Genomic DNA, 55640 nt, shown 5'->3' on the forward strand with positions numbered 1-55640 from the left:
GGTCGGCTCATCGGGCGTCGGGCGGCAGCAGCCGCGCCAGCGTCCGTACGGCGCGGTACTGGAGGGTCTTGATGGCGCCCTCGTTCTTGCCCATGATCCGGGCGGTCTCCGCGACCGAGAGCCCCTGCAGGAAGCGCAGGGTGACGCACTCCTGCTGCTGCGGGTTGAGCCGGCGCACCGCGTCCAGCAGGGCGGCGTTGGAGAGCGACTCCAGCACCGACTCCTCCGGGCTGCGCTCGCACTCGTTGGAGTCGAGCATCTCGCCGGTGGTGACCTCCAGCCGGAAGCGGCTGGACTTGAAGTGGTCGGCGACCAGGTTGCGGGCGATGGTGACCAGCCAGGCGCCGAAGTCCCGGCCCTGCCAGGTGAAGGTGCCGATCCGGCGCAGCGCGCGCAGGAACGTCTCGCTGGTGAGGTCCTCGGCCGTGGCCCGGCTGCCGACCCGGTAGTAGATGTACCGGTAGACGGTGTCCGCGTAGTGGTCGTAGAGCCGGCCGAAGGCCTCGCTCTCACCGGCCTGGGCCCGCTCGACCAGCTCCATGATCGGGTTGTGCTCGGTCTCGTAGCCGGGGCCGGTCGCGGTCCGGGAGCGGCCGCGCCCGAGGCCGGCGCCGCCGGTGCGACCGCGCGAGCCGGTGCCGGCCGAGCCGGCGGCGGTGGTGCGCAGGGCCAGGCCGGGGCCGTGCGGGTGGACGAACGACCCTCCGGCGGGCACGAGTTGGGGCGAGGCGGCGAGCTGGCTGCGGAGCAGGCTGCGCAGCAGGTCCAGGCCGGTGGAGATCTGCCGCTCGGCGGTGGGCCGGTCGTGGTGGCCGGTGCGGGGGCGCAGGGGCGCGGACGACGGGCGGGAGGGTGCAGGCGCGTCGTTCCGGACGGGTGGGTACACGGGACTCCCAGAGGCAGAACTGTGGACGGATCACCTCCGCCTGCGCGGAGAGCACTCCCCGAAGCGTCCGTTCGAGCGGGACGTGTGGGGACGTGCATCCAGGAGAGAATAACGCTTTGTGCAATGACAGCTACACCGTGTGGTCGAAGTGGTCGTTTGGGATCCATTTGTTGCGCATATTCGGCTGACACTGACCGGAGCTGTCGGCGTTCATCCGGCTCAACGTGATCGAACAGGCGCTCAGGGTGACCAATTCGGCGGTTCGGGGGGCCGTTTCCCAGCCTTGGGGCTCGGCAACCCCTGACTTTCCCGGTCTGGCGAACGATCAGAACCGGTCACCGGCTGACAGGTTCGCGCATCGACCCTTGACCGTGTTGCACCGGAAGGGAGTTCGCCCGTACGAGCGGCCAGGTCAGGGCCCTGGTTGACGTCCGGTCACCCGCGCGGGCGAGCGCGTCGGGTGACGCCGCGGGAGCCCGTGTGACGGCTCCGGCGGCGGAGTGCGGCGGAGTGCGGCGGTGGTCTCAGGCGCGCCGGTGTCGCCGGTGCAGGGCCACGGCGGCCGCCGTCGCGCCCGCCAGCACCCCGACCGCGGCCGCCGCCGGCAGCCCCACCTTGGCCGCCTTCCGCCCGGTGCGGAAGTCCCGCACCCGCCACCCCTGGGCCCGGGCGTGGCGGCGCAGCGCGCCGTCCGGGTTCACCACGTACGGGTGGCCGACCAGCGAGAGCATCGGGATGTCGTTGGCCGAGTCGCTGTACGCGGCGCAGCGGTCGAGGTCGAGGCGCTCGCGGCGGGCCAGCGCCCGGACGGCGGCGGCCTTGGCCGGGCCGTGCAGCATGTCGCCGACGAGTCCGCCGGTGTAGAGGCCGTCCCGGGCCTCGGCGACGGTGCCGAGCGCGCCGGTCATGCCGAGCCGCCGGGCGATGATCCGGGCCACCTCCAGCGGGGCGGCGGTGACCAGCCAGACCCGCTGGCCGGCGTCCAGGTGCATCTGGACCAGCGCGCGGGTGCCCGGCCAGATCTTGTCCGCGACGACCGGTTCGAAGATCTCCTCGCAGATCTCCTCCAGGTCGGCGGTGCGCTTGCCGGCGACGATGCCGAGGGCGGTGGTCCGGGCGTCCGAGATGTGGTCCGGGTCCTCGGCGCCGTGCAGCCGGAACCAGGCCTGCTGCCAGGCGAAGCGGGCGATGTCGCGGCGGGTGAGGAAGCCGCGGCGAAAGAGGCCGACGCCGAGGTAGAAGATCGCGGCGCCGCGCAGGATGGTGTTGTCGCAGTCGAAGAAGGCGGCGGCGCGGGGGTCGTCCTGGTCCGGGGTGTGGTTCCCGGCCGGGGCCTTGGGCGCCTTCCCGGGCTTGGCCGGGGCCTGGCCGTCCGCGGTGGCCGGGGTGTCCCCGGCGGCCTGCGCGTCCGCCGCGGGGGCGTCCGCCGCTCCGGGCTCGGCCCGCAGCGCGGCCTCCGCCGCCTCGGCCGCGGCCTCGCCCGCCAGGGCGCTCCGCTCGCTGGTGGAACGTCTTGCCTGGGTGAGCCTTCGGAGCACGGCCATGGCACCGAGCATAGCCAGCCGGGCGCGGAGCGGCCGTGACGGTGCCGTGCCCGTGAGGTGAACAGCTCCACCGCGCGCGGGGGCGGGCGCCCCGTGGGCGCAGAATGGGGCGGTGAGCCCACTGCTGCGACGCAAGAGCCCCGATCCCGCGGACCGTACCGTGACCCTGGTCGGCAAGCCCGGCTGCCACCTGTGCGACGAGGCCCGCGAGGTCATCGTCCGGGTGGCGGGCGAGCTGGGGGCGTCCTTCGAGGAGAAGGACATCACCCAGGACGAGGAGCTGTACCGCCGCTACTGGGAGCAGATCCCGGTCACCCTGGTCGACGGGCGCCAGCACGACTTCTGGCGGGTCGACGAGCGCCGGCTGCGCGCGGCCCTGGGCGGCTGACGGCCCGGCGCGCGGGCGCTCGCGCCCCCGCCACTCGGCGGGGGCGCTTCGCCGAATCGTTGCCAAAGACACTCCGTTTCGGCCCCGGCCGGGGCGCCTTGGTCGGCTTACGATCGAACGCGTTTGCGCCCGTGGGGGGCTGAGCACACGAGGAGTGCCGCCATGCTTCCCGGTCCGACCCCCGGCACGCCCGAAGCCCCGTCCGGGGCCGGGGGTTTCGCCGTGGTGGACGTGGAGGCGACCGGCCGCAGCCCGTGGCGGCACCGCGTGGTCGAGGTCGCGGTCGTGCTGCTCGACGAGCGGCTGTGCCCGGAGGGCGAGTTCGCCACCCTGCTGGACCCGCTGGGCCCGGTCGGCCCGACCCATGTGCACCGGATACGCCAGTGCGACGTCGAGGGCGCCCCGCGCTTCCGCGAGATCGCCCCGCAGCTGCTGGAGCTGCTGGCCGGTCGGGTGCTGGTCGGCCATCACGTCAGCTGTGACCACGCCTTCCTCGATCGCGAGTTCGCCCGGATCGGGGTGCCGCTGCCGCCCGTCCCGCTGCTGTGCACGATGCGGCTGGCCCGCGCCCACCTGCCGGAGGCCCGCAGCCACGGCCTGGCGGCCTGCGTGGAGGCGGCGGGCCTGGGCTGGTACCCGGCGCACACCGCCCTCGGCGACGCCCGGGTGACGGCCGAGCTGCTGCGGCACTGCCTGGGGGCCCCCTCCTGCCCGCCGGGCGACTGGGCGGGCCCGCTGCGCGAGGCGGCCCGGGTGCCCTGGCCGCGGCTGGGCGGGGCCCGCTCCGGCCCGTCCGGCGCGGCCGTCCCGCTGCTGCGCCGGGAGGCGCCGTACGGCCCCTGGCTGCCCGGCGCGCAGGCCCCGGAGGTCGTGCTGACACACGCCGGTGCTATGGGCTCGATGGCGTGATGCGCATCACTGTGCGGGGACAAATCGGACACCATCTTTGTGCACACGTTCACAAACGCATAGCCTGGCTGCCAAAGCCCAGCTTCACCCACAGGAGCACCGTGGCAATCGGCCGATCACCACAGAGCAGTTCGCAGACGCCCGACCAGGGCGCCGCGCGCCGACCCTCGCGTGCCCGGGGCATCCCGGAGGCGACCGTCGCCCGCCTGCCCCTCTACCTGCGGGCCCTCACCGCGCTCTCCGAGCGCTCGGTGCCGACCGTCTCCTCCGAGGAGCTGGCCGCCGCGGCCGGCGTGAACTCGGCCAAGCTCCGCAAGGACTTCTCCTACCTCGGTTCCTACGGCACCCGCGGCGTCGGCTACGACGTCGAGTACCTCGTCTACCAGATCTCCCGCGAGCTCGGCCTGACCCAGGACTGGCCGGTCGTCATCGTGGGCATCGGGAACCTCGGCCACGCCCTCGCCAACTACGGCGGCTTCGCCTCCCGCGGCTTCCGGGTGGCCGCCCTGCTCGACGCCGACCCCAACGTGGTCGGCACCAGTGCGGCCGGGCTGCCGGTGCGCCACATGGACGAGCTGGAGTCGATCGTCGAGAGCCAGCACGTCTCCATCGGTGTGATCACCACCCCGCCCGGTGCCGCCCAGCAGGTCTGCGACCGGCTGGTCGAGGCGGGCGTCACCAGCATCCTGAACTTCGCCCCGACCGTGCTGACCGTTCCGGACGGCGTGGACGTGCGCAAGGTGGACCTCTCCATCGAGCTGCAGATCCTGGCCTTCCACGAGCAGCGCAAGGCCGGCGAGGAGCCGGACGACCGCGCCGAGTCGGTGCTCGACCGCGCTCCCGGCCCGGTCCGCGCCGCCGCCGCCAAGCTGCGGCGTGCGGCCGGCGGCAGCGGCAAGGGCCGCGGCACCGCCGAGTCGACGGCGAAGGACCAGGCCGAGCAGGCCAAGGGAAAGGCCGCCAAGGGCGGCGACGGGGATCTCTCCGCGGTGATGCCCGCATGAACACCGAGAGCTGTGGGGGGCGGGCATGAGCCTTCTCGTCGTAGGGCTGAGCCATCGCACGGCCCCGGTCGGGGTGCTGGAGCGCGCCGCGCTGACCGGCGACGTGCCGACCCGGCTGCTGCACGACGCGGCCGCCACCGCGACCGTCGCCGAGGCCGCGCTGCTGAACACCTGCAACCGGATCGAGCTGTACGCGGACGTGGACAAGTTCCACGCCGGCGTCGCCGAACTGTCGCTGCTGCTCGCCCACCACAGCGGGGTGGACCTGGAGGAGCTGACCTCCCACCTGTACGTCCACTACGAGGACCGCGCCGTCCACCACCTCTTCTCGGTGGCCTGCGGCCTGGACTCGATGGTGGTCGGCGAGGGCCAGATCCTCGGCCAGCTGCGCGACGCCCTGGCCAAGGCCCAGGAGGAGCACACCGCCGGGCGCGACCTGAACGAGCTGTTCCAGCAGGCGCTGCGGGTCGGCAAGCGGGCGCACAGCGAGACCGGCATCGACAAGGCCGGCCAGTCGCTGGTCACCTTCGGCCTGGAGCAGGTCGCGGCGGGCGCGGGCGAGATCGCCGGCAAGCGCGCGCTGGTCGTCGGCGCGGGCTCGATGAGCTCGCTGGCCGCCGCCACCCTGGTCCGCTCCGGCGTGACCGACCTGCTGATCGCCAACCGGACCGCCGCCCGCGCCGAGCGGCTGGTAGACATCCTCGGCCCGGACGTCGCCCGCGCCCTGGACCTCGCCAAGGTGCCGGAGGCGCTGGCCGACGTCGACCTGGTGATCTCCTGCACCGGCGCGGCCGGCGTGGTGGTCAAGGCCGAGGACGTGGCCGCCGCCGTCGCCCTGCGCCCGGCCGGCCGGGGCCCGCTCGCCCTGCTCGACCTGGCCATGCCGCGCGACGTCGACCACGCCGTCCACGAGCTGGACGGCGCCCTGCTGGTCGACCTGGAGAGCCTCTCCCACGCGCACGCCGCCACCCCCGGCGCCGGCGACGTCGACCAGGTCACCCGGATCGTCGCCGACGAGGTGACGGCCTTCGGCGCCGCCCAGCGGGCCGCCCGGATCGCGCCGACCGTGGTCGCGCTGCGCTCGATGGCCTCCGACGTGGTCGCCGCCGAGCTCGGCCGGCTGGAGGCCCGGCTGCCCGACCTGGACGACCGCTCCCGCGCCGAGATCGGCCAGACCGTCCGCCGCGTCGTCGACAAGCTGCTGCACGCCCCGACCGTCCGGGTGAAGCAGCTGGCCGCCGAGCCCGGCGGCGCCTCCTACGCGGAGGCCCTGCGCGAGCTGTTCGACCTCGACCCGGCCGCCGTGCACGCGGTGTCCGGGACACCCGTCGGCGGCGCGCCCCAGCCCTCCGCCGGGGGCACCAGATGAACCGTCAGCCATCCCACGAGTACCACCGGGACGATCACCCCATGAATGGTCAACCGATCACGGAGCAGCCCTCGGCCGCCGCACCCCTGCGGCTCGGCACCCGGCGCAGCGCCCTCGCCATGGCCCAGTCGGGCATGGTGGCCCGCGAGGTGACCAGGGTCACCGGGCGCCCCGTCGAGCTGGTCGAGATCACCACCTACGGCGACACCTCACGGGAGGCGCTGGCGCAGATCGGCGGCACCGGCGTGTTCGTCTCCGCGTTGCGGGACGCACTGCTGGAGGGCCGGATCGACTTCGCCGTGCACTCGCTCAAGGACCTGCCCACCGCCGCCCCCGAGGGCCTGGTGCTGGCCGCCGTCCCCGAGCGCGAGGACGTCCGGGACGCCCTGGTCGCGGCCGAGGGCCTGACCCTGGACGAGCTGGTGGAGAAGCTGGCCGGCTCCGGCCGCCCGGCCCGGATCGGCACCGGCTCGCCGCGCCGGATGGCGCAGCTGAACGCCTGGGCCGCCGCCCGCGGCGCCCAGCTGGAGACCGTCGCGATCCGCGGCAACGTGGACACCCGGATCGGCTACGTGACCGGCGGCGAGCTGGACGCGGTGGTGCTGGCGACGGCCGGCCTGAACCGGCTCGGCCGCAGCGCCGAGATCTCCCAGCACCTCGACCCGGAGCTGATGATCCCGGCCCCCGGCCAGGGCGCGCTCGCGATCGAGTGCACCACCGCCGACACCGAACTGACCGCCGCGCTCGCGGCCCTGGACCACGCCCCCACCCGGGTCGCCGTGGCCGCCGAGCGCGCCCTGCTGGCCACCCTGGAGGCCGGCTGCTCGGCGCCGGTGGCCGCGCTGGCCACCTGGGGCCGGCAGAACGAACTGCGGCTGGACGGCGTGGTCGGCAACCCCGACGACTCCGCCCTGCTGAAGATGTCCGCCAACGGTCCGATCGTCCTCGACGAGTCCGCCGAGCAGCAGGCGGCGGCCCTCGGCCGCGCGCTGGCTGACCGGCTGCTCGACGGGGGCGCGGCCGCCCTGATGGGGGAGCGAGCCCGATGAGCCCCACCGCCGCCACCGATGCCCTGTTTCCCGCCGGGCAGCCCGCCACCGGACGGTGCACCTTCCTGGGCGCGGGCCCCGGGGACCCGGGCCTGCTGACCCTGCGCGCGGTCGAGGTGCTGTCCACGGCCGACGTCCTGGTCGCCGACCCGCTGACCGCCGCCGCCGTGCGCAGCCACTGCCCGGCCGCCGTGCAGGTGCACGACCCGGCCGCCGAGAACGCCGAGTTCGACCTGGCCAAGGTGCTCGCTGAGGCGGTCCGCTCGGGCAAGCACGTGGTCCGCACCGTCGACGGCGACCCGGGCCTGGACGGCTGCGCCGCCGAGGAGATGCTCAGCTGTGCGGGCGACGGGATCCCCTTCGAGGTGATCCCGGGCGTCGCCCAGTCGGTCGGCGTCCCGGCCTACGCCGGCGTCCCGCTGCGGGCCGGGGCCGGCACCGACGTGCGCTTCGTGGACGGTGCCCAGCTGCTGTCCGGCGGCCCGGTGGACCTGGGCGCGGCGGAGACCACCCTGGTGGTCCGCACCACCCTGGGCCAGCTGCCGGCCACGGCCGCCGCGCTGGTCTCCAACGGCCGCAAGCCGGAGTCCGCGCTCAGCGCGACGCTCTCCGGCACCACCACCCGCCAGCGGACCTTCACCTCCACGCTGTCCGCCATCGCGGCCGACCTGAAGGCCGCCCGGGTGCTGCCCTCGCCGGTCTCCGCGCCGGTCGACCCGGCCACCTCGGTGATAGCCGTGGTGGGCGAGCAGGTTGCCCACCGGGCCTCGCACTCGTGGTTCGAGACCAAGCCGCTGTTCGGCTGGAACGTCCTCGTGCCGCGCACCAAGGAGCAGGCCACCGGCCTGTCCGAGCAGCTGCGCTCGTACGGCGCGGTGCCGCAGGAGGTGCCGACCATCGCGGTCGAGCCGCCGCGCACCCCGCAGCAGATGGAGCGGGCCATCAAGGGCCTGGTCACCGGCCGCTACGAGTGGATCGCCTTCACCTCGGTGAACGCGGTGCGCGCCGTCCGGGAGAAGTTCGAGGAGTACGGCCTGGACGCCCGCGCGTTCGCCGGGATCAAGGTCGCGGCGGTCGGCGAGACCACCGCGCAGGCCCTGGTGGACTTCGGCGTGAAGCCCGACCTGGTGCCGTCCGGCGAGCAGTCCGCCGCCGGTCTGCTGGAGGACTGGCCGCCGTACGACCCGGTCTTCGACCCGATCGACCGGGTGCTGCTGCCGCGCGCCGACATCGCCACCGAGACCCTGGTGGCCGGCCTGGTCGAGCTCGGCTGGGAGGTCGACGACGTGACGGCGTACCGGACGGTGCGCGCCTCGCCGCCGCCGGCCGAGACCCGTGAGGCGATCAAGGGCGGCGGCTTCGACGCGGTGCTGTTCACCTCGTCCTCGACCGTCCGGAACCTGGTCGGCATCGCGGGCAAGCCGCACAACGTCACGGTCATCGCCTGCATCGGCCCGGCCACCGCCAAGACCGCCGAGGAGCACGGCCTGCGGGTCGACGTGATGGCCCCCGCGCCGTCGGCGGCCGCGCTGGCCCAGGCACTGGCAGACTTCGGGGCGAAGCGCCGTGACACCGCGACGGCCGCGGGCGAGCCGGTCTACCGGCCCAGCGAGCGCCGTCCGGGTTCGCGCCGCAAGGCCCGCTGAGGGCCTGCCCCGACCCCCGGCCGGGGGTGGCGAGCCGTCGCCCCCGGCACTGCACAACCGTTCGGAGAGAGAAGCCGTGTCCGCTGAATTCCCGTACGTACGCCCCCGTCGGCTGCGCCAGAGCCCGGCGATGCGCCGCCTGGTGGCCGAGACCAGGCTGCACCCGGCGGAGCTGATCCTGCCGCTGTTCGTCCGCGAGGGCGTCAGCGAGCCCGTCCCGGTCAGCTCGATGCCGGGCGTGGTCCAGCACACCCGGGACACCCTGCGAAAGGCCGTCGTGGAGGCGGCCGAGGCGGGCGTGGGCGGCGTCATGCTGTTCGGCGTCCCCGAGGTGCAGGACGCGATCGGCAGCGAGGGCACCAACCCGGACGGCATCCTGCAGCAGGCGATCCGGGACGTGGTCTCCGAGGTCGGCGACTCGCTGGTGGTCATGTCGGACCTCTGCCTGGACGAGTACACCGACCACGGCCACTGCGGCGTGCTGGCCGCCGACGGCAGCGTGGACAACGACGCCACCCTGGAGCGCTACGCCGAGATGGCCCGGGTGCAGGCCGACGCCGGCGTCCACCTGGTCGGGCCCTCCGGCATGATGGACGGCCAGATCGGCGTCGTCCGGCGGGCGCTGGACGAGGCGGGCCACCAGGACGTGGGCATCCTCGCCTACACCGCCAAGTACGCCTCGGCCTTCTTCGGCCCGTTCCGCGAGGCCGTGGGCTCCTCGCTCAAGGGCGACCGCAAGGCCTACCAGCAGGACCCGGCGAACGCCCGCGAGGCGCTGCGCGAGCTGGAGCAGGACCTCGCCGAGGGCGCCGACCTGGTGATGGTCAAGCCGGCCATGGCCTACCTGGACATCCTGCGCCAGGTCGCCGACGCCTCCCCGGTGCCGGTCTCCGCCTACCAGGTGTCCGGCGAGTACGCGATGGTCGAGGCGGCCGCCGCGAACGGCTGGATCGACCGGGAGCGGATGATCATGGAGACGCTCACCTCGATCCGCCGGGCCGGCGCCGAGCAGATCCTCACCTACTGGGCCGTCGAGGCCGCCGCGATGCTCAAGTAGCCGGCGCGGCGGCAGGGCGTACGGAAGGCCGGGCGGCTCCCACGGGAGCGGCCCGGCCTTCCGCGTCCGGCTAGTTCCAGCCGGCGATGTGCGCGAAGCCCTCGCCGCCGCCCACCAGGTCGGTGGAGGTGGCCGCGCCGCCGCCGAAGCCGCCGGCGGCGATGTCGGAGGTGTGGGCGACGCCCCAGCCCCCGCCGGCCACGAACGGCTGGTCGGCCGAGGCGGCGATGCCCTCGCCGCCCGCGAGGCCGACGTGGGCGAACGCCGGGGTGGCGGCACCCGCGAGCGCCAGCGCGGCGGTGGCGGTCAGGGCGGCCTTGGCCAGCTTGCTCTTCATGGATCTGCCTCTCTCTGGGAGCGCCCCCGCGGGCGCTCTGCGTCTGACTCGTGATCACAGCCCGTCCGTCCGGCCCGGCGCCCCACGCGCCCGGCCGGACGGACGGTCACCCGGTCGGGCCGGGCGCCCGTCCGGACTTCTCGGCCCGCAAGCCCGGAGGGCCCGGGGAGACCTTCCTCCCCGGGCCCTCCGTCCGTGCCATGCCCCTTGATCAGCCGATCAGGTGCGAGACACCCGCGTCGCCCGAGGACTGGGTGTTCTGGCCGACGTTGCAGATCTGCTTCGGGGTGCTGTTCAGGACCGGGACCTCGACCGGAACCGCGACACCGATGACCGCGACGGCGATGTTGTGGACCTCCGGCAGGCAGATGTTCGGGTTGTCCAGGGTGTGGAAGTTCGGGCTGCCGTTGCCGTGGGTGCCGGTCTGGTTGGTGCCGCCGTTGCCCTGGACGGAGGTGGCGGCGCCGTCCGAGTCGACGATGGCGGAGGCCGAGCCGGCGGACATCGCGATGGCGGCGGCGGCCAGGCCGGCGGCGGCGAGGGACTTCTTGATCATTTCCGGTTTTCCTCTCGGGGGTGAATCGGGGAGCGATTCGTAGGGTGGATCGGAGGGGTGGTGCAGGGAGCTGAACGGAGCGTCAGCCGATCAGGTGGGACACGCCCGCGTCACCGTGGCTCTGGGTGCCCTGGCCCTGGGTGCAGTACTGCTTGCCGCCGCTGTTGGCGATCGGGACCTCGACCGGGACGGCCACGCCGAGCACGCCGACGGCGATGTTGTGGATCTCGGGGAGGCAGACGTTCGCGTTGTCCAGGAAGTGGAAGTTCGGGCTGTTGTTCCCGACCGTCCCGGTGAAGTTGGAGCCGCCGTTGCCCTCGATGGAGGCGGCGGCGCCGTCCGCGTCACCGATGGCCGAGGCGGGCGCGGCGGCGGCGGCCAGCGCGGCGACGGCCAGGCCGGCAGCGGCGAAGGACTTCTGGATCATGGGGAGATCCCTCTCTGAAATGCTCTTGGATTCCTTGCGTACAACGCGTAGAACGCTCAGACCCGGTCTGCAGTCACTGACGTCCAGATCAAAGAATGACGGCACGGAAGGTTACGGGGATTTTTGAAAAGAGTCCGGGAGGCGCGACGAAGGATGGTTTCCGGTCGGATTATTAGGCCGAACCGGCTAACCGGCGCAATCCGCGCTCCCGGTCACTCGTTGAGCAGATTGCTTTCCGGCTGCGCCCGCGCAGCCTTCCTCAGTGATCCCCAGTACGGACAGCAGAACGGTGAAAAGCATGAAGTTCTCCAAGCGGGCCGGCGCGATGCTGCTGGCGGTCGGTGCGGGCATGCTCGCCTCCCAGGGGCCGGCCTCCGCCGCCCCGGTCGGCCCCGACCAGGTCGGAGCCCTGGAGGACGCGCTGGCCACCCAGCAGGTCCCGGCGGAGGTGCCGCTCACCCCCCTGGGCAGCCGGCTGTCGGCCGGCATCCCGACCTCGCTGCTCATGCCGCCGGTGCCCGGCCGGACCACCAGCACCAGCACCGAACTGATCCCGGAGCGGATCGTCCCCCAGCTGAGCACCGGCAAGGTCGGCCCGAGCGCCAAGGCCGAGCTGCCGCTCCCACTGCTCGACCAGGGCGCCGACCTCGGCCAGGTGCTGCTGGACGCCCCGGCCGCCCCGCTGCACGCCGACACCCCCGGCGTCACCCTCGGCAAGCCGCTCTCGCTCGCCCAGGACGGCGCCGGCCAGCTCGCCGGCGGTCGGCTGAAGGTCGACGAGGTCGACCCGCGCCTGCTCACCGGTGCCGTGCAGGCCGTCCCGGGGGCCAACGCCAGCCTCGGCGGCGACGACCACCGGCTCTCCGTCACCGACGAGGTGAACGACCTGACCACGACCACCGCCGCGACCGCCACCGAGGTGGTGGGCCAGAGCGGACTGGCCGACCCGGCGGCCACCACCGCCACCGCCACCGGCGTGCTCCGGCAGGCCGGGCTGACCGACCTGACCCGGCTCTGACCGGCGCCGGGCACGCCAGGGGCCCGGCACGACGGGAGCCCGGCACCCCGCTCACCGCGCGGGGTGCCGGGCTCCGGCGCGTGCGCCGCCCGGTCGGACGCGGCGCCCGTCAGCCGGGCAGGACGCCGGTCAGGCCGCCGACCAGCGGGAGGTCCTTGACCCCGCCGCCCGCGCTCAGCGGGCCGGTCAGCGTCCCGGTGCCGACTGGGGCCAGGCCCTGGTCCGGCTGGACGGTCGCGCCGTTGTTGAGCACGTCGGCGGAGGAGTTGGCCCACGGGTCCAGGCGCAGGCTCTTGATCGGCGCGACGCCGTAGCCGAGACCGGATGTCGTCCCGTTCAGCGCCTGGCCGACGTCGGTCCTGGCCAGCGTGGCCGGGCCGGCGGGCGCCTGGCCCGCCGGGGCGGTGGCGGCCTGCGCCGAGCCCGCGCCGAGCAGCACCGCGGCACCGACGGCGGCGGCCAGGCCGGCCCCGCTCTTCTTCGAAACCATGCGGATCATCACCCTTCGGTGGATCGGGGGTCCCGGACGGCCGTCCGGGGATGCCGAACTGCCCCCCGGCCGACTGGTCGGGGGGCAGGACGGCCGGAACACGTGCCGATCGGGGATCAGCAGTTGTCCGCGGGCGGCGGGGGCAGCTCGACGTTGGCGCAGCTGTTGCCGAACGCGGGGTTCAGCAGGCCGATCACGTCGATGGAGTTGCCGCACAGGTTGACCGGGATGTGCACCGGAACCTGGATCTGGTTGCCGGAGGCGACACCGGGGGAGCCGGCGGCGACGCCCTCGGCGCCCGAGCTCGCGGCGGCGGAGCCCGCGGCGCCCAGCACCAGGCCGGCAGCGGCGGCGGAGAGGACGGCGGCCTTCTTCACGTTCTGCATGGGGGTTGATCTCCTCGATCACACACGGGGGGAGCGTGCCGCGCCCCGGCAGTGCGGGGCGCGGCAAGGGCTCGGTGAATCAGCTGTCGCCGGTGCGGCGACCGCGGGTTCAGCCGATGTTGGCGCAGGAGTTGCCGAACGCCGGGTTCAGGATGCTGATGACCCCGATGCTGTTGCCGCAGACGTTGAGCGGGATGTGCACCGGGATCTGGATCTGGTTGCCGGAGAGCACGCCGGGGGAGCCGGCGGCCACGCCCTGGGCACCGGAGCTGGCGAACGCGCCGCCGGCGGCACCGAGCACGAGGCCGGTGGTGGCCAGGGACAGCACGGCGGCCTTCTTGAAGTTACGCATCGTTCTTCCTCCGATTTCTGCCCGACGGAAGGGAATTGTCGGGATCCGGGCGAGCACGAATACTCGCCCGCTGGTTTCAGGGATTGCCGTGATTGTCACTCGGACGGCGCACACCGGCGTGTTCCGCCCATGGCTCGGGCGTGGACGCAGCCGCCGTGTTGCAGCGCCTCTCGAAACCTCTCCCGCACGGCCGGGAATGGCTCGGACAAAGGCGCGACCGGGCGGAATTCCCGGTCAGACGTTCCGGCGGGGATTGCCGGACGCCGCGTTCGTGGGGCCCGCCACGTCGATCGAGCCGCCGGTGGCCGCGGTGCCGACGGGGCCGTGGGCGAGGTAGTGCATGGACGTGCTCGATTCGTGTGTAGGGGGCCGGATGGACCGGGTTCCGTCAGGGAGAACGAGGCACGGCGCGCGGGGAAACGGCCCGTCCGAAGCCGATCACCCGAATGCCGACCGGGGGCGCCGTTGCTCCGGACGGGTGACAGTGGGCGCACCGTCGCAACCGGTCCGGGCGGGTGTCGTTCTTGATGTCGCACTCCCCGTGCATCTCTGTTGAACAGTCAGGAGGCTCGCATGAGCATCAAGAAGACCGCCGCCGTCGGCGCGGCCGTGGTGGGCATCGTGGCCGCCGGCGCCGGCACCGCGATGGCCAGCTCCGGCGCCGAGGGCGTCGCCGCCGGTTCCCCCGGTGTCATCTCGGGCAACCAGATCCAGGTTCCGGTGCACGTGCCGGTCAACCTGTGCGGCAACACCATCGACATCGTGGGCCTGCTGAACCCGGCGTTCGGCAACCACTGCGCCAACGTGGGCTGATCCCGCACCCGGTTCGGCCGGTGCGAGCCGCCGTTCCGCGCTTCCCTCCTGGGGCGCGGGGCGGCGGCTCTTCGTCGTGCCCGGAATCGTCGTGCCGGATCGTGGCGACCGGAATCGGGGTGCCGGATCGTGGCGCCGGGAATCCGTCGGCCCGTCAGGTCCCGGCTTCGTCCTAAGCCTTGTTGTGTTACTTGTCAGTTCCTAGAATCCGAGTCCTGCTCACCTTTTCAGCTCCTCTCTTGCTCCGCGCCGCTCGGCGCCCCCGCCCGGGCGGTCCCCCCACCCCCCCGCAAGGAGTCGCGTGTGATCAGGTCCCGCCTGTCGGCGGCGCTCGCCACCGGCGCCCTCGTCGTCACCCTCGGCCTGGCCGGCGCCCCCGCCGCCCTCGCCGATCCCGCACCCGCCCCGGCCCCGGCACCCGGCGCCGCCAGACCGGCCGCGGTCGTCGCCCTCGGCGACAGCGCCATCTCCGGGGAGGGCGCCGGCACCGACACCAACGACGGCTACTTCCCGGAGACCGACAGCCCCACCAACTACTGCCACCGGCACCCCAAGTCGGAGATCTTCGTCACCGACATCCCCGGTGTCACCCCGATCGACCTCGCCTGCTCCGGCGCCCAGACCGGCGACCTGGTCAGCGACCCCGAGCTGGCCAAGGTCACCGGCCCGGGCAGCGGCGACTTCGGCGAGCCCAAGCAGGACGTCAAGCTCGCCGACGTGGCGTCCAAGTACGACGTCAAGCTGGTCGTGGTGACGATCGGCGCCAACGACGACTTCGACTTCAGCGGCGTCATGATGCACTGCCTGGCGCAGTACTTCCCGATCCCCAAGGACCAGGGCTGCCGCGACACCATCGGCAGCGACGAGATCCGCCGGCGGGCCAAGGGCGTCCAGCCCAAGGTCGTCGCGGCGCTGCAGAACATCCGTCAGACCATGCGCAAGGCGGGCTACGCCGACTCCGCGTACCAGCTGGTCTACCAGTCGTACTTCAATCCGATCACCCCGGACATCCGGCGCAACGACTACCTCGGCAAGATCGCCGACGGCTGCCCGGCCTTCCCCGAGGACCTCGCCTGGGGCCACAACTGGGTGGTCCCGACCTTCAGCGACGCGCTGCGCGGCGCCGCCGAGCAGGTCCCCGGCGTCCGGTACCTGGACCAGCGGCGGGTCGCCTTCGGGCACGAGGTCTGCGCGGAGTGGACCAGCTCCCCGTACGAGTACAGCAACGGGGACGTCATCAACCTCTCCGAGTGGGCGCGCAACGGCTGCGACTCGCAGATCGGCATCCCCGGGCTGTGCATGAACATGGTCCGCCAGTCGTACCACCTGCGGGTGGCCGGCTACCGCGGCGAGGGCGTCTGCCTCGGCCAGTTCTACACCCGGCCCGAGCTGAGCCAGGCCTACTGCTCGCTCGACCAGCAGAACACCACGTCGATCCAGCCGCTCACCCCGGGCAAGCCCTTCGGGGACGTTCCCGAGGACGGCGCCTGGTACCAGCTGACCAACGCGGCCACCGGCAACGTCCTGGACCTCACCGGCGGCGGCACCTACGGCGACTCGACCAACGGCCGGGCCGCCATCAGCTACCCGGCCGGCGGCGGGCTGAACCAGTCCTTCGTACTGGAGGCCAAGGCCGGCGGCAGCTACGAGCTCGACTTCAGCGGCAACCGCGACATGTGCCTGGACGCCAACGCGGCCTCCACCGCCCCCGGCACCCGGATCCAGCAGTGGCGCTGCAACGGCGGCGGCAACCAGCACTGGGTGTTCGAGCCGGCCGGTGACGGCCGCTACAAGATCGCCGACTCCCAGGACCCGGGCAAGGTCCTGGCCGCCGGCAGCACCGTGGACGCCAAGGGCAACCCCTACGTCCAGCTCGCCACCGACACCGGCTCCGCCGACCAGCTCTGGCAGCTCACCAAGCTCGGCATCGTCTACGTCAAGGGCTGACCCGCCCCCTCGGCACCGCTCAGGCCGTCGCCGCCCCCAACCGGGCGGCGACGGTCGCGCTCGTGGGGTACGGCGTCTCGGCCGGCAGCAGGGCGGGGTCCCGCTCCAGCCGCACCCGTTCGGCCAGCGCGGTGACGTCCGTGATGCGCCGGATCCACTCGTCCGCGTACCGCCGCACCGCCTCGCCGCGCAGCCCGACCTGGATCGCCTGGTGGTCCAGCGGCTGCAGGCGGAGGTCGCGGCCCGGGTCCCACTGCACCCGCACCGGGCTCTGCCGCAGTTCCCGCTTCCACGCCGCCCGCGACTCGTGCACCCGGCCGGTGCAGGCGCTGAGCACCGCCCGCTCCAGCGCCCAGTCGAAGCCCTCCCGGCTGATCTCCAGCGCCAGCACCCGCTCCTGCCCGGCGCTCCTCCCCCAGTCGCTGCGGTGCATCGTCCAGAGGAAGGACGGCTTGATCCAGGTCATCCGGTCGCGCTCGAACGCTGCCGGGAAGCGCCCCTCGGCCGCTGCGGGTCCGGCGATCGCCGGCGGGAAGGCCTGGTAGACCGTGATCGTCGCGGCGGTGTGCGCGGCCCGGATCCGGCGCGTCGACGGAGTGTGCGGCATGTCCGCAATCGTCGCGGGCGCCGCCGTCGGGGTGCCATCGGTTTTCCCGCCGTGGCGGGGGACGGCCGGCCCGGTCCGGGACGTGCCGTAGGCTCACGGGAAAATCGTTGCGCCGGAGCCGCGCGGACCACGGGCGGGGCGGGGGAGTACCCAGAGCAGATGAGCACGGCATCGAGCACCGAGTCGTCCGGCACCGAGTCGCCCGGCACCGAGCCCACGTCGCCCGCCGCGGCGACGGCGGCGCCGTCCGAGGACCGGACGGGCCGCGCGCCCGGGCGGTTCGGGGCACTGGTGGACCGCTTCGCGCCCGCGCTGGGCGCGTACGCGGTGGTCAAGGCCATCGGCCTGACCGTCTTCATGCTGCTGCTCTCGCACACCGGCGACTACCTGAACAAGCAGCCCGGCCGCGGCGGCGGCGCCAACCCCTGGGACGTGCTGAGCACCTGGGACGGCGTCTGGTACCAGCGGATCGCCGAGAACGGCTACCACCCGCAGCTGATCCCGCTGCACGGCTTCCCGCTGGCCACGTACTACGAGAACTCGGCCGCCTTCTTCCCGCTCTACCCCTGGCTGATGCGGCTGGTCGGCACGGTCACCGGGCTCGGCTCGTACGGCTCCGGGATCGTGGTCTCGGTGCTCGCCTCGCTGGTCGCGGCGGCCGGGATCTTCGCGATCGCCGAGCGGCTCGGCGGCTTCCGGGCGGGCGTGACGGCCGCGGCGCTCTGGGCCCTGTTCCCGGGCTCCGGCGTGGAGTGGGCGGTCTACTCGGACTCGCTGTTCGTCGCGCTGTCCGCCTGGGCCTGCTACTGCGTGATGACCCGCCGCTGGCTGACCGCCGGCGTGCTGGCACTGGTGGCGGGCCTCAACCGGCCGACCGCCGCCGCACTGATCGCCGCCGTCTCGATCGCCGCGCTGGTCGCGCTGGTCCGCCGCACCGACGGGGTGGCCCGCCCGCTGACCGCGATGCTGATCACCCCCTGGGGCCTGATCGGCTACGTCGCCTGGGTCGGCTGGAAGATGGGCGACTGGGGCGGCTACTTCAAGCTCCAGCGGGGCGCGTGGAACCGCTACTTCGACGGCGGCGCCTCCACGCTCCGCACGATCATGGATGTGATCACCGGGCACTGGGACTTCTGGCAGTCCAACCCCGTCCCGGACCTGATCGCCATCGCCCTGCTGATCGCCCTGCCCGGCCTGCTGGTGCTGCTGTGGCGCGCCCGGCCGCCGCTGGTCCTGTGGGTCTACACCGCGCTCACCATCGCCACCGCGCTGAGCAGCAACCAGATCTTCGGCAACATCTCGCGCTACCTGCTGCCGGCCTTCCCGCTCTGCATCGGCCTGGCGTTCGCGCTGCGCAGGGTGCGGACCTCCTCGCTGGTCGGGCTGTTCGCGATGCCCGCCATCGCGGCCGGCTGGTACGCCGGCTATGCGCTGTTCGAGTTGGGCATCCCGTAGACCCGGCGTTGGTTGTCAACGGGATCATCCGGCAGCAGACGGGCCGTTGCTAATCTCGGACGTATGACGACGACCCCGCCCGTGCGCGAGATCCGCGACATCTCCGGCCTGCTGGACCACGCGAGCCACGTGCTGGCGACCAGGATGGCGGCCGCCTTCGCCGAGCTCGGGATCACCCCGCGCGCGTACTGCGTGCTGTTCCACGCGCAGGAGGCCGAGCGCACCCAGATCCAGCTGGCCGAGCTGGCGGACCTGGACAAGACCACCATGGTGGTCACCGTCGACGAGCTGGAGAAGGCGGGCCTGGCCGAGCGCCGCCCGTCCGCGACCGACCGCCGGGCCCGGATCATCTCGGTCACCGAGGCGGGCGAGCGCGCCGTCGCGGAGGGCAGCGCGATCGCCGACCGGGTGCACCGCGAGCTGCTGGAGTCGCTGCCGCAGTCCGAGCGCGAGGTCTTCGTCTCCGCGCTGACGCACCTCGTGGGCGGCCACCTCGCGGAGCCGGTGGAGAGCGAACGCACCGTACGCCGCGCCCGCCGGGCCCGGGGCTGACGGCCGCGCCGGGGCACGTCCCGAGCCAGCTGCCGGGCAGCCCGCCGCCGCCGCGCCCCGACCGCCCGTCAAGAGCCGGCGGACCGTCAACCCGCCTCGTCCTGCGCCGAGTTCGTCGGCGCCGGAGTCCGGGCGGGTGGCCGAGCGGGCGTCAGGGCCAGACCAGGCAGTACAGCTGGTGGCCGGCCTCGTGCAGCCGGTTGGCGAAGTCCTGCCACTCGTGCAGCATGCTGTAGATGACGAAGGCGTCCCGCGGACCCCGCCGGTCCGGGACGGTGGACCAGATGAAGGCGGCGGCGCCGAGCTCGGTCTCGTCGGCCTTGCGGAGCGGCTCGACCACGTTGTGGGGGAGCTGCACGACGGCGTAGTCCGGGTGCAGCACGACGAGTTCCAGCGGGGGCACCTGGTGCAGCGGCACGCCCTGGATGCCGGTGAGGACCATGGCGCTCATGGTCTCCGGTTTGATCTTGGTGGAGAGGTGGCCGGTGGGGGAGCCGCTGGTCTCCATCAGGTCGCCGAGCCGCCCCAGCGAGCCGAGTTCCCCGGCGTCCAGACCGAGCCCGCCCGGGCCGAGGGCGGTGGGAACCCTGGCGGCGGTCGCGCGGTCAGGGGCGCCGAAGTACTTGTACGTCACCCCCACGCGTCCCTCACCCCGCCTCTCGCCGCCGCGGCGACCACGTCCCGTACCCGCTCCCGTACCCCCGCGTGCGGCCTCGGCAGGCCGGCGGGAGCCCCCCGCGGCCTCGTCGTAGCCGTCCTGCGCCTCGGACACTCGGACCATCCTCACCGGAATTCGCCGGAATCGACAGACCCCCGCACGCCCGGCGTCCCTCCGGACGTGCTCCTTACCCGTCATGCGCCGCCGTACCCACTCGCGGGCCGTACCCACCAGCGGCGCACAGCAGTCCTCTTCACACCCCTGCACACAACCGGAGCACTCGCGCACTCTGTGTGCACAGTCTGACTGGTCCGTGCTCGGGAGCAGTCAGCGCCCCCGTCCGTACGGACTGTACGGACAACCGTACAGACAACGAGTGCCCGGATCATCGTTCCAGATGATCGGGTCCGACATGCAGAGGGCAAGGACACGATTTGAGACCATGTCTCCCGTGAGCTACCCCTACGAAGCCCCCCAGTCCCAGTCGCTGTTCGATCGCGCCTCCGTGGTGACGCCCGGCGGCGTCAACTCCCCGGTGCGTGCCTTCCGCGCGGTCGGCGGCACGCCGCGCTTCATGGTGTCCGGCACCGGCCCCTACCTCACCGACGCCGACGGCCGCGAGTACGTCGACCTGGTGTGCTCGTGGGGTCCGATGATCCTCGGCCACGCGCACCCCGCGGTGATCGACGCCGTCCAGCGGGCCGTCGCCCACGGCACCTCCTTCGGCACGCCCGGCCAGGGCGAGGTCGAGCTGGCCGAGGAGATCGTCGCCCGGGTCGCCCCGGTCGAGCAGGTCCGCCTCGTCTCCTCCGGCACCGAGGCCACCATGTCCGCGATCCGGCTGGCCCGAGGCTTCACCGGCCGGGCGAAGGTCGTGAAGTTCGCCGGCTGCTACCACGGTCACGTGGACGCCCTGCTGGCCGCCGCCGGTTCCGGCGTGGCGACCTTCGGCCTGCCCGACACCCCGGGCGTCACCGGCGCCCAGGCCGGCGACACCATCGTGCTGCCGTACAACGACCTGGCCGCCGTCGAGCAGGCCTTCGCCGCCCACCCGGGCGAGATCGCCTGCGTGATCACCGAGGCCTCGCCCGGCAACATGGGCGTCGTCCCGCCGCTGCCCGGCTTCAACGCGGGCCTGGCCCGGCTCTGCCGGGACAACGGCGCGCTGTTCGTCTCCGACGAGGTGATGACCGGCTTCCGCGTCTCCAAGGCCGGCTGGTACGGCCTGGAGGCCGCCAACGAGGGCTGGGCGCCGGACCTGCTGACCTTCGGCAAGGTCATGGGCGGCGGCTTCCCGGCCGCGGCCTTCGGCGGCCGCGCCGACGTGATGGCGCACCTGGCCCCGGCCGGCCCGGTCTACCAGGCGGGCACCCTGTCCGGGAACCCGATCGCCACCGCGGCCGGCCTGGCCCAGCTGCGCGGCTGCACCGACGAGGTGTACGCGCGGGTGGACGCCGTGGCCGCCGAGGTCTCCGGCCTGGTCTCCGAGGCGCTCGCCAAGGAGGGCGTGGCGCACCGGATGCAGACCGCCGGGAACATGTTCTCGGTCTTCTTCACCGAGGCCGCCGTCACGAACTACGACGAGGCGAAGACCCAGGAGGCGTACCGTTTCACCGCCTTCTTCCACGCGATGCTGGCCGAGGGCGTCTACCTGCCGCCGTCCGCCTTCGAGTCCTGGTTCGTCTCGGCGTCCCACGACGAGCGGGCGATCGAGCGGATCGCCGCCGCGCTGCCGGCCGCGGCCCGCGCAGCCGCGGCCGCCACGGCCTAGTCCCTTACGAGCCCAGGAGCAGTCGAGAAGTGAGCACCAAAGAGATCACCGTCGTCCACGTGATGCGGCACGGCGAGGTGCACAACCCGGAGGGCGTCCTGTACGGACGCCTGCCGGGCTACCACCTGTCCGAGCTGGGCCGGCAGATGGCCGACCGGGTGGCCGAGGACCTGGCGGGCCGGGACATCACCCACGTGGTGGCCTCGCCGCTGGAGCGGGCACAGGAGACCGCCGAGCCGATCGCCAAGGCGCACGGCCTCGACGTCGCGGCGGACGCGCGGCTGATCGAGGCGGAGAACGTCTTCGAGGGCAAGACCTTCGGCGTCGGCGACGGCTCGCTGCGCAACCCGGGCTACTGGAAGTACCTCACCAACCCGTTCAAGCCCTCCTGGGGCGAGCCGTACCTCGACCAGGTCGTGCGGATGATGGGCGCGATCGGCGCCGCCCGGGACGCCGCGCGCGGGCACGAGGCGGTCTGCGTCAGCCACCAGCTGCCGATCTGGATCGTCCGTTCCTTCGTCGAGCGCCGCCGGCTCTGGCACGACCCGCGCAACCGGCAGTGCTCGCTGGCCTCGCTGACCAGCTTCACCTTCGAGGGCGACCGGATCGTCTCGGTCGGCTACCGCGAGCCGGCCCGCGACCTGCTGCCCGCGCACCTGGTGGGCAAGGGCCGCAAGGGCGACAAGCCGGTGGGCAAGAGCTTCGGCGCCTAGCCTCCGGCACGGGCGGGCGGGCGGCGCCGCCCGGCGGCCTGCGACCGGCGTCACCCCCGGCGTGCGACCCGCGTCACCCCCGGGGGCGACCGGCGTCACACGGGGGCGTGCGAGCGGCGTCACACGCCCGCGCGCACGGCGGGTAAGTGGTGCGTAAGTATGACTTCGGGTCACCCGGCGTACGCCGGGTGACCCGATTTCGTCGCAGGTCAGAGGGGGTACGACGCGCAAGGCAGGACCCCCCCGAACCTGCCCGGAACTCCATGCGAAACTTTTCACATGTCTGCCATGACGCGCCCCCGTCCCCGTGTCGCCGCAGCCGCCGTCGCCACCGCCGCGGCCGCTGCGCTCGCCCTCGCCGGCTGTTCCTCCGCGGGCTCGTCCGGTAGCGGCGACGGCCAGGTCGGCTTCGTCACGGTCAAGGGCACCAACCTGTCCAAGGTGGACGCGGGCAAGCGCGGGGACGCGCCGGACATCTCCGGGGACACCCTGGACGGCGGCCAAGCCAAGCTCTCCGACTACCGCGGCAAGGTCGTCGTGCTGAACGTCTGGGGCTCCTGGTGCGGGCCGTGCCGGGCGGAGGCGAAGAGCCTGCAGGCCGTCGCGGACAAGTACAAGGACCAGGACGTCCAGTTCCTCGGCATCAACACCCGGGACACCGAGAAGGGCAACGCCGTCCGCTTCGAGCAGGAGCAGGGCGTCACCTACCCGAGCATCTTCGACCCGGCCGGCACCCAGCTGCTGAGGTTCCCCAAGGGCAGCCTCAACTCGCAGTCCATCCCGACCACCCTGATCGTCGACCGCGACGGCAAGCTGGCCGCCCGCGCCATCGGCGGCACGACCCAGGACGCGCTGGAGTCGATCCTCCAGCCGGTGGTCGCGGAGCAGAAGCAGTGAGCCTGCCCCAGCAACTCGCCGACAACACCGGAACGCTCCAGAGCGGGGCGCTGCTGGTGGCCGCGCCGATCGCGCTGGCGGCCGGGCTGGTGTCGTTCTTCTCCCCGTGCGTGCTGCCGCTCGTCCCGGGCTACCTCTCGTACGTGACCGGCTTCTCCGCGGCCGACCTCGCGGACGCGCGCGGCGTGCGGCGCGGCCGGATGGCGCTCGGCGCGACGCTCTTCATCCTCGGCTTCACCGCGGTGTTCGTCTCCGGTGGTGCGCTGTTCGGCCAGTTCGGTGACACCCTGCAGGAGCACAAGCGCGTCATCTCGATGGTGCTCGGCGCGGTGACCGTCGTGATGGGGCTCGCCTTCATGGGCCTCGTCCCCGGCCTGAGCATGCGCGAGGTGCGCTCGCACCGCCGCCCGGCGGTCGGCCTGCTGGGCGCACCGCTGCTGGGCGTGGTCTTCGGCGTCGGCTGGACGCCCTGCCTCGGCCCGACCATCGCGACCGTCCAGAACCTGGCCCTGAACCAGGCCGACGCGGCGCGCGGCGCCATGCTGATGACCTTCTACTGCCTGGGCCTCGGCGTACCGTTCATCGTGGCCGCGGTGGCCTTCCGCCGGGCGCTGGGCGCCTTCGGGTGGGTCAAGCGGCACTACCCGCTCGTGATGCGGATCGGCGGCGGCATGCTCGTCGCGGTCGGTCTGCTGCTCGTCACCGGGATCTGGGATTCCTGGATGAGCGAACTGCAGTCCTGGACCGCCGACTCCTCGATCGGAATCTGACCGTGAGCAACACCACGACCGAGACCGAGCAGCCGCCGGCGCCGGACGACGCCGCCGCCGAGCGGCTCAGCACCGCCCCGGTCGAGTCCGACGGACCGACCGGCATGGGCGCGTTCGGCTGGGCGCGCTGGATGTGGCGTCAGCTGACCTCGATGCGGGTCGCCCTGATCCTGCTCTTCCTGCTGTCGCTGGCCGCCATCCCGGGCTCGCTGATCCCCCAGTACCAGAACGGCCAGGGGCAGCTGAAGGTCGAGGCGTGGAAGGCGCAGCACGGCACCGTCGCGCCGATCTACGAGAAGCTCCAGCTGTTCGACGTCTACAGCTCGGTCTGGTTCTCCGCGATCTACATCCTGCTGTTCGTCTCGCTGGCCGGCTGCATCGTCCCGCGCACCTGGCAGTTCGTCGGCGTGCTGCGCTCCCAGCCGCCGGCCGCGCCGCGCAACCTGACCCGGATGCCGGTGCACGCGGTGTGGCGCACCGAGGCGGACGCCGCCGCGGTGAACGCCGCCGCGCACCGGCTGCTGCGCAAGCGCGGCTTCCGCGCCAACCTGTCCGGCGGCGCGGTGGCCGCCGAGAAGGGCTACCTGCGCGAGGTCGGCAACCTGCTCTTCCACCTGTCCCTGTTCGCGCTGCTCGGCGGCTTCGCCTGGGCCAGCCTGGCGTCGGGTACGGGCGGCAAGCTGATGGTCGAGGGCGAGGGCTACTCGAACACCATCACCCAGCTCGACGACTTCAACGGCACCCGGTTCTACGGCAACCAGGACCTCGACCCGTTCTACCTGAAGCTGGACGGCTTCACGTCGAAGTTCCAGACCAAGGGCGACCAGATCGGCGCCGCCCGGCAGTTCACCGCGAACGTCGAGTACTACTCCGGCAGCGACTCGTCGAAGCTCAGGAAGTCCACGATCGAGGTCAACCACCCGCTGGAGATCGGCGGCAGCAAGGTCTTCCTGATCGGCCACGGCTACGCCCCGGTGATCACCGTCCGCAACGCGCAGGGCGACGTCGTCTACCAGGGGGCCGTCCCGTTCCTGCCGCAGGACGCCAACCTGACGTCCACCGGCGTCGTGAAGGTGTCCGACTACGGCACGGGCCCCGACGGCACCAAGACCCAGATGGGCTTCTCCGGCTTCTTCCTGCCGACCGCCCCGCTGAGCTTCGAGGGCACCGGCCCGGTCTCGCTGTTCCCCGGCGACGCCGCCCCCGAGCTGGTGCTGAACGCCTTCGCGGGCGACCTCGGCACCGACTCCGGCCTGCCGCAGAACGTCTACCAGCTCAACACCCGCAAGCTCACCCAGCTCACCCAGGACGGCCAGCCGGCCAAGGCCCGGCTCAAGCCCGGCCAGGGCTGGACCCTCCCCGACGGCTACGGCTCCGTCACCTTCGAGGGCTACAAGCAGTGGGCCAGCTTCAACGTCTCGCACCGCCCCGGCAACGCGATCGCGCTGACCGGCGCCGTGCTGGCGATCCTCGGCCTGATCGGCTCGCTGTTCATCCAGCGCCGCCGGATCTGGGTGCGGGCGGTCGCCCTGCCGGGCGGCGGTACCCAGGTGGAGCTGGCCGGGCTGGCCCGCAGCGAGTCGGCGAAGATCGCCGAGGAGCTGGCCGAACTCGCGGTGGACCTCCAGGACGACGCCCCGGCCACCGAGGCGGAGGACGGAGCCGCCTCCCCCGCCGGGGAGCCCGCCGTGCCCGACGACCCCGCCGTGCCCGACGACCCCGAGGCCGAGGCCTCGGACCCCGCAGTCCCTGCCGACCAGAACTCCAAGGAGTAGACGGTGCATCTCGCCTCGGCGGTCGACCCACAGCTGGCCGACCTTTCCAACAAGCTGATCTATTCGGCGATGGTGGTCTACACGCTCGCCATGTTCGCCCACATGATCGAGTGGACGTTCGGCAGCAAGGGCGCCGTCGCCGTCCGCTCCAAGGAACAGGCGGGCACCCTGGGCGAGACCGTCGCCGCGGCCGACGGGAAGAAGGCCGCGAAGACGGTCACCGTCACCGTCGCGGGGGCCGGCGGCGGTACCACCACGCTCACCCGCACCGCGATCGCGGGCGAGGGCGCGACGGTGGTCACCAGCGGCCGCGGCGCCGAGGAGGAGGACGGTCCCGGCGCGGCCGGCACCAACGAGAAGGCCGACATGGCCGGCCGGATCGCCGTCTCGCTGACCGTCCTCGGGCTGCTGCTGCACGGCGGCGGCATCGTCGCCCGCGGCCTGTCGGTGTCCCGCTGGCCGTGGGGCAACATGTACGAGTTCTCCTGCGCCTTCGCCTTCGCGATGACGGCCGCCTACCTGGTGCTGCTGGCGGCGAAGAAGAACGTCCGCTGGCTCGGCCTGCCGGTCGTCCTCGCGGGGCTGCTGACCCTCGGCATCGCCACCACGGTGCTGTATACCGACTCGGAGCAGCTCGTCCCGGCGCTGCACTCGCCGTGGCTGGCGATCCACGTGTCCACCGCGATCTTCTGCGGCGGCGCCTTCTACGCGGCGTTCATCGCCACGCTGCTGTACCTCGGCAAGGACTCCTTCGACAAGCGGACGGCGGCCGGCCTGACCACCGGACCGCTGGGCACCTCGGCGTCGATCTGGCGCCGGCTGCCCGCCGCGTCGACCTTCGACAAGCTGTCCTACCGGATCAACGCCCTGGTCTTCCCGCTGTGGACCTTCACCATCATCGCGGGCGCGATCTGGGCCGAGGCGGCCTGGGGCAAGTACTGGGAGTGGGACCCGAAGGAGACCTGGTCGTTCATCACCTGGGTCGCCTACGCCTGCTACCTGCACGCCCGTGCGACGGCCGGCTGGAAGGGCCGCAAGGCGGCCTACCTGGCGCTGGCGGCCTTCGCCTGCTGGCTCTTCAACTACTACGGCGTGAACATCTTCGTCACCGGCAAGCACTCCTACGCGGGGATCTGACCGGGGCGCAGTCACCCGACGGCCCGGCTTTCCGCAGGAGGTGGCCGGGCCGAGGTGCGACAGGGGTAGTTCGTGCCGGCCGCGTCCGCGCCGGTACGGGGAGGAACTGAGGAGGAAATCGCGCAATGGAGTGCGACGAGGTCATGCTGACCGTCCGAATCACCGCCGGCGAGCAGCTGCTGCTCCGCCGGCTCGCCCAGGGACACCGGAGCGACGTGTCCGAGGTGGTGGCGGACGCCCTGCTGGACATCATCCCCACGCTCAGCGCGCCGGGGGACGCCTACCGGCTGCTGGGCGCGCTCGCGATGCCGGCGCCGTGCGCCCTGACGGTCTGGCTGCCGACCGCGCTGGCCGACCTGCTGGTGCCCGGCGCGGCCCGGATCGCGCAGATCACCGACGTCCGGATCGAGTCGGCCAGCGCCGCCCTGGGCGCGGCACTGCGGCTCTGGCTGGCGCAGGACCCGGTCAGACTGGCGACCAACCTCAGCGTGATGCACGCCGGGCGGCCGTCCTCGGCGCTGGTGGCCGCCTGACGCCCCGGCGCTGCCGGCGGCCCGGCGGCCCGGGCGGCGGGGCCGGTCAGCTGGCCAGCGGCAGCCGGGTGCTGCCGAGGCCCGGCGCGGTGGGGCGGCCGTCGAGGGCGTCCCGCCGGGCCGGCACCGTCGGCCGCTCCGCGGGCCCGTCCAACGGTCCGTCCTGCGGCTCGGTGAGCAGCCGGCACTCGGCCGCCGTCCGCCCGTCCTGGACCAGCTGCACCCGTACGGGCAGCCGGCGGCCGTCCGCGGCCGGTTCCGGGACGGCCCGGACGAAGCAGGGCCGGTCCAGCTCGATGTAGTGGTCGAAGGAGGTCACCAGCTCGACCGGCACCACCGGCTCGGGGTGGCGCAGCCGCTGGGCGGCCTGCCGGGCCGCCTCCAGGACCAGCATCCCGGGCACGTGGTCCAGCTCGTGGTCGAACAGCACCGGGTGCGCGGCGTCGGCGCGCAGCAGCCAGGTGTCCGGCCGCAGGGTGGGGCTGAGCACCACGTCGGCGGGCTGCGCACGGCCGACGAGTTCGGGCGCCGTGGGGGCCGGCGGCCGCGGCGCGACGGCGTGTAGTCCCGGACCGCGCAGCCGGGCGTACGAGCCGGGGGACAGCACGCGCAGCTGGCCCGAGCCCCGGCCGATCGGCCGGCCGTCCCGGGTGATCTCGGCGTGCACCCGCAGCGAGGCGAGCTGTCCGTGCCGCATCCGGACGTCCTCGCAGCCGACGGCGAGCATGAGGGAGGCCGGGCCCGCGCCGACGGCCAGACCGGGCAGGCCGGACTCGCCGAGGGCGTAGGAGAGGTCCTCCATCACGAAGTGGTGGCCGCGCGGCACCCCGAACCCGGCGTGGCCGATCAGCAGCCCGGCCTGCCGGACGGTCTCGGCCATCAGCACGGGGTCGTGGTAGCGGTCCCCGGGCAGCCGGTAGAAGCCGTGCAGCCGGGGCCACTGGGCGCCGAGCAGGAAGTCGTACGGGCCGGTGGCCTGCCAGCCGGTGAGGAGGACCTCGGAGACCGAGGAGCGGTGCACCAGGTGCCGGGAGACGGTCCGGTCGTGGAAGTCGTAGCCGGCCCCGGGGCCGGTACCGGGGCCGTGCCCGGGGTGCGCGTAAGCGCCGTGGGGGTCCGGCTCTACGATCGATGGCATGACTGGCCCCCGCTCCCAGGGTGTCGGTCGGGCGGCCGCCATGGACGCCCGAGCAAAACATACATACCACCCGGTTTGTGTTCGGCGACTGGGGTGCCCCGGCCGCGCAGCCCGGCCCGTTCACGCTACCCGCCCCGTGGGCTGGGGCAATGCCCTACGGATGACCGCAGACCTTGGGCGGGGGGCCGTCCCCGCTGGACGGCGGGGGCGACGCAGGCGCTAGATTAGATACCAACCATGCGGTTTCGGTCGCAGCCGTCCGCATGCGAGCGCCGCTCCCGGCAGGGGGCGCGCCGACAGCAGCCGGGCCGGGGGAGGGAACGCGCCCGGTCGAGTCCGGAGGGGGCCAGTGGTCAAGCAGGAACGGGCTGGGCGGACCCGGCAGGCCGTGCTGCTCGCCGCGGCGGAGACCTTCGCGCGGGTGGGCTTCGAGGCCGCCAGCCTGGTCGACATCAGCCGCCGGGCCGGGGTGAGCAAGGGCGCGCTCTACTTCCACTTCGTGTCCAAGCAGGCCCTCGCGGACGGCGTGCGCGGCGCCGCCGGGCGGGAGATCGGCTCGGCCGCGCTGCGGGCCCTGCGCGCCGACGGCCCGGCGCTCCAGGGGCTGATCGACTTCTCGCACGAGCTGGCCCGGATGCTGCGTGAGGACGTGGTGGTGCGGGCCGGCGTCCGGCTCGGCCGCCAGGTCCCGCGCCGGGACGAGAACCGGGACGGCCCGCCGGGCCCGCCCGGCCCGGACGCCACCTGGCGCAGTCTCACCGCGGTCGTCCACCGTCTGCTGGACCGCGCCGCCGAGGCCGGCGAACTGTGCCCCGGGGTGGACCGCCGGGCCGCCGCCGAACTGCTCACCGCGGCGGCGGCCGGCCAGGTGCTGCTGGCGGGAGAGGAGACCGACCGGCCCCGGGTGGAGGCCGTGCGGCGGGTCTGGACGGCCGCGCTGCCCGCCCTGGTGGCGGCCGAGAACCGGGCCGGCTACCGGGTCTGATCCGCGCCGCTCGCCGGCCGGGCGCGGCCGTGCCCGGCCGTCAGGCGGGCTCGTCCGTCAGGTGCGCCGGTCGTCAGGCGCGCCGGTCCGTCAGGCGCGCTCGGCCACGCTCAGCCGGGCGAGCGCGTGCGGCTGGACCAGGCCGGGCAGCAGCAGCGTCCACAGGTCGGCCATCCGCTGGATCAGGTCCTCCCGGCCGGACAGCACCTGGGAGCTCAGCTGGATCCCGGTGACGGCCCCGGTGATCACCCCGGAGGCCGCGGCCAGGTCGATCCCCGGGTGGAGGTCGCCGGCGTCCCGGGCCTGCTCCAGCAGCTCCCGGACCAGGTCCATCCACCCCTGGTAGGCCGCGATCTGCGGCTGGGTGAAGCTGCCGTGCTCGATCGTCAGCCGGATGCTGCCGCGCACCAGCGGGTCGTCCCGGAGCGCGCGGGCGAAGGCGTACCCGAGGTCGATCAGGTTCTGCACCGAGCTGTCCGAGGACGGCTCCCAGCCGGCGATCCAGGCGCCCTGCCCCTCGATGACGGCGAGGGCCAGCTCCTCCTTGGAGCGGAAGTGGAAGTACAGCGCGCCCTTGGTGACGCCGGCGCGGTCCAGGATCTCGGACATCGTGGCGGCGGCGTAACCCCGCTCGTCGAACACCTCGGCAGCCGCGAGGAGTACCGCCTGGCGGGTCGCCAGCGCGCGGGCCTGCCTGGCCATCGCAGCCTCCCTGGAAAGTTCTGGTACCTCGGCAGCGACCGATCCCATGGGGCCGACGGGGCGGCGGAGGCACACCGACCGGTAGGCATCCTACCGAGCCGTCCGGCGGTCGGTCCGGCCCGCGCGGAACGGACGGGCGCGAAGCGGGCGTGCGCCGCCCGGGAACGGCCGACGGCCGGTCACCCGGACGGGGCGACCGGCCGTCGGCGGAAGCCGCGGACCGTCAGGCGGCCTGCTGCCAGCTGACCGGCGAGTAGTAGGCCGGGCGGCGCTCCAGGCGCTGCCAGTTGGCGATCGGCTCGATCGGCGCGTTGCCGGCGGCCTGCTGCGCGGCTGCGGCGCGGGCCATCAGAACGGCGGTCAGGGCGGCGAGTTCCTCGTCGGTGAGGCTGCCGCGGACGATGCGGACGAGGGGTTCGGCGGAAGCGGTCATGTCCTGGTTTCTCCCCCGGTGGATTGTGGTGTGGGTCGGCTCTCGGTACGGCCTGCTGCGGTGGACCGCGCTGCTACATCGGCGGGTTGCCGTGCTTGCGGCTCGGCAGGTCGGCGTGCTTCGTGCGGAGCATGGCCAGGGCGGAGGCGATCACCTGGCGGGTTTCGGCCGGGTCGATGACGTCGTCCACGAGGCCGCGCTCGGCCGCGTAGTACGGGTGCATCAGCTCGCTCTTGTATTCCTTGATCTTCTGGGCGCGCATGGCGTCCGGGTCCTCGGCGGCGTTGATCTCGCGCCGGAAGATGACGTTGGCAGCGCCCTCGGCGCCCATGACGGCGATCTCGTTGGTCGGCCAGGCGTAGGAGAGGTCGGCGCCGATGGAGCGGGAGTCCATCACGATGTAGGCGCCGCCGTAGGCCTTGCGCAGGATCAGCGAGATGCGCGGCACGGTGGCGTTGCAGTACGCGTACAGCAGCTTGGCGCCGTGGCGGATGATGCCGCCGTGCTCCTGGTCGACGCCGGGCAGGAAGCCGGGCACGTCGAGCAGGGTGACCAGCGGGATGTTGAAGGCGTCGCACATCTGCACGAAGCGGGCGGCCTTCTCGCTGGCGTTGATGTCCAGCACGCCGGCCAGCGACTGCGGCTGGTTGGCGATGATGCCGGTGACGTGGCCGTCGACCCGGGCCAGCACGCACAGCACGTTGGTGGCCCAGCGCTCGTGGACCTCCAGGTACTCGCCGTGGTCGACGATCTCCTCGATGACCTTGCGCATGTCGTACGGGCGGTTGCCGTCGGCGGGCACCAGGTCCAGCAGGCTGTCGTTGCGCCGCTCGACCGGGTCCTCGCTCACCACGGACGGCGGCATCTCGCGGTTGTTCTGCGGGAGCAGCGACAGGAGGTAGCGGACCTCCTCGATGCAGGACTGCTCGTCGTCGTAGATGAAGTGGGCCACGCCGGAGACGCCGGCGTGGACGTCCGCGCCGCCGAGGCCGTTCTGGGTGATCTTCTCGCCGGTCACCGCCTGGACCACGTCCGGGCCGGTGATGAACATCTGCGAGGTCTCGCGGACCATGAAGACGAAGTCGGTCAGCGCGGGGGAGTACGCGGCGCCGCCGGCGCACGGGCCGAGCATCACCGAGATCTGCGGGATGACGCCGGAGGCCTTGGTGTTGCGCTGGAAGATGCCGCCGTAGCCGGCCAGCGCGGTGACGCCCTCCTGGATGCGGGCACCGGCGCCGTCGTTCAGCGAGACCAGCGGCGCACCGGCCGCGATGGCCATGTCCATGATCTTGTGGATCTTCTGCGCGTGGGCCTCGCCCAGTGCGCCGCCGAAGATCCGGAAGTCGTGCGCGTAGGTGAAGACGGTGCGGCCGTGCACGGTGCCCCAGCCGACGACGACGCCGTCGGTGTGCGGCTTCTTGGCCTCCAGGCCGAAGCCCTGGGCGCGGTGCCGGCGCAGCGGCTCGACCTCGTGGAAGGAGCCCTCGTCCAGCAGCAGCTCGATGCGCTCGCGGGCGGTCAGCTTGCCCTTGGCGTGCTGGGCTTCGGTGGCCTTGTCGCTCGGGCCGCGGCGGACCTTCTCGCGCAGCTCGTGCAGCTCGGCGACCCGCCCGCGGGCGTCGGCCGGGACCTCGTGGACCTCGCCGTCGACCGGCGCCTCATGCACAACCGTCATCTCGAACCACTCCAAGGGTGAGGGAACTGTCCGACAGCCAACGTCTGCTGTGCCCCCGGCCGCGAATCACTTTCTTCACTTATGACTGTACGAGGGGCCGTGCGCTGGTTTCGGCGTCGATTCCGTACAAGGTCGGGTTCGTTTAGCTGTGAGGCCTGCACAGAAGCGGTCGGGTCGGAGCCGGTGCGCTCGGTGTTCGTTCGAATACCGGGGGTTGTCGGACAGATGATGGTCCGATGATCTGAGCGTGAAGGAAAGCGCAGGTCAGGGCCGTCCCTCAGTAATGTAGGCCGGTCGTCTTGGGTGCTGCTCAAGGTCCGCTCAAGCCGGGGGTCCGGCGGGCGGATGTCAGGGTGGGGCGGCGTCCAGTCGTAGGGAAGCGCCAAAAAGGCGACAGCCCACCCGAGGTCGCCCGGGTGGGCTGTTGGAGGTACCCCGCGCCGCCCCCGTGATCAGCTCCTGCGGCCGTCCCCCGGCTCGTCCCGGTCGCGCAGCTCCTGCTCGCGGCGGCGCAGATCGGCCTCCCACTGCTTGAGCATGTCCTCGTGGTCCTTGTCGTTCCTCTTCAACGAGGCGAGGAACTCGGGGTCGTCGTCCGGCGCGAGCGGCCGCCCGCCGCGCCCGGGGGCGCGCCCCGGGCCGTCGGCCGCCGGGTGCCCCGGGTGGCCGTCGGGGGTCGCGGCCCGCAGGAAGCCGCGCTGCTTGCCGGCGATCAGCCAGGCGATCGGCCCGAGCGGCGGGAACAGCAGCACGATCAGCACCCAGACCACCTTCGGCAGGTGCTTCACCTCGTCCTCGGGCGTGGTCAGGCAGTCGACGAACGCCCAGACCCAGAACGCGAGCGGAAGGACGATGGTCAGCAGGATCCGCAACATGGCTGCGATCTTCCCCCAGCGGGCGGCGTGGCGGGCGCCTTGCCGGGGCCCTTGACGCAAGCCAGGCTATCGGGTGGCGGATACTGACAGGCATGGCATACGACGATCTCCGCTCGTTTCTCCGGGCCCTCGACCGCGAGGGCGACCTCAAGCGCATCAAGGCGGAGGTGGACCCCCACCTGGAGATCGGCGAGATCGTCGACCGTGTGCAGAAGGCCAAGGGCCCCGCGCTGCTCTTCGAGAACGTCAAGGGCTCGTCGATGCCGCTCGCGATGAACGTCTTCGGCACCGAGCGGCGCCTGGCCAAGGCGCTCGGCCTCAAGGGCCCGGACGACATCTCGGAGAAGATCGCCGGCCTGCTCAAGCCGGAGCTGCCGCAGGGCTTCACCGGGTTCCGGGACGCCTTCGGCAAGCTCGCCTCCATGGCGCACGTCCCGCCGCGGCACGTGAAGCCCGGCGACGCCCCCGTCCAGGAGGTCGTGCTCACCGGCGACGACGTCGACCTGGACGCGCTGCCCGCCCTCTTCACCTGGCCGCTCGACGGCGGCTCCTTCTTCAACCTGGGCCTCACCCACACCAAGGACCCGGACACCGGCGTCCGCAACCTGGGCCTCTACCGGCTCCAGCGGCACGACCGCCGCACCATCGGCATGCACTGGCAGATCCACAAGGACAGCCGCAACCACTACGCGGTGGCGGCGAAGCGGGGCGAGCGGCTGCCGGTCGCGATCGCCTTCGGCTGCCCGCCCGCCGTCACCTACGCGGCCACCGCGCCGCTGCCGGGCGACATCGACGAGTACCTCTTCGCCGGCTTCGTCGCCGGGGAGCGGGTGCGGATGGTCGACTGCAAGACCGTCCCGCTGCAGGTCCCGGCCGACGCCGAGGTGGTCCTGGAGGGCTGGCTGGAGCCCGGCGAGATGCTGCCCGAGGGGCCGTTCGGCGACCACACCGGCTTCTACACCCCGCAGGAGCCGTTCCCGGCGCTGAAGATCGACTGCGTGACGATGCGCCGCCGTCCGATCCTGCAGTCCATCGTGGTCGGCCGCCCGCCGACGGAGGACGGCCCGCTGGGCAAGTTCACCGAGCGGTTCTTCCTGCCGCTGCTGAAGATCATCATCCCGGACATCGTCGACTACGACCTGCCCGAGGCCGGCGGCTTCCACAACTGCGTGATCGTCTCGATCGACAAGAAGTACCCCAAGCACGCCCAGAAGACGATGCACGCGATCTGGGGCGCGCACATGATGTCGCTGACCAAGCTGATCATCGTGGTGGACGCCGACTGCGACGTGCACGACTACCAGGAAGTCGCCTGGCGGGCCTTCGGCAACGTCGACTACAGCCGGGACCTCACCGTGGTCGAGGGCCCGGTCGACCACCTCGACCACGCCTCGTACCAGCAGTTCTGGGGCGGCAAGGCGGGCATCGACGCGACCCGCAAGCTGCCCGAGGAGGGCTACACGCGTGACGGCGGCTGGCCGGAGATGGTGTCCTCGGACCCGGCCACCGCCGCACTGGTGTCCCGCCGCTGGAAGGAGTACGGACTGTGAGCACGGCGGCCGTCGAAACCCCGGGGCGCACGAAGGCGTTCCTGCGCCTGGTGATGATCGAGCACTCGGTCTTCGCCCTGCCCTTCGCGTACATCGCCGCGCTGACCGCGATGTTCCTCGCCGACAAGCGGGTGCACTGGGGCCAGCTGTTCGTCGTGACGGTGTGCATGGTCGGCCTGCGGACCTTCGCGATGGCGGCGAACCGGATCATCGACCGCGAGATCGACGCCCGCAACCCGCGCACGGCCGGGCGTGAACTCGTCACCGGCGCCGTGTCGTTGAGGACCGCGTACATCGGCTCGGCGGTCGCGCTGGTGGTCTTCCTCGGCGCGGCGGCGATGCTCAACCCGCTCTGCCTGGCGCTCGCGCCGGTCGCCGTGGTGCCGATGGTGGTCTACCCATACGGCAAGCGCTTCACGGACTTCCCGCAGGCGATCCTCGGCCTGGCCCAGGCCATGGGCCCGGTCGGCGCCTGGCTCGCGGTCACGGGCAGCTGGTCCTGGGAGGCCGTGGTCCTGGGTGTCGCCGTCGGCATCTGGATCGGCGGCTTCGACCTCATCTACGCCTGCCAGGACGTCGAGTCCGACCGCCACGGCAAGGTGCGGTCGGTGCCGGCCCGGTTCGGCATCCCCGCGGCCATCCGGGGCGCGCGCGTCTGCCACGTCCTGACCACGCTGCTGCTGGGCTGGTTCGCGGTCCTGACGCACGCCGGGGCGGCCTTCTGGGTCGGCCTGGCGGTCGTCGCGGGGGCCTTCGTCTACGAGCACACCATCGTGAAGCCGAACGACCTGTCGAAGCTGAACCGGGCGTTCTTCCAGACCAACGGGTTCGTGGGCATCTCGCTGTTCTGCTTCGCCCTGCTGGACCTGATCATCCGCGGCCTCGGGATCTGATCCCGACGGGCCCGGCCCCCGGGCCGCGGGCGGCGCCGCCTCAGCGGAACAGCGCGGCGTGGTCGGCGGCCCAGGTGCGGAAGCTGCGGGCCGGGTGGCCGGTGAGGTCCTGGACGGTGGTGGTGGCCGGCTCGGGGTCGGCGATGCGGGCGTGGATGAAGTCCAGCGTGCTGTCGATCGCCGACCCGGGCCGGCCGGTGGCCGTCATGCGGTGGCGGGCGGCCTCGCGCGGGATCTCCTCCCAGGCCACCGGCCGGCCGGCCGCCTCCCCGATGATGCCCACCTGCTCGGCCTGGGTCGGCGACTCCGGGCCGGTCAGCACGTACCGGGCGCCGGCGTGGCCGTCCTCGACCAGGGCCCGGACGGCGACCGCCGCGATGTCCCGCTCGTCCACCGGGTTCAGCTCGGCCGCACCGCCGTAGCCCCGCACGGCGTCGCCGGCGCGGATCTCCTCCGCCCACTGCAGCGCGGCTGCGAACCCGTAAGCCCGCAGCACGGTGTACCGCACCCCGCTCCGGGCGAGCAGCGCCTCGATCTCGCCCTCCGGCTGCTCGGGGACGTCCCGGACGGCCGCCGAGGAGAGGAAGACCACCCGCCCGACCTCCCGGGCCAGCACACCCACCGCGTCCGTCGCCGCCTCCGCCGTCGGGTGCGGCCACCCCAGCAGCACCGCGTCGACGCCCTGCGCCGCCGCCTCCAGGGACGCCGGGTCGAGCAGGTCCCGCTGCGTCAGCGTCCGCGCCCGTGCCCCGGCGGCCGCGAGCTGCAGCCCGACGTGCCGCCCGACCGTCCCGGAGACGCCGACCACCAGCACGGCCGACGCATCGTCAACTCGCTTTTCTGTCATGCCTAGAACGTAGGTGACGAAGATGAGACGCCCAATGCGCACGGGTCTCGGGTCCATGCGCCATCGTCTACCCGGCGCGCACCGACTCTCGTACGCCCCTCCGGTGCGTCGAGCGCCGGCAGTTCGTCGGTGTCCGGCCGCCTGCCGGGGGAGTACCGCGCCACCGCCCGGGCCCCGGCCGTCAGGACGTGAGGGCGTGGAGGCCGGTGAGGAGCAGGGTGAGGCCCACGAGGGCGAGGAGGGCGCCGAGGGCGCGTTGGGCGGTCGGGGCGGTCGGGGGAGGGGCTGCCCGGCGCAGGTGCGGGGGGAGGCCGGCGCGCTCGGCGAGCTGGCGGCGGTGGAGGCGGGTCACGATCCCCCGGAAGTCGGCGGCCCAGAGGGAGCCGAGAGCCGTGGTGAGGAGGCCGAGCAGGACGAGGACGGCGGTGCTCACAGGACGCGCCGCAGCCAGCCGTGGGTGTCCTCGGCCCGGCCGTACTGGAGGTCGAGCATCCGCTCGCGCAGGGCCGTGGTGAGCCGGCCGGGTGTGCCGTCGCCGACGGTCAGGGCGTAGCCCTCGCCCTTGATGCCGAGGACCGGGGTGAGGACGGCGGCGGTGCCCGCCGCGAAGACCTCCGTGATGGTGCCGTCGGCGAGGCCGGCCCGGAACTCCTTGAAGGTGACGGGGCGTTCGACCGGAGCCAGGCCGAAGTCGGGGGCGAGCGTGAGCGCGGTGTCGCGGGTGACGCCCTCCAGGATGGTGCCGAGTGCCGGGGTGACCAGCTCGCCGGCGGCGGTGACCAGGAAGAGGTTCATCGCCCCGGACTCCTCGATGCAGCCCTCCTCGTCCGTGCTGTCGAGGTAGAGGACCTGGTCGCAGCCGTGCTGCAGGGCTTCCGCCTGCGCGGCCAGGCTCGCCCCGTAGTTGCCGCCGCACTTCGTGGCGCCCGTGCCGCCCCTGCCCGCCCGGGTGTAGGTCGTGCTGACCCACAGGGCCACGCCGCCGGTGCCCGCGGAGAAGTACGGCCGGGTGGGGCAGGCGATCACGGAGTAGGCGACCCGCTCGGCCGGACGGACACCGAGGAAGGTCTCGGCGGCGAACATGAACGGCCGCAGGTACAGGCTCTCCTCGCCCGCGGTCACCGGTACCCAGGGCTCGTCCGCGCGGACCAGGGCCTCGACGCTCGCGAGGAAGTCCTCCTCCGGGAGCGGGGGCAGGCCCATCCGCGCCGCGGAGCGGGCGAAGCGGCGCGCGTTGCGCTCGGGGCGGAACAGCCAGACGCTGCCGTCGGCGTGCCGGTAGGCCTTGAGCCCCTCGAAGACCTCCTGGGCGTAGTGCAGCGCGGCCGTGCCGGGGTGCAGGGAGAACGGCGTCAGCGGGCCCACGGAGCGGTCGTGCCAGCCGGCTTCCGGTGTCCAGAGGGCCTGGGCCATGTGGTCGGTGAAGTGCCGGCCGAACTCCGGTGCGGCCAGGATCGCCGCGCGTTCCGCCTCCGGCACCGGACTCGTGGTGCGGACCAGGGGGAAGGCCGGGCTCATCGTCAACTCCTGCGGAGGGGTGCGGATCGGGCGGTGCTGGGCGGGGTGCTGCGGTGGCGGGACGGTGCGGGCGGGGCGGCGGCGGTGGTCAGAGGGCGGCGAGGAGCAGGGCCGGGCGCTCCACGCAGTCCGCGACGTAGCGCAGGAAGCCGCCGGCCACCGCCCCGTCGCAGACCCGGTGGTCGAAGGTGAGGGACAGCTGGGTGACCTTGCGGACGGCGAGCTCGCCGTCCGCGACCCAGGGCTTGTCGACGACGCGTCCCACGCCGAGGATCGCGGCCTCGGGGTGGTTGAGGAGCGGCGTGGAGCCGTCGACACCGAAGACGCCGTAGTTGTTGAGCGTGAAGGTGCCGCCGGTCAGCTCCCCCGGCGGCAGGCTGCCGGAGCGCGCCAGAGCGGTCAACCGGACGAGTTCGGCCGCCAGTTCGGCGGTCGTCCGCAGGTGCGCGTCCCGCACCACGGGCACGACGAGACCGCGGTCGGTCTGCGCGGCGAAGCCAAGGTTCACGTGGGGGAAGCGGACGATCTCCTCCCGCGCCGCATCCACGGTCGAGTTCAGCTCGGGGAACCGGCGGAGCGCGGCGACGCAGATCCGCGCCAGCAGCGCGAGCAGCCCGATCGGCCGGTCCGGGGCGGCGTCCCGGAGGGTGTCCCGGGCCTGGAGCAGGCCGGTGGCATCCACGTCGACCCAGGTGGTGGCGGTCGGGACCGCACTGCTGCGGGTCAGCTTCTCGGCCGCGGCCCGACGCAGGCCGCTCAGCGGGATGCGCTCCCGCGGAGCGGAATCCACCGCGGGCCGTAGAGCCCGTTCGACGTCACGGCGCAGGATGACGCCGTGCGGCCCGCTGGGCGTGAGCCGGGCGAGGTCGACGCCGTGCTCGCGCGCGAGCGCGCGGACCAGCGGGGAGATCACCAGCGGGGCGGCGGACCGCTCCGGCGCCCCGGTCCGGCCGGTGGCGCCGCGGCCGCGGCGGCGGCCGGGCGGGACCGGCCGCGTCCCGTAGCCGACCAGGACGTTGCCGCTCGGTGCCGGCGCCTCCTCGCCGTGGGCCTCCCGCGCGGGAGGCAGCTCGGAGGAGGGGCGCAGTTCGGAGGAGGGAGACAGCCCGGAGGTGGGGGGCGCGGCCGCAGCGACGGAGACCAGCGGCGCCCCGACCGCGACCACCGCCCCCACCTCGGCGTGCAGTTCCAGCACCGTCCCGGCGTACGGCACGGGCACCTCGACGGCCGCCTTCACCGTCTCGACCTCCACGACCACCTGGTCCACCTCGACGGTGTCCCCGGCGGCGACCCGCCAGCCGACGACCTCCGCCTCGGTGAGGCCCTCGCCCAGGTCGGGCAGCAGGAAGACCCGGGGCCCGGCCGAGGCGGTCACGAGGACACCCGCGCGAGGTGCCGGGTGTCCGGCTCGTCGTCGTACTGCAGGCGGTGGACGGCGTCCAGCACCCGGTCCACCCCGGGCAGGTGGGCGTGCTCCAACTTCGGCGGCGGGTAGGGGATGTCGAACCCGGCCACGCGCAGGACGGGTGCGGCCAGCGAGTGGAAGCAGCGCTCCTGCACCCGCGCGGCGATCTCGGCGCCGACGCCCGCGAACCCCTGCGCCTCCTGCACGACCACGCAGCGGCCGGTCCGCCGCACCGACGCCGTCACCGTGTCGTCGTCGAAGGGCACGAGCGTGCGCAGGTCCACGACCTCCAGCTCGATGCCGTCCAGCGCCGCCTCGGCCGCCGCGGCGAGCGCGACCGGGACGGCGGGGCCGTAGGCGATCAGCGTGGCGTCGCGTCCGACGCGGCGGACCGCCGCCCGGCCGAAGGGCGGTGCCCCGCGCCGTTCCAGGTCGACGTCCTGCTTGGACCAGTACTGCTTCTTGGGCTCCAGGAACACGACCGGGTCGGGATCCCGCACGGCGTCCCGCAGCAGCCAGTGGGCGTCCTCGACGGTCGCCGGGGTGACGACCTTCAGCCCCGGGGTGTGCGCGTAGTACGCCTCGCTGGAGTCGCTGTGGTGCTCGACGGCGCCGATCCCGCCGCCGTACGGGATGCGCAGGACCATCGGCAGGGAGACCCGCCCCCGGGTGCGGTTGCGCATCTTCGCCACGTGCGAGGCGATCTGCTCGAACGCCGGGTAGGCGAAGGCGTCGAACTGGAGCTCCACCACCGGCCGGAACCCGCCCATCGCCAGCCCGACGGCCAGCCCGACCAGGCCCGACTCGGCGAGCGGCGTGTCGAAGCAGCGGTGCTCGCCGAACTCGGCGGTCAGCCCGTCGGTGATCCGGAAGACGCCGCCGAGCCGGCCGACGTCCTCGCCGAACACCAGCACCCGCTCGTCCTCGCGCAGCGCGTCCCGCAGCGCCGCGTTGAGCGCCTGGGCCATCGTGGCCGTTCCCATGTCAGTTCTCCGTGTCGGCCGACTCGGCGGCCAGCTGGTCGCGTTGCTCGCGCAGTTGGGGGGTGGGCTGGGCGTAGACGTGCTCGAAGAGTTCGAGCGGGTCCGGCTGCTCCTCGACGTCGATCCGTGCTCGCAGGTCCGCCGCCAGGGCGTCGCCCGCCTCCCGCGCGGAGTCGACGTCCTGCTCGCCGAGCAGCCCGGCGCCGCGCAGGTAGGTCTCCAGGCGGTCCAGCGGGTCCGCGGCGTCCCAGCGGCGGACCTCCTCCTCGTCCCGGTAGCGGCCGGGGTCGTCGGCGTTGGTGTGGCCGTCCACGCGGTAGGTGTGGGCCTCCACCAGGAACGGGCCCTGACCGGAACGGGCGTGCTCGACGGCCGCGTCCAGCACCGACAGCACCGCCACCAGGTCGTTGCCGTCGACCTGTTCGGAGCGCACCCCGTAGCCGACCCCCTTGTACGCGAGGGCCGGTGCGGCGGTCTGCCGCGAGAGCGGCACGGAGATCGCGTACTGGTTGTTCTGGATCAGGAAGACCACCGGGGAACGGAACACCGCGGCGAAGTTCAGCGCCTCGTGGAAGTCGCCCTCGCTCGTCCCGCCGTCCCCGACGAAGGCCATCACCACGCCGTCCTCGCCCTTGCGGCGCACGGCGTCGGCCATGCCGACGGCGTGCAGCAGCTGCGTGGCCAGCGGCGTGCACTGGGGCGCGACCCGGACCGCCGTCGGGTCGTAGCCGCAGTGCCAGTCGCCGCGCAGCAGGGTCAGCGCCTCCACCGGGTCCACACCCCGCGCGACCAGGGCCACGGTGTCGCGGTAGGTGGGGAACAGCCAGTCCCCGTCCCGCAGGGCGAGGACGCCGGCGATCTGGCAGGCCTCCTGCCCCCGGCTCGACGGGTAGACGGCGAGCCGGCCCTGCCTGGTCAGTGCGGTCGCCTGCTGGTCGAAGCGCCGCCCCACCACCATCCGCCGGTACGCCTCGCGGAGCCGCTCGGCCGGGGGCGCCTGGTACCCCGAGGGGGTCGTGGCCGCGGTGCCGGTCTCGGTGACCAGCCGGACCGGGGTGGCGGACGGCAGCAGCGCCGTCGCCGCCGGTCGGAGGCCCTGCTCGGACGCTGTGGCCGTGGCGGACATGGGGAGGGGCTCGCTTTCTCTGCGGGGTCTCTGCGGGTTCGCTTCGGGTTCTCTGCGGTGGCGGGCGGCCGGTGCCGGGCGGCCGGTGGCGGAGGAGGGACGGCGGTCCGTCAGGCCTGCGCGGCGGAGTCCCCGTCCGGCTTCGCGGACGCCCGCCGGTTGACCCAGGTGCGCTCCAGCTTCGCCACCACGTCCGCGCTGTGCATCCGAACGGACTGCTCCAGTGCGTACCGGCTCAGGTACGTCCGGAACAGGTCGTCGGACTCCTCGGCCAGGTGCATCATCCGGCGGTTGGCGGGCACGGCCGGGTCGGCCAGCCGGTCGGCCGCCGAGGCCACGGCCGCGTCGACCTCGTCGGGCTTGACGACCTCGTCGCAGAGCGCCAGCGCCTGGGGGCTGTCCGCCGGGACCTGCTCGCCGTGGAAGATCAGGCGCTGCGCCATCCGCCGCCCGACCACCCGGCCCAGCCGCAGGTTGGCGGCGCCGGGGATGATGCCCTCGTTGAGCGCGGGCAGCGAGAAGTAGGCGTCGGATCCCGCGACGACCCGGTCGAGGACGAGCGCGACCTGGGTCGCACCGCCGATCGCGAAGGTCTCGACGGCGCCGATCCAGGGCTTGCCGCCGGGCAGGTCGAGCAGGTCGTCCCCCGGGCTGCGCAGTCCGTGGATCAGCTTGCGGATGTACCCCAGCTCGCGCCGGAGCATGAAGTCCACGAAGGAGATCTTCCCCTCGTAGAGGTGGGTCAGGTTGATGCCGGCCCCGAACGCCCGCCGGCCCCGGTACCGGGGGTGGGAGAGCTCGCTGCCGCGCAGCACGCCCACCGCGACCTCGTCGTCGAGCAGGGCCAGGTCGATGGCGGTCTCCAGGGCCTCCACCACCGCGTCGTCCTCGGCGTTGAGGACGTGCTGGTTGCAGATGGTCACCTCGGCCACGAAGCCGTCGCGGCGGACGGTGGCCTGGCCGAGGTCCAGGTGGCCGGTCCGGCGGAACTCGGGGAGCAGCTCCAGGGCCCGGGGCGTGGGGGCCAGCATCGACCGCAGCAGGTGCTCGCCGGTGTCGCGCTGGCCCAGCAGGTGGGTGAAGAAGACGCCCTGGTCGAGCTCCCCGCCGGACTTCGCGGATTGCGGGACCAGGCGGTCCGCGGCGATCTGCGCGCGGCTGGGGACCAGCCCGGGGTAGGCCTCCGCCGCCGCGAACGCGAGGTCGTCCACCCGGACCTGGCGGCGGCGGCCGGTGGTGAGTTCGTCGTAGACGCGGCCCGCGTGCAGGTCGAGGAACTGGTGCCGGGCCTGCCGGGCGGCGCGTGCGACGTGCTCCGCGCTGTCGCGCTCGGCGGGGGTGCGCTCGGCGCGCGGCGGCAGCGCCGCGGTCTGGTCCGCGAAGGCGTCGAGACAGGCGGTCAGCAGGCGGGTGTCCGCCGGGTGGTCCCCGCGGAAGCGCGGGACCCCGGTGGCACGGGACGCCGCGCCGCGGGACGGGTCGGGCTGCGCCGCCGTTGCTTGGGTCGGCACGGGTGTGTGCATGCTGGGTCATCTCCTCATGGGTGTTCTCGCGGCACGTGGCCGGTCCGTACCGGCGCGGGCCGTCATGGGCGGGTCAGCCCCGAGCGCACGATCGCGTCGAACAGGCCGCCGGAGGGCTCGTAGACCGTGTGGTGGTCGCCCGGCCGCCGGTGGACGGTGAACTCCCCGCCGGCGTAGGCCCGCCAGCCCTCCAGGGCGGCGGGCGGGACCACCGGGTCCTCCGTCGCCGCGAAGACCCGGACGTCGCACGGCAGGGGTGCGGCGGGGGCGGGCCGGTACTCGGCGGCGAGTGCGAGGTCGGCCCGCAGGCCGGTCAGCAGTCGGCGGACGAACTCCTCGTGCTGCAGGAGGACGTCGGGAACTCCGTTGGTGGCGCGCAGGAAGTCGAGGAGTTCGTCGTGGGGCAGCGCGTGGTACGCGGTGTCGGCGGCCAGGTGCGGCGGCCGGGCACCGGAGATCAGCAGGGCCCGGGGCAGCGGGTGGCCGTGCTCGTGCAGGTGCCTGGTCAGCGAGTAGGCGAGCAGACCCCCGAAGCTGTGGCCGAACAGGACGTACGGCGGTTCGAGCAGCGGGAGCAGGGCCCCGGCCACCTGGACGGTGAGTTCTTCGAGCGTGGCCGGCAGCGGGTCGCCGACCCGGTTCTCCCGGCCCGGGAGCTGGACCGGGAGCAGGTCCACCGAGTCGGGCAGGTGCGGGCGCCAGGCGGCGAAGGCGCTCGCCCCGCCGCCCGCGTGCGGGAAGCAGAACAGCCGCTCCCCGGCCCCGCGGCCGGCCGGGGAGCCCAGCAGCCAGGGCGTCGGGTCGGCGGTCACGCGGTGCCCCGCCGGGTTTCCAGCAGTGCGGCGATCTGCCTGCCGGCGCGGTTGTCCAGCAGGTCCACGAGGCTCAACCCGGCGTCGGGGAAGGCCGACTGGAGGTGGGTGAAGAGCGTGACCAGCAGCAGCGAGTTGCCGCCGAGCGCGTAGAAGTCGTCGTCGGGGCCGACGGATTCGCGTTCGAGGGTCTGCGCCATGACGGACAGGACCCGTTCCTCCACCGGGGTGCGCGGGGCGGTGTCCGGGCCGGCCCCGGAGTCGTACTCCGGTGCGGGCAGGCCCTTGCGGTCGAGCTTGCCGTTCGCGGTCAGCGGGATCTCGTCGAGCCAGACGAAGGCCGCCGGGATCATGTACGACGGCACCCGGGCCGCCATGTACTCCCGCAGCTGCGCGTGGTCGGGCCGCGCGTCGCCCACCAGGTAGGCGGCCAGGGCCGGCCCGCCGGGCGCGTCGTCGCGGACCACGGTGGCCACGGCCCGGACGTCGGGGTGCGCGGCGAGGGCCGCGTCCAGTTCGCCCAGCTCGATCCGGTACCCCCGGATCTTGACCTGGTCGTCGCCGCGTCCGAGGAATTCGAGGTTGCCGTCCGGCAGCCAGCGGGCCAGGTCGCCGGTGCGGTAGATCCTGCTGCCCGGCGGCCCGAACGGGTCGGGCAGGAACCGTTCCCGGGTGAGGTCGGGGCGGCCCAGGTACTCCCGGGCCAGGCCGTCGCCGCTGAGCCAGAGGTCACCGGCGACGCCGACGGGCTGCGGTTCCAGGTTCTCGTCGAGGACGTAGGTCTGGGTGTTGGCGATCGGACGGCCGATGGGGATGGTGGGGCGGGTGGTGTCGGCGGCCTCGATGGGCTTCCAGGTGGCGAAGAGGGTGCACTCGGTGGGGCCGTACACGTGCAGGAAGCTGGTGTCGGTCAGGTGCGGCAGCAGCTGCGCGGCGCTGGCCGGCGAGAGGACGTCACCGCCGACCATCAGCTGTCGGACGCGGGCCAGTTCCTCGGGGAACTGTTCGGCCGCCACGTGGAGTTGGGGCGAGACGAGCAGCAGCGTGGTGATCCGGTGGCGCTGCAGCGCGACCCTGAGCAGGTCGGGGAAGGGCAGCCCGGACGGCGGCAGGACCAGTGTGCCGCCGTTCAGCAGCGCGCCCCACAGCTCGATCAGCGAGGCGTCGAAGGTGAGCGGGGAGAGCTGCAGGTGCGCCTCGCCGGGCCCGAGCCGTACGTAGTCCGCGCCCTTGACCAGTCGGCTGAGGGCCCGGTGGGTGACGGCGACGCCCTTGGGGGCGCCGGTGGAGCCCGAGGTGTAGATGACGTACGCCAGGTGCTCGGCGGTGGCCGCCGGGACGACCGGGTCGGTCGCCGGGAGGCCGTCCGTCGGCGCCGTGTCGTCCGGCGCGTCGAGCCGGAGCACCCGGGCGGCGGACCCGGCGAAGGCCTCCGCGTGGGCGGTGTCGGTGAGGACGACCGGGGCCCCGGCGTCGCCGACCACGAAGGCGAGCCGCTGCGCGGGGTGGTCCGGGTCGAGCGGGAGGTAGGCGCCGCCGGCCTTGAGCACGGCCAGCAGGCACACGATCATGTCGACGGACCGGGGCAGGCAGATGCCGACCGGGACGTCGGGGCCCACGCCCCACGCGATCAGGCGGTGGGCCAGCCGGTTCGCCCGGGTGTTCAGTTCGCCGTAGCCGAGCCGGACGTCCTCGTGTTCGAGGGCGGTCGCCGCGGGGTCGCGGCGGACCTGCTCCTCGAACAGGGCGGCGGTGGTGCGGTCGCGCGGGAAGGCCCGCCCGGTGCGGTTCCATTCGGTCACCACGAGGGCGCGCTCCTCGGGCGGGAGCGCGGGCAGGGCGGCGACCGGTGTGTGCGGGTTCTCCGCGGCGGCGGTGAGCAGCAGCTCGATCCGCCGCGCCAGCCGCCGCGCGGTGACCGGCTCGAACAGGTCGGCGTCGTACTCGACCGTTCCGCGCAGGTCGTCCCCGCGCAGCTCGAAGACGAGCGAGAGGTCCCGGGCGGCCGTGCCCGGGTGCAGGTCGACGGGGGTGCAGGCGGCACCGGGATAGTCCGGCAGCGCGGTGCCGAAGTTCCGGGCGGCGAGTCTGACCGGCACCGGCTGGCGGGCCGGGTCGCCGCAGGCTCCGGCCGGCCCGGCCAGGGCTCCCGGCGGCAGGGCGGTGGCGTGCGCGCGGGCCCGGGCCAGCTCTGCCCGGGCCTGCTCGACGACGTCCAGGAAGGTCGGTTCGCCGTCCAGTCGGAGGTTCAGGACGACGTCGGTCTCCGGCCGGCCGAGCGGGGTGTCCGGGTCGGGGCGGACCGGGACCAGGAGCGGGACGGCCTGCTGTCCGGTCTGGCGGGCGAGCAGCGCGAGTGCGGCGGCGCACAGGGCGCTGGACGCGTCGGCCGTTCCGGACAGTTCGCGCAGGCGCGGCGCGAGGCCGGCCGGAAGGGAGAAGTGTTCCACGCCGCCGGGGCGGGAGGTCCGGGGCCGGCGGGGCCGGTCGGTCGGCAGGTCGACGACGGGGAGCGCCTCCGGCCGGTCCAGCCAGTGGTCGAGTTCGACGGTCGCCTCCGCGGCGGAGGGCCAGCGGAGCTCCGGGGCCTGCGTGGCGGGGAGCGGCTCCCCCCGCCGTACGGCGGTGTAAGCGAGCGCGTGCTCGACGAGGAGGGCGTCCAGGGAGACCGGGTCGAGCGCCAGCCGGTGCGCGACGGCGAGCAGCAGCCACTCCTGCTCGCCGACCCGAAGCGCACGGACCCTCAGCAGCGGGCCGCGGGCGAGGTCGAAGGGCTCGGCGGCCAGCCGGGCGGCGTGCGCGGTCGCCTCCTCCGGCGGTACGCGGACCGCGGCGAAGTCGGGCTGCGCCGCGCCCCCGGTGTCCGGCGCGGCGGGCTGCGGCACCGCCGGCCCGGTGGACGCGGGGAGCACGGTCCGCAGGACGGCGTGCCGCGCGGTCAGCTCCTGCAGCGCGCGGTGCGCCGCCGCGGGGTCGAACTCCCCGGTGAGCCGGAGGCACCGGACCACGTGGTGGGAGGGGTGCGACCAGGGGGCCGGGCCCGGTTCGAGCGCGGCGGACGTCGGGTGTGCCGGGGCTGTCACAGTGCTTCCTCAGAGGTGTCGCCGAGTGGTGGGAGGTCGCGGAGCCCGGCTCCGTCCGGTCGCAGGACCGTTCGCACGGGGAGGCTCTTGATCCCCGCGATGAAGGTGGAGTGCAGGTGGCGCGGCTCCCCGGCCGACTCGATCCGCTCGAAGTTCCTGGCGATCTCGTCGAACAGGACGGTCAGGGCGAGCCGGGCCAGGTGGGTCCCGATGCAGCGGTGGGCGCCCACGCCGAACGCGATGTGGCGGTTGGGGGTCCGGTCGGCCCGGAAGCGGAAGGGCTCGTCGAACACGGTCTCGTCGCGGTTGGCGGAGCCCAGCCACGCGGTGACCGGCCGGCCGGCGCCGATGGTCGTGCCGCCCATCCGCACTTCCCCGGTCGTGTGCCGCAGCGCGTGGTTGGCGGGTGAGGACCAGCGCAGGATCTCCTCCACCAGGGACTCGGTGTCCCCGCTCGCCATCCAGCGCTCCTGTTCGGCGGGGTTCTCCAGTAGGGCGAGCAGGCCGGCGGCGGCCGCGTGGGAGGTGGTGACGGTCGCCCCGATGAGGAGGCTGTAGGCGTTGAGGAGCACCTCCTCGCGGCTCAGCTGCTCGCCCTCCGGCGCGGCCCGCAACAATGCCCCGATGAGGTCGTCCGCCTCGGCCCGGCCGGGGCGGGACACCTCGGTGTGGAAGTACAGGAAGATCTCGGAGTGCGCCCGGTTGAGCACGGCGGAGCGGGAGTCGCCGGTTCCGGCGTAGTCCGGGTCGGACTCGGCGACGGCCGCGTAGGTGAAGTGGCTCAGCCGGTTCCAGGAGGACTCCGGGATGCCGAGCAGCAGCCCCGCGATCGCGATCGGGTAGTACGCGGCCTGGGCCGCGAAGTCCCAGGTGTCCTGCCGGGCACCGACCGAGAGCAGGCGGCGGGAGAACTCCCGCAGCGCGGGCTCGTACGCCTGGACCGCCTGCCTGGTCAGGTGCGGGGACAGCGGGTCCTTGAGCCGCTTGTGCTGCGGCGGGTCGGTGACCGCGAGCATCTTCCCGCCGGCGATGTCGCTCTGCCCCAGGGTCGTCAGGATGTTGCCCCGCGTGGCGGTGAACTCGCCGTGCTGGGAGAGCACCCGGGACACGTCCGCGTACCGGGTGACCGCCCAGAACTCCGGCTTGCCGCCCATCGGGCACTGCCGGTGGACGGGATCGTGGGCGCGCAGGTGGGTCCAGACCGGGTGGGGGTCCCCGGTGCCGAAGTAGTGCGGATCGGAGAGGTCCGGTCCGGGCTCGTCGTCCGCGGCGGCCCCGCCAGAGGTTATGCGCATGGTTCTGCTTCCCTACGACACGAGTGGGGGACCGGGTCAGATGTACTCCTCGGCACCGCCCGTGCGGACCGTGTCGAGGGTGAAGCAGTGGAAGCCGCCGCCGAACAGCCGACGGTGGCGGTGGCGGACCGGGACGACGGTGAAGCGGTGCTCCTCCAGCGTCCGGATCAGCGTCTTGCAGGCGTCGTTGACCATGACGGTGTTCTCGTCGATCGAGAGCACGTTGAGGTCGATGTACGGGCTGGGCGGGATGGGGTCGCCGTTCTCGTACTGCGGGTAGTCGCTGATCTGCGGTGCCGGCGGCACGATCACGTCCCACGTGCGCAGCGGCTCGGGCAGGTAGTCCAGCACGTCGGCCGAGCGGAGCAGCAGCGTGCCCGGCCTCAGCGGCACCACGACGCTGTCGATGTGGCTCTGCGTCAGCTTGTTCATGCGGTGCACCCGGAAGCGCCCGTCGAGGTGGCGCTCCAGCCAGTCGTAGGCCAGTGCGTGGTTGCGGTTGGCGACGTTGACGATCAGGTCGCGCCCGAGCCGGAGGCAGTTCGCGGCGTCGATCATCGGCTCCAGGCCGGAGTCGTACGGGGACGGCTGCGGGTTCTCCGGGACCTCGATGTTGGGCGCGGGGTTGTCGTTGTCCGGGTCGAAGGAGGCGTCGGTCATCATCGGCCGCGGCATGACCGTCCAGCGCGCCCCCTGGGCGAAGTAGCCCATGAAGGTCGGCTTGAGGAACTGGTTCTCGAAGTACCGGGCGCGCAGGGTCGGCGGGGTCTCGATGATCTCGTCGCCCATGACGAGGGTGTTGTCGCGCAGGTTGAGCGGGGGCACCACCGCGGCGTCCCAGGCGGGGGTGGTGACCCGGGTGAGGTCGGCGGCGGGCTCCAGCGGGCGGTGCACCGTCACTCCCAGGGCCTCCAGCTGCTCGACCACGCCCTCCACGTCCTCGATGAGCTCCCGGAGGAAGCGCTCCTTGAGGGCCAGGCGGTCGGGCTCGTTGCGCAGCCGGCGGGCCTCGCTGTCGCGCCAGGTCGACAGGCTCGGGAAGTAGCCCCGGGTGCCCGACAGGTTGTCGCTGATGAACATGTCGAACGACAGGTCGCGGATGCGGTCGGCGTACCCGTCCGCGGAGCCGACGATGATCTCCTTGAGCGGGGTGAAGTCGTCGAAGCTGTTGAGTCGCATGGAAGCGGTGCCCTTCTCGGCGGGGTGGCGGTCAGGGGTGGCGGTCAGGAGTCGGTGGTCGTGATCGCCTGCACCGGACAGCGCCTGACCGCCTCGTCCACGGCGTCGTGCAGATCCTCGGGCGGCGTCTCGTCCAGCAGGACGACGAGGCCGTCCGTGTCGTCCTGGTCGAAGACCTCGGGCAGCGCCATGGCGCACTGGCCGGCCCCGATGCAGGTGTGCGTGTCCACGGATACGCGCATGGTGTCCTCCGGTGCGGTCGGCGTCACCAGGTGACGGGCAGGCGGTGCACGCCGTAGACGCTCCGGTCGGTGGCGAGCGGGACTTCGTCGGCCGGAACCGCCAGTTCGAGCGTCGGGAAGCGGTGGAAGAGCGCGGGGAGTGCCGCGCGCATCTCCATGCGGACGAGGTTCTGGCCGAGGCACTGGTGGATGCCGTAGCCGAAGGCGAGGTGGCCGGTGGTGCGCCGGCCGAGGTCCAGTCGGTCGGCCTCGTCCTGGAACCAGTTCGGGTCCCGGTTGGCCGCGGACAGCGACACGGTGACGGAGTCGCCGGCCTTGAGGTGCTGCCCGGCGAACTCCAGGTCCTCCAGCGGGGTCCGCGGCACGCCGAAGTGGAAGATCGTCAGGTAGCGGAGCAGTTCCTCCACCGCGTTGTCCACGATCGACGGGTCGGCGAGCAGCCTGGCCAGCTGGTCGGGGTGGGACAGCAGGGCGTGGACGCTGAGCCCGAGCGAGCCCATGGTGGAGTCGTGGCCCGCCGTCAGCAGCAGCACCCCGACGCCGGCGATCTCCTCGGTGTCCAGCGTGCCGTCCTCGGCGAGCGACCTGAGCAGACCGGGGGTCTCGTCCTTCGAGCGGCCCGCGGCGATCTCGCGCACCACGGCGTACAGCTGGTCCATGGCGGCGGAGGTCTCGGCCGCGGTGGACTCCAGGTCGAAGAGCCGCTTGCTGTTGTGCTGGAACTCCGCGCGCTCGTGGTACGGGACACCGAGCAGCTCGCAGATCACCTGCGAGGGCAGGGGCAGGGCGAAGGCCTCGACGAGGTCCGTCCCGGGGCCGGAGCGCTCCAGGCCGGACAGCAGCTCGTCGACGATCCGGTCGATCTGCGGACGCATCTCCCGCATCCGTCGCGCGGTGAACTGGCCGGCCAGCTGCTGCCGCAGCCTGGTGTGCTCCGGCGGGTCCATGTCGACCAGCCAGCCGGGCAGCGCGGGGACACCGAAGAACGGATCCGCGCCGGGCCGGTACACCGGCGCCCGCTTGAACTCGGAACGGGCGCTGAAGCGGGGATCGGTGAGCATCTGGCGGGCCAGCTGGTGGCTGGTCACCACCCAGCCGACGTGGCCGTCCGGATAGCTCATCCGCCGCAGCGGCTCGTCGGCCTGCCACTGCATCAGGTCCACGGGTGGATCGAACGGACGGACGCGCTCGGTCGGATGGGATGGCACGGGGTCCGTGGGCACGGTCGACCTCCTTTCGTGTGAGAGGCGCTGCCGGTCGATCAGTCGAGGTAGTCCTCGGGACCGCCCTCGCGGACCGTGTCGAGGGTGAAGCAGTGGAAGCCGCCGCCGAAGAGTCGGCGGTGGCGGTGGCGCACCGGCACGACGGTGAAGCCGTGGCGCTCCAGCTCGCGCATCAGCTCGGGGGACGCCTCGTTGACCAGGACGGTGTCGGGGCTCACCGAGAGCACGTTGAGATCGATGAACGGGCTGGTGAGGATCAGGTCGTCGTCCGCGTACTCGGGGAAGTTGTAGGTCTCCGGAGCCGGCGGGATGATGACGTCCCAGCTGCGCAGGGGCTTGGGCAGCAGGTCGACCACGGCCTGCGAGCGGCACAGCAGCGTGCCCGGGCGCAGGGCCAGCACCATGCTGTCGATGTGGCTGTCGCTCAGCTTGTGGACGCGGTGGATGCGGAAGCGGCCCTCCAGGTGCCGTTCCAGCCAGTCGACGCCGAGGGCGTGGTTCTCCGTCGCGATGTTGGCGACGATGTCCCGGCCGAGCCGCAGGCACTGCGCGGCGTCGAAGAGCATCTCGTGGCCGACGTCGTAGGGCGACGACTGCGGGTCCTCGATCGGCTCCATCGGGCCGCCGGCCTTGCTGGAGCGCGCGTACGACAGGTCGAAGGAGGCGTCGGTCATCAGCGGCCGGGGCATGGTCGACCAGCGGGCGCCGCGCCGGAAGTACTCCTGGAACACCGGCTTCAGCAGCTGGGTCTCGAAGTACCTGGAGCGGATCATCGGCGAGGTTTCGATGATCTCGTCCCCGGCTATCAGGGTGTTGTCGCGCAGGTTCAGCGGCGGGACCACCGAGGCCGACCAGGCCGGGGTCCGCACCTCTGCGGTCTCCGGGGCGACGTCGGTCGGCCGGTGCACCGTCACTCCGAGGGAGGTGAGGGTGTCGACCAGGCCCTGCAGGTCCTCGTTCAGCTCGGCGACGTAGCGCTGCTTGACCGGGATCCGGGTGCCGCCGGCGGTCGGGTCGCCGCTGCGGGACGTCAGGCGCGGGTAGTACCACTCGGAGCGGTTGTCCCCGGCGATGTTGTCATGGAAAAAGAGTTCAAAAGAAAGCTCACGCTCGTGTGAAACATAGTTCTCGGCCGAGCCTACGATTATTTCCCTCAGGGGTGACCATTCATCAAAGCTATTCAGCCGCATTGAAGCTCCCCGTATATGTGTGCACCAGCCGAAAGGGAGGGCAAGTTACACGACAAACTTTTGTCATGCTAAGCACAGTGAACTCTGTGACGCAACGTCACCCGTGAGCCGCGGTGGTGTAACCTGCGTCACATCGGCGGGTGGTTGACGGTGTCCACGCAATCGATCAATACTCCGGTTTGCGTAGCTGCTACGTCATCAGATGGCGCGAATCCACCCAACCATCCGGATCTTCACGAGAGTTCCGGTGCGGAGGCTCAGAGGCAATGCCAAGCCAGCAAAAGAGTGGCCCTGACTATCAGCAGTTCGACTTCCTCATGAACGCGCCGGCGCTGTTCAACGCCGCCGCGACCGGGGCGGAGCTGCGTCTGTTCATCTACCTGTCGGAGAACCCGGGTTCCGACTTCGAGGCGCTGCGCGAGTTCTCCGGCGTCCCGGCCCACCAGCTCCGCGTGCTGCTGCAGGGGATCTGCGCGGCCGGTCTGATGGAGCGCACCGACGGGAAGTACCGCAACTCCGCCGTCGCCGAGGACCTCCTGGCGTCCGACGAGCCCGACAGCTGGGCGCACACCCTCATCGGCTGGAAGGAGATCTACTACCCCGCCTTCGGTCAGATGACCAAGGCCCTGAAGGCCGGCACCAACACCGCGCTGGAGAGCTACCCCGGCGACGAGCCCACGCTCTACAAGCGGCTGACCCGCAACCCCGAGCTGGAAGCGGTCTTCCACAAGGCGATGGCGGCCTTCACCCTCGCGTCGATCAACGACCTGGTGGAGCGCGAGGAGTTCGGCACCGTCAGCCACCTGCTGGACATCGGCGGCGGCGACAGCACCACCACGGCCCGCCTGCTCGCCCGCTACCCGAACATGCGCTCGACGGTCTTCGACCAGCCGAGCGTCTCGGAGCTCGCCCACGGCAAGGAAGCACAGGCCTTCATCGACCGGATCGACCTGGTCACCGGCGACTTCTTCGACACCCCCTTCCCCGAGGGTGCCGATTCGGTGCTTTTCAGCCACGTGCTGGGCATCTTCTCCCCGGAGCAGATCGTCACCCTTCTCAAGAAGGCCTATGACGTGCTGCCCAGCGGCGGCCGGATCTTCATCTACGACTACAACGTCACGAATGAAGAGACCACCGGAATCTACGGCGCGCGGCTCGGCCTCTACTTCAACATTCTCGCCAGCGGTACGGGAATGGCCTATCCCGCGGAGGACTTCGAGGGCTGGCTGAGCAAGGTCGGATTCGTCGACGTCAGGACCGTCGGGGAACTCGACTACGAGCACGGCTTCCACATCGGCGTCAAGCCGTAGTAGACGCGTAAAACGGGTGGCACGACCTGCTGAGGCTTCCGGGAGCAGGCCGTGCCACCGTCTCGCGGAGCGTTGGGAGACAGCGGCGACGTGGAATTCCGTGGGCCGCCCCCCCCGCCGCACGTCGGCCGTTCGGTGGTCCGTCCGGTCTGCGACACCATGAACGCGCGTCCGCTGCCGTGGCCCGGCGCCCACCGGCGCCTGGCGCTCGCGGCCTCCCCCAGGGCACGGTCCGGCGCGTGAGGCGGTCGACCACGACGGCCGAGCCGGCAGGCAGGCGGCGACCACGCGCGCGGACTGCGGACGTCCACCCCGTCACGGACGAAGAACTCGTCGGCCGAACATGCCGGTCCGTGGCCGGGAACAGTATCCGAAAGGTACGGAAAAGTGGTTCTCGACAACGCTCTTGTCCAGTACTACGACGAGATCCGAGCGACACTGCGGGACCTCCTGGGCGACCGGGACGACAACGACACCGACGGGTTCACCCCGGGCGTCGAACTGCCCGAACTCACCCCCGCCATGCGCGAGTACCTGTCAGTCTCCGCCCTCGGCCACGTCGGAATGCCGTCGTACCGGGGCCGGCGCCTCGCACTGCTCGACCTCACCCGCAACCCGGCCACCATGACCACCAAGACCTTCGCGTCGCTGGTCATCGTCGCCAGGGCGATCCGCTTCATCCAGGACACCGGCCGGCGGGTCACCATCGTCACGCCGTCCTCCGCCAACAAGGCCATCGCCATGCGCGACGCCGTGCTGCGGGCCATCCGGACCGGCCTGGTCGACGCCGACCGGCTCAACGTGGTCACGGTGGTCCCCGAGGGCTCGGTGGCCAAGCTGCGCTCCTCGGAGCTGTTCACCGACCCCGCACTGCGGGCGCGCAACCCGATCGCGGTCTACGGCGGCGAAGCGCCCGGCACGGTGAAGACCATCGCCCTCGGACTCGCCGAGCAGTTCCGGGGCCAGGTGGAGAAGGAGTGCGAGACCAACCTCTGGTACACCCTGCAGCTGGAGAACTACCTGGCTGCGGACGTGGTCAGGGCGCTGGCCGAGGCCGAGCTGTTCCCCTCGGCGCCCGACGAGGCCCGGCTGCACGTCCACGCGGTGTCCAGCGCGTACGGCCTGCTCGGCCACGCGTACGGGCGCAGCCGGCTCCCCGAGGACGTCCGGGCGCGGACCCTGCCGCCGCGCTACCTCCTGGTCCAGCACCTGGGCGCGCCCGACATGGTGCTCAGCCTGTACAACGACGGCTCCACCGACACCGCCAACCTCCCGGCGTACGCCCTCGACGCCGAGACCGGGCTGTACGCCCAGGGCGCCGACCCGCACTACCCGGCCACGACCTTCGACCCGGGCGAGACGCTCGACCCGACCTTCTACACCCGGAACCCGCCGACCTCCCCGCGGATGAACGAGATCATCCACAGCCAGGGCGGCGCCGGCATCGTGGTCTCGCTGGCCGAGTGCCTGAGCCGCTACGGGCAGGTCCGCGCGATGCTCGGCGCGGCGGGGGTGCAGCTGCCGGCGAACCCCACCGAGCTGCGCGAGTGGTCGCTGACCATGGCGGTGACCGGCGTCCTGAACGCGGTCGACCGCGGGCTGGTGACCGAGACCGACATCCTGGTCCACGGGTCCGGCAGCTACACGGCCCGGGACTACGGCCACCTCACCGTCCGCGACCTGCACCCGGTGGAGGACGCCGAGGACCTCAAGAACGTGGTGCTGAAGGCCACGTCCTCCTCGTGACCGCCGCTCCCGTACCGCCCGCACGAACCGACGACCTGCCGAGGTGAGATCCGACGTGCTTCCCGCCGTCCCGCCCCCGCGCTCCCCGTTGCACCAGCGGCTGCGCATGCACGCCGGCTACCACTGGCGCAACAGCGGCAACCACGTCCTCGCGACCGCGCGGGCCGCGTGGGACGTCCGGGGCGGTGCCGGCGTCCCGGCCGTCCGCTCCGAGGTCGGCGGCCTGTCGGTGAGCTACGCGGGCCTGGCCGAGGGCCTCGCGTACACCCTGGAGTTCACCGAACTGCGGCGGGACGCCGACCGGCTCGGGGCCGCGCGCCGGACCGGCCGGCTGACCGGCGCGGCCCTCCGCGCGCCGGAGCGGCTGCCGGACGCGGACATCGTCATCGTCGGCACGAGTGCCGCGCACGCCCGCGAACTGCCGGCGGCCGCCTCCCTGGTCGTGCCGATGCGGGTCCACTTCGTGATCGACTTCGACGGGGACCCGGAGAGCGCCCAGCAGCGCATCTCCAGGCGGGAGCGCCAGCAGTTCCGGCGCGACCTGAAGGGCCACGACTGGACCTGGGGCCTCGACCGCGACCCGGCCTGGTTCGACCGCTTCTACGACGGCCACTACCGCCCCACCATGTTCCAGCGGCACGGGGCCCGGGAGCGCACCGAGACCAGGGACGTCTCCTACGAGTGCCTCTTCCGGAACGGCCGGATGTTCGTCCTCTCCGAGGGCGGCGAGCGGATCGGCGGGGCGCTCTGCCACTGGGACCGGGCCTCCCGCACCATGACCCTGCGCCTGCTGGGCGTGGCCGACGGCGCGCAGCAGCACTACGACAGCGGCGCGTTCAAGGCGATCTACCACCTCCTGAT

General features: G+C 72.9%; 54 protein-coding genes (1 of these 54 only partly in view). 25 read left to right on the plus strand and 29 right to left on the minus strand.

The window, feature by feature from the left end; all coding sequences use genetic code 11:
- Positions 1–7: 7 nt before the first annotated feature.
- Positions 8–781, minus strand: coding sequence for an ECF subfamily RNA polymerase sigma factor, BldN family (locus tag ACIGG8_RS17725; RefSeq protein ID WP_396549107.1), 774 nt, complete (start codon positions 779–781; stop codon positions 8–10).
- Between the two features lie 629 nt (positions 782–1410).
- Positions 1411–2430 (minus strand): HAD family hydrolase, encoded by a 1020-nt coding sequence (locus ACIGG8_RS17730; protein ID WP_396548979.1) that lies wholly within the window; start codon positions 2428–2430, stop codon positions 1411–1413.
- 112 nt (positions 2431–2542) lie between these two features.
- Between ACIGG8_RS17730 and ACIGG8_RS17735 the strand changes: the two genes are divergently transcribed.
- The 7 genes from ACIGG8_RS17735 to hemB all read left to right on the plus strand — a co-directional run bounded on the left by ACIGG8_RS17735 (position 2543) and on the right by hemB (position 9852).
- Complete coding sequence (locus ACIGG8_RS17735) at positions 2543–2818, plus strand: glutaredoxin family protein (RefSeq protein WP_350521614.1); 276 nt, start codon at positions 2543–2545, stop codon at positions 2816–2818.
- Positions 2819–2980: 162 nt separating this feature from the next.
- A complete protein-coding gene (locus ACIGG8_RS17740; protein WP_396548981.1) occupies positions 2981–3727 on the plus strand; it encodes an exonuclease domain-containing protein in 747 nt (248 codons plus the stop codon).
- A 107-nt stretch (positions 3728–3834) separates the two neighbouring features.
- Positions 3835–4731 (plus strand): redox-sensing transcriptional repressor Rex, encoded by an 897-nt coding sequence (locus tag ACIGG8_RS17745; RefSeq protein WP_396549109.1) that lies wholly within the window; start codon positions 3835–3837, stop codon positions 4729–4731.
- A 25-nt stretch (positions 4732–4756) separates the two neighbouring features.
- The gene (locus ACIGG8_RS17750) at positions 4757–6100 is read left to right on the plus strand and encodes a glutamyl-tRNA reductase (RefSeq protein ID WP_396548983.1); all 1344 of its coding nucleotides are present in this window, start codon (positions 4757–4759) and stop codon (positions 6098–6100) included.
- Positions 6101–6141: 41 nt separating this feature from the next.
- A complete protein-coding gene (gene hemC, locus ACIGG8_RS17755; protein WP_396548985.1) occupies positions 6142–7149 on the plus strand; it encodes a hydroxymethylbilane synthase in 1008 nt (335 codons plus the stop codon).
- Positions 7146–8795 (plus strand): uroporphyrinogen-III synthase, encoded by a 1650-nt coding sequence (locus ACIGG8_RS17760; RefSeq protein ID WP_396548987.1) that lies wholly within the window; start codon positions 7146–7148, stop codon positions 8793–8795. Before hemC ends, ACIGG8_RS17760 begins: the two co-directional genes overlap by 4 nt.
- Before the next feature lie 76 nt (positions 8796–8871).
- A complete protein-coding gene (hemB, locus tag ACIGG8_RS17765; protein WP_350521609.1) occupies positions 8872–9852 on the plus strand; it encodes a porphobilinogen synthase in 981 nt (326 codons plus the stop codon).
- A gap of 70 nt (positions 9853–9922) precedes the next feature.
- Here the strand turns inward: hemB and ACIGG8_RS17770 are convergent, their stop codons facing one another.
- The 3 genes from ACIGG8_RS17770 to ACIGG8_RS17780 form a co-directional block, all read right to left on the minus strand.
- Entirely contained in the window at positions 9923–10189 is a 267-nt protein-coding gene (locus tag ACIGG8_RS17770; protein ID WP_396548989.1) for a hypothetical protein, read from the minus strand.
- 211 nt (positions 10190–10400) lie between these two features.
- Positions 10401–10745, minus strand: a complete 345-nt coding sequence (locus ACIGG8_RS17775; protein ID WP_350521607.1) for a rodlet layer protein — start codon at positions 10743–10745, stop codon at positions 10401–10403.
- Between the two features lie 82 nt (positions 10746–10827).
- A complete protein-coding gene (locus ACIGG8_RS17780; RefSeq protein ID WP_350521606.1) occupies positions 10828–11172 on the minus strand; it encodes a rodlet layer protein in 345 nt (114 codons plus the stop codon).
- A gap of 298 nt (positions 11173–11470) precedes the next feature.
- Here ACIGG8_RS17780 and ACIGG8_RS17785 point away from each other — a divergent pair, with 298 nt between their 5' ends.
- Entirely contained in the window at positions 11471–12190 is a 720-nt protein-coding gene (locus ACIGG8_RS17785; protein ID WP_350521605.1) for a hypothetical protein, read from the plus strand.
- Between the two features lie 109 nt (positions 12191–12299).
- Here ACIGG8_RS17785 and ACIGG8_RS17790 read toward each other — a convergent pair whose 3' ends face one another.
- From ACIGG8_RS17790 to ACIGG8_RS17800, 3 genes are all read right to left on the minus strand, one after another.
- The gene (locus ACIGG8_RS17790; protein ID WP_350521604.1) at positions 12300–12689 is read right to left on the minus strand and encodes a hypothetical protein; all 390 of its coding nucleotides are present in this window, start codon (positions 12687–12689) and stop codon (positions 12300–12302) included.
- Between the two features lie 107 nt (positions 12690–12796).
- Positions 12797–13066 (minus strand): chaplin, encoded by a 270-nt coding sequence (locus ACIGG8_RS17795; protein WP_350521603.1) that lies wholly within the window; start codon positions 13064–13066, stop codon positions 12797–12799.
- Between the two features lie 109 nt (positions 13067–13175).
- Positions 13176–13418: a chaplin gene (locus tag ACIGG8_RS17800; protein WP_350521602.1), complete on the minus strand. Its 243-nt coding sequence runs from the start codon at positions 13416–13418 to the stop codon at positions 13176–13178.
- A 573-nt stretch (positions 13419–13991) separates the two neighbouring features.
- Between ACIGG8_RS17800 and ACIGG8_RS17805 the strand changes: the two genes are divergently transcribed.
- Both ACIGG8_RS17805 and ACIGG8_RS17810 read left to right on the plus strand, forming a co-directional pair.
- Positions 13992–14231, plus strand: coding sequence for a chaplin (locus tag ACIGG8_RS17805; RefSeq protein ID WP_350521601.1), 240 nt, complete (start codon positions 13992–13994; stop codon positions 14229–14231).
- 303 nt (positions 14232–14534) lie between these two features.
- Positions 14535–16178, plus strand: coding sequence for an RICIN domain-containing protein (locus ACIGG8_RS17810; protein WP_396548993.1), 1644 nt, complete (start codon positions 14535–14537; stop codon positions 16176–16178).
- 19 nt (positions 16179–16197) lie between these two features.
- Here the strand turns inward: ACIGG8_RS17810 and ACIGG8_RS17815 are convergent, their stop codons facing one another.
- Entirely contained in the window at positions 16198–16785 is a 588-nt protein-coding gene (locus ACIGG8_RS17815; RefSeq protein WP_396548995.1) for a DUF4291 domain-containing protein, read from the minus strand.
- A 159-nt stretch (positions 16786–16944) separates the two neighbouring features.
- Here ACIGG8_RS17815 and ACIGG8_RS17820 point away from each other — a divergent pair, with 159 nt between their 5' ends.
- Together ACIGG8_RS17820 and ACIGG8_RS17825 are read left to right on the plus strand one after the other, a co-directional pair.
- On the plus strand, positions 16945–18240 hold the full coding sequence (locus tag ACIGG8_RS17820) for a glycosyltransferase family 39 protein (protein ID WP_396548997.1): 1296 nt from the start codon (positions 16945–16947) through the stop codon (positions 18238–18240).
- Between the two features lie 63 nt (positions 18241–18303).
- Positions 18304–18792, plus strand: coding sequence for a MarR family transcriptional regulator (locus tag ACIGG8_RS17825; protein WP_350521597.1), 489 nt, complete (start codon positions 18304–18306; stop codon positions 18790–18792).
- Between the two features lie 151 nt (positions 18793–18943).
- Here the strand turns inward: ACIGG8_RS17825 and ACIGG8_RS17830 are convergent, their stop codons facing one another.
- Positions 18944–19426, minus strand: a complete 483-nt coding sequence (locus ACIGG8_RS17830) for a hypothetical protein (protein ID WP_078589103.1) — start codon at positions 19424–19426, stop codon at positions 18944–18946.
- Positions 19427–19892: 466 nt separating this feature from the next.
- Here ACIGG8_RS17830 and hemL point away from each other — a divergent pair, with 466 nt between their 5' ends.
- The 7 genes from hemL (at position 19893) to ACIGG8_RS17865 (ending at position 27046) form a co-directional block, all read left to right on the plus strand.
- The gene (hemL, locus tag ACIGG8_RS17835) at positions 19893–21221 is read left to right on the plus strand and encodes a glutamate-1-semialdehyde 2,1-aminomutase (protein WP_350521596.1); all 1329 of its coding nucleotides are present in this window, start codon (positions 19893–19895) and stop codon (positions 21219–21221) included.
- A gap of 62 nt (positions 21222–21283) precedes the next feature.
- Complete coding sequence (locus ACIGG8_RS17840) at positions 21284–21934, plus strand: histidine phosphatase family protein (protein ID WP_396549111.1); 651 nt, start codon at positions 21284–21286, stop codon at positions 21932–21934.
- Positions 21935–22213: 279 nt separating this feature from the next.
- Positions 22214–22831: a TlpA family protein disulfide reductase gene (locus ACIGG8_RS17845; protein WP_396549000.1), complete on the plus strand. Its 618-nt coding sequence runs from the start codon at positions 22214–22216 to the stop codon at positions 22829–22831.
- A complete protein-coding gene (locus ACIGG8_RS17850) occupies positions 22828–23601 on the plus strand; it encodes a cytochrome c biogenesis protein CcdA (protein ID WP_350521594.1) in 774 nt (257 codons plus the stop codon). Before ACIGG8_RS17845 ends, ACIGG8_RS17850 begins: the two co-directional genes overlap by 4 nt.
- A 2-nt stretch (positions 23602–23603) precedes the next feature.
- Positions 23604–25376, plus strand: coding sequence for a cytochrome c biogenesis protein ResB (locus tag ACIGG8_RS17855; protein ID WP_396549002.1), 1773 nt, complete (start codon positions 23604–23606; stop codon positions 25374–25376).
- A 3-nt stretch (positions 25377–25379) separates the two neighbouring features.
- Entirely contained in the window at positions 25380–26513 is a 1134-nt protein-coding gene (gene ccsB, locus ACIGG8_RS17860) for a c-type cytochrome biogenesis protein CcsB (RefSeq protein ID WP_396549004.1), read from the plus strand.
- A 125-nt stretch (positions 26514–26638) separates the two neighbouring features.
- Positions 26639–27046 (plus strand): hypothetical protein, encoded by a 408-nt coding sequence (locus ACIGG8_RS17865; protein ID WP_350521591.1) that lies wholly within the window; start codon positions 26639–26641, stop codon positions 27044–27046.
- Positions 27047–27092: 46 nt separating this feature from the next.
- Here the strand turns inward: ACIGG8_RS17865 and ACIGG8_RS17870 are convergent, their stop codons facing one another.
- A complete protein-coding gene (locus tag ACIGG8_RS17870; RefSeq protein ID WP_396549007.1) occupies positions 27093–28184 on the minus strand; it encodes a ScbA/BarX family gamma-butyrolactone biosynthesis protein in 1092 nt (363 codons plus the stop codon).
- Between the two features lie 349 nt (positions 28185–28533).
- Here ACIGG8_RS17870 and ACIGG8_RS17875 point away from each other — a divergent pair, with 349 nt between their 5' ends.
- A complete protein-coding gene (locus tag ACIGG8_RS17875) occupies positions 28534–29169 on the plus strand; it encodes a ScbR family autoregulator-binding transcription factor (protein ID WP_396549009.1) in 636 nt (211 codons plus the stop codon).
- A 90-nt stretch (positions 29170–29259) separates the two neighbouring features.
- On the opposite strand, the gene ACIGG8_RS17880 is transcribed toward ACIGG8_RS17875, so the two are convergent.
- The 4 genes from ACIGG8_RS17880 to ACIGG8_RS17895 all read right to left on the minus strand — a co-directional run bounded on the left by ACIGG8_RS17880 (position 29260) and on the right by ACIGG8_RS17895 (position 32854).
- Positions 29260–29871, minus strand: coding sequence for a ScbR family autoregulator-binding transcription factor (locus ACIGG8_RS17880; RefSeq protein WP_350521588.1), 612 nt, complete (start codon positions 29869–29871; stop codon positions 29260–29262).
- A 223-nt stretch (positions 29872–30094) separates the two neighbouring features.
- A complete protein-coding gene (locus ACIGG8_RS17885) occupies positions 30095–30304 on the minus strand; it encodes an acyl-CoA carboxylase subunit epsilon (RefSeq protein ID WP_350521587.1) in 210 nt (69 codons plus the stop codon).
- A gap of 73 nt (positions 30305–30377) precedes the next feature.
- The gene (locus ACIGG8_RS17890) at positions 30378–31979 is read right to left on the minus strand and encodes an acyl-CoA carboxylase subunit beta (RefSeq protein ID WP_350521586.1); all 1602 of its coding nucleotides are present in this window, start codon (positions 31977–31979) and stop codon (positions 30378–30380) included.
- A 452-nt stretch (positions 31980–32431) separates the two neighbouring features.
- Entirely contained in the window at positions 32432–32854 is a 423-nt protein-coding gene (locus ACIGG8_RS17895; protein ID WP_396549013.1) for a PLD nuclease N-terminal domain-containing protein, read from the minus strand.
- A gap of 92 nt (positions 32855–32946) precedes the next feature.
- Between ACIGG8_RS17895 and ACIGG8_RS17900 the strand changes: the two genes are divergently transcribed.
- Together ACIGG8_RS17900 and mqnP are read left to right on the plus strand one after the other, a co-directional pair.
- A complete protein-coding gene (locus ACIGG8_RS17900; RefSeq protein ID WP_350521584.1) occupies positions 32947–34404 on the plus strand; it encodes a menaquinone biosynthesis decarboxylase in 1458 nt (485 codons plus the stop codon).
- Positions 34401–35297 carry a menaquinone biosynthesis prenyltransferase MqnP gene (mqnP, locus tag ACIGG8_RS17905; protein ID WP_350521583.1) on the plus strand — a complete coding sequence of 299 codons (897 nt, stop codon included), beginning with the start codon at positions 34401–34403 and terminating at the stop codon, positions 35295–35297. The genes ACIGG8_RS17900 and mqnP overlap by 4 nt, the downstream gene beginning before the upstream one ends.
- A 40-nt stretch (positions 35298–35337) precedes the next feature.
- Here the strand turns inward: mqnP and ACIGG8_RS17910 are convergent, their stop codons facing one another.
- From ACIGG8_RS17910 to ACIGG8_RS17975, 14 genes are all read right to left on the minus strand, one after another.
- Positions 35338–36144: a hypothetical protein gene (locus ACIGG8_RS17910; protein ID WP_396549016.1), complete on the minus strand. Its 807-nt coding sequence runs from the start codon at positions 36142–36144 to the stop codon at positions 35338–35340.
- Between the two features lie 181 nt (positions 36145–36325).
- Positions 36326–36577, minus strand: coding sequence for a hypothetical protein (locus ACIGG8_RS17915; protein WP_396549018.1), 252 nt, complete (start codon positions 36575–36577; stop codon positions 36326–36328).
- Complete coding sequence (locus tag ACIGG8_RS17920) at positions 36574–37662, minus strand: branched-chain amino acid aminotransferase (RefSeq protein ID WP_396549020.1); 1089 nt, start codon at positions 37660–37662, stop codon at positions 36574–36576. Before ACIGG8_RS17920 ends, ACIGG8_RS17915 begins: the two co-directional genes overlap by 4 nt.
- 88 nt (positions 37663–37750) lie before the next feature.
- Entirely contained in the window at positions 37751–39037 is a 1287-nt protein-coding gene (locus tag ACIGG8_RS17925; RefSeq protein ID WP_396549022.1) for a dihydrolipoamide acetyltransferase family protein, read from the minus strand.
- Positions 39034–40050, minus strand: a complete 1017-nt coding sequence (locus tag ACIGG8_RS17930; RefSeq protein WP_396549024.1) for an alpha-ketoacid dehydrogenase subunit beta — start codon at positions 40048–40050, stop codon at positions 39034–39036. The genes ACIGG8_RS17925 and ACIGG8_RS17930 overlap by 4 nt, the downstream gene beginning before the upstream one ends.
- Before the next feature lies 1 nt (position 40051).
- Positions 40052–41176 carry a pyruvate dehydrogenase (acetyl-transferring) E1 component subunit alpha gene (gene pdhA, locus ACIGG8_RS17935; RefSeq protein WP_396549026.1) on the minus strand — a complete coding sequence of 375 codons (1125 nt, stop codon included), beginning with the start codon at positions 41174–41176 and terminating at the stop codon, positions 40052–40054.
- 110 nt (positions 41177–41286) lie between these two features.
- Entirely contained in the window at positions 41287–42699 is a 1413-nt protein-coding gene (locus ACIGG8_RS17940; protein WP_396549028.1) for an enoyl-CoA hydratase/isomerase family protein, read from the minus strand.
- Between the two features lie 62 nt (positions 42700–42761).
- Complete coding sequence (locus ACIGG8_RS17945) at positions 42762–43511, minus strand: thioesterase II family protein (RefSeq protein ID WP_396549030.1); 750 nt, start codon at positions 43509–43511, stop codon at positions 42762–42764.
- A complete protein-coding gene (locus ACIGG8_RS17950) occupies positions 43508–46594 on the minus strand; it encodes an amino acid adenylation domain-containing protein (RefSeq protein ID WP_396549032.1) in 3087 nt (1028 codons plus the stop codon). Before ACIGG8_RS17950 ends, ACIGG8_RS17945 begins: the two co-directional genes overlap by 4 nt.
- Positions 46591–47889, minus strand: a complete 1299-nt coding sequence (locus ACIGG8_RS17955) for a cytochrome P450 (RefSeq protein ID WP_396549034.1) — start codon at positions 47887–47889, stop codon at positions 46591–46593. Before ACIGG8_RS17955 ends, ACIGG8_RS17950 begins: the two co-directional genes overlap by 4 nt.
- A 36-nt stretch (positions 47890–47925) precedes the next feature.
- Entirely contained in the window at positions 47926–49068 is a 1143-nt protein-coding gene (locus ACIGG8_RS17960) for a glycine amidinotransferase (RefSeq protein ID WP_350521572.1), read from the minus strand.
- Positions 49069–49112: 44 nt separating this feature from the next.
- Entirely contained in the window at positions 49113–49310 is a 198-nt protein-coding gene (locus ACIGG8_RS17965; RefSeq protein WP_350521571.1) for a ferredoxin, read from the minus strand.
- Positions 49311–49333: 23 nt separating this feature from the next.
- Positions 49334–50464: a cytochrome P450 gene (locus ACIGG8_RS17970; RefSeq protein ID WP_396549113.1), complete on the minus strand. Its 1131-nt coding sequence runs from the start codon at positions 50462–50464 to the stop codon at positions 49334–49336.
- 107 nt (positions 50465–50571) lie between these two features.
- The gene (locus tag ACIGG8_RS17975) at positions 50572–51723 is read right to left on the minus strand and encodes a glycine amidinotransferase (RefSeq protein ID WP_350521570.1); all 1152 of its coding nucleotides are present in this window, start codon (positions 51721–51723) and stop codon (positions 50572–50574) included.
- A gap of 266 nt (positions 51724–51989) precedes the next feature.
- Between ACIGG8_RS17975 and ACIGG8_RS17980 the strand changes: the two genes are divergently transcribed.
- From ACIGG8_RS17980 to ACIGG8_RS17990, 3 genes are all read left to right on the plus strand, one after another.
- Positions 51990–53033, plus strand: coding sequence for a methyltransferase (locus tag ACIGG8_RS17980; protein ID WP_350521569.1), 1044 nt, complete (start codon positions 51990–51992; stop codon positions 53031–53033).
- A 387-nt stretch (positions 53034–53420) separates the two neighbouring features.
- Positions 53421–54779 carry a DUF6002 family protein gene (locus tag ACIGG8_RS17985; protein ID WP_350521568.1) on the plus strand — a complete coding sequence of 453 codons (1359 nt, stop codon included), beginning with the start codon at positions 53421–53423 and terminating at the stop codon, positions 54777–54779.
- A gap of 55 nt (positions 54780–54834) precedes the next feature.
- Positions 54835–55640, plus strand: the 5' portion of a protein-coding gene (locus ACIGG8_RS17990; RefSeq protein ID WP_396549038.1) for a hypothetical protein. The gene runs 376 nt beyond the window's last position; 806 of the gene's 1182 nt are visible here — the first part of the coding sequence; it begins with the start codon at positions 54835–54837; its stop codon lies beyond the right edge, outside the window.

Source organism: Kitasatospora sp. NPDC085464, assembly GCF_044541955.1.
Taxonomy (GTDB): Bacteria; Actinomycetota; Actinomycetes; order Streptomycetales; family Streptomycetaceae; genus Kitasatospora.

Excerpts from the sequence above, each read along its gene's own strand:
- ACIGG8_RS17825 (WP_350521597.1), top strand. The coding sequence starts at position 18,304 with ATGACGACGACCCCGCCCGTGCGCGAGATCCGCGACATCTCCGGCCTG.
- ACIGG8_RS17910 (WP_396549016.1), bottom strand. The coding sequence starts at position 36,144 with ATGACAGAAAAGCGAGTTGACGATGCGTCGGCCGTGCTGGTGGTCGGC.
- ACIGG8_RS17885 (WP_350521587.1), bottom strand. The coding sequence starts at position 30,304 with ATGACCGCTTCCGCCGAACCCCTCGTCCGCATCGTCCGCGGCAGCCTC.
- ACIGG8_RS17740 (WP_396548981.1), top strand. The coding sequence starts at position 2,981 with ATGCTTCCCGGTCCGACCCCCGGCACGCCCGAAGCCCCGTCCGGGGCC.
- ACIGG8_RS17760 (WP_396548987.1), top strand. The coding sequence starts at position 7,146 with ATGAGCCCCACCGCCGCCACCGATGCCCTGTTTCCCGCCGGGCAGCCC.
- ACIGG8_RS17895 (WP_396549013.1), bottom strand. The coding sequence starts at position 32,854 with ATGTTGCGGATCCTGCTGACCATCGTCCTTCCGCTCGCGTTCTGGGTC.
- hemL (WP_350521596.1), top strand. The coding sequence starts at position 19,893 with ATGTCTCCCGTGAGCTACCCCTACGAAGCCCCCCAGTCCCAGTCGCTG.
- ACIGG8_RS17750 (WP_396548983.1), top strand. The coding sequence starts at position 4,757 with ATGAGCCTTCTCGTCGTAGGGCTGAGCCATCGCACGGCCCCGGTCGGG.
- ACIGG8_RS17815 (WP_396548995.1), bottom strand. The coding sequence starts at position 16,785 with ATGCCGCACACTCCGTCGACGCGCCGGATCCGGGCCGCGCACACCGCC.
- ACIGG8_RS17770 (WP_396548989.1), bottom strand. The coding sequence starts at position 10,189 with ATGAAGAGCAAGCTGGCCAAGGCCGCCCTGACCGCCACCGCCGCGCTG.
- ACIGG8_RS17790 (WP_350521604.1), bottom strand. The coding sequence starts at position 12,689 with ATGATCCGCATGGTTTCGAAGAAGAGCGGGGCCGGCCTGGCCGCCGCC.
- ACIGG8_RS17970 (WP_396549113.1), bottom strand. The coding sequence starts at position 50,464 with ATGCAGTGGCAGGCCGACGAGCCGCTGCGGCGGATGAGCTATCCGGAC.
- ACIGG8_RS17960 (WP_350521572.1), bottom strand. The coding sequence starts at position 49,068 with ATGCGACTCAACAGCTTCGACGACTTCACCCCGCTCAAGGAGATCATC.
- hemC (WP_396548985.1), top strand. The coding sequence starts at position 6,142 with ATGAATGGTCAACCGATCACGGAGCAGCCCTCGGCCGCCGCACCCCTG.
- pdhA (WP_396549026.1), bottom strand. The coding sequence starts at position 41,176 with ATGTCCGCCACGGCCACAGCGTCCGAGCAGGGCCTCCGACCGGCGGCG.
- ACIGG8_RS17730 (WP_396548979.1), bottom strand. The coding sequence starts at position 2,430 with ATGGCCGTGCTCCGAAGGCTCACCCAGGCAAGACGTTCCACCAGCGAG.
- ACIGG8_RS17785 (WP_350521605.1), top strand. The coding sequence starts at position 11,471 with ATGAAGTTCTCCAAGCGGGCCGGCGCGATGCTGCTGGCGGTCGGTGCG.
- ACIGG8_RS17975 (WP_350521570.1), bottom strand. The coding sequence starts at position 51,723 with ATGCGGCTGAATAGCTTTGATGAATGGTCACCCCTGAGGGAAATAATC.
- ACIGG8_RS17900 (WP_350521584.1), top strand. The coding sequence starts at position 32,947 with ATGGCATACGACGATCTCCGCTCGTTTCTCCGGGCCCTCGACCGCGAG.
- ACIGG8_RS17920 (WP_396549020.1), bottom strand. The coding sequence starts at position 37,662 with ATGAGCCCGGCCTTCCCCCTGGTCCGCACCACGAGTCCGGTGCCGGAG.
- ACIGG8_RS17865 (WP_350521591.1), top strand. The coding sequence starts at position 26,639 with ATGGAGTGCGACGAGGTCATGCTGACCGTCCGAATCACCGCCGGCGAG.
- ACIGG8_RS17775 (WP_350521607.1), bottom strand. The coding sequence starts at position 10,745 with ATGATCAAGAAGTCCCTCGCCGCCGCCGGCCTGGCCGCCGCCGCCATC.
- ACIGG8_RS17955 (WP_396549034.1), bottom strand. The coding sequence starts at position 47,889 with ATGCGCATAACCTCTGGCGGGGCCGCCGCGGACGACGAGCCCGGACCG.
- ACIGG8_RS17800 (WP_350521602.1), bottom strand. The coding sequence starts at position 13,418 with ATGCGTAACTTCAAGAAGGCCGCCGTGCTGTCCCTGGCCACCACCGGC.
- ACIGG8_RS17880 (WP_350521588.1), bottom strand. The coding sequence starts at position 29,871 with ATGGCCAGGCAGGCCCGCGCGCTGGCGACCCGCCAGGCGGTACTCCTC.
- ACIGG8_RS17805 (WP_350521601.1), top strand. The coding sequence starts at position 13,992 with ATGAGCATCAAGAAGACCGCCGCCGTCGGCGCGGCCGTGGTGGGCATC.
- ACIGG8_RS17820 (WP_396548997.1), top strand. The coding sequence starts at position 16,945 with ATGAGCACGGCATCGAGCACCGAGTCGTCCGGCACCGAGTCGCCCGGC.
- ACIGG8_RS17780 (WP_350521606.1), bottom strand. The coding sequence starts at position 11,172 with ATGATCCAGAAGTCCTTCGCCGCTGCCGGCCTGGCCGTCGCCGCGCTG.
- ACIGG8_RS17965 (WP_350521571.1), bottom strand. The coding sequence starts at position 49,310 with ATGCGCGTATCCGTGGACACGCACACCTGCATCGGGGCCGGCCAGTGC.
- ACIGG8_RS17840 (WP_396549111.1), top strand. The coding sequence starts at position 21,284 with ATGCGGCACGGCGAGGTGCACAACCCGGAGGGCGTCCTGTACGGACGC.
- ACIGG8_RS17870 (WP_396549007.1), bottom strand. The coding sequence starts at position 28,184 with ATGCCATCGATCGTAGAGCCGGACCCCCACGGCGCTTACGCGCACCCC.
- ACIGG8_RS17795 (WP_350521603.1), bottom strand. The coding sequence starts at position 13,066 with ATGCAGAACGTGAAGAAGGCCGCCGTCCTCTCCGCCGCCGCTGCCGGC.
- ACIGG8_RS17845 (WP_396549000.1), top strand. The coding sequence starts at position 22,214 with ATGTCTGCCATGACGCGCCCCCGTCCCCGTGTCGCCGCAGCCGCCGTC.
- ACIGG8_RS17930 (WP_396549024.1), bottom strand. The coding sequence starts at position 40,050 with ATGGGAACGGCCACGATGGCCCAGGCGCTCAACGCGGCGCTGCGGGAC.
- ACIGG8_RS17940 (WP_396549028.1), bottom strand. The coding sequence starts at position 42,699 with ATGCACACACCCGTGCCGACCCAAGCAACGGCGGCGCAGCCCGACCCG.
- ACIGG8_RS17890 (WP_350521586.1), bottom strand. The coding sequence starts at position 31,979 with ATGACGGTTGTGCATGAGGCGCCGGTCGACGGCGAGGTCCACGAGGTC.
- ACIGG8_RS17980 (WP_350521569.1), top strand. The coding sequence starts at position 51,990 with ATGCCAAGCCAGCAAAAGAGTGGCCCTGACTATCAGCAGTTCGACTTC.